Below are 50,036 nucleotides of genomic sequence, written 5' to 3'. Positions count from 1 at the left end.
AGAATCCATGCGTAAAAAACTAAAAAATAATCACTAAATTTAACCACAGATGAATCGATTTTGAGCACTTACTTTGCTATGCTCACTTTCATCCGCTGCGAGTGGCTCACTTTATCCGTCCTATCCAACCATATAAGGAGTGGCAGTTTTTTGCAAAAATCAGCACTTTCAATAGCCCGTGGATAGTAAGCTTTGTTGCCGTCTTCGTAGGCAAAAAGCCAAAGTTCATTTGTGTTTATTTTTTGTTCATGCCACAGGTTGATGACTGCTCTGCCAACTTCCTCATGTCGTAAATGTCTCGTGTATTCTCCGAAAGGACTATGGGTGATGATAAGGTCATAATTTTTTTGTGGTAGCAAATCTAAAATCGTCTCTTCTACTAAATGTGATGCTAAAGGAATCTGTTCGGGGCCATCATCCAAATCGCCCATCACACCATCTGCACCATAATTATCAAGTATTTTTTTGAATTTGGGAGCTCTGTCTGGATCATTTTTTCTGCATAAACTTGCCACAAACCAATGGTCGTTTGGATGCATTAAGATCTCACCACCACACCACAGCGTTTCATCATCGGGATGCGCTACAATTACCGCCTTATTTTTATTGGGTTCCATACGTTTCAATTTTCTGGATCAGGTTATTCATAACCACTTTTGATAATGGTAGATATCATCTTGAAACGTTCATTGGCTTTAATGGTGTTTTTGGAATGTGCCGGAATAATAATAGACTCACCCGAAATAAGACTAAATAAGTTGTCATCAATCTGAACTTCGGCTTGACCTTCTATGATTTGAATAAAGTGATCAAACCGCGATAGCTTTTCGGTGATTTGTTCTCCACGGTCAATAAATACGGCACTCACATTGCCGGTTGGTCTTTTTAGAATGGTTTTCATAACTATTCCGTTTGGAACATAGTGATCCAAGTCTACAACAGTGAAAATTTTCGATTTCTCAAAATCAGCAGTATCCATCTTAGGTGAATTGAGTGATAAATGTTTGAATTAGTGATGGTTCTCTATCCTGTAAATAGCCAATTAAAATTCGTTAATTTTTATTGATGAGGTGTTATATCGGACAACGGAAGAATTGTAAGATTCCCACATTTATAAGAAGGAATATAAAATAAGTATTTAAGTGAAAGACAGACTTTAGGATGTTTTTGTGCGATGGAATTAAGAAAACAATGTTAATTAATGTCCCAACAATTAAAGATCCTCTAAGTTTTTAAGCTTTTTATTTTTAAGCGATTTAAAATAGGAGGGTGCCAGGCCTGTAACTTTTTTAAACTGATTGGAAAGATGTGCTACGCTGCTATAATGCAATTGATAGGATATTTCGGTCAAATTCATGTCTTCATAGAGCAATAACTCTTTGACACGTTCAATTTTGTGATTGATGATATACTGTTGGATGGTGATTCCCTTAACTTCAGAAAACGTATTGGCCAAATAGGTGTAATCATAGCCTAGTTTTTCACTGATATAATCAGAGTAATTTACCTTAGGCATATCCTTCGAATAATGGATCATTTCGATAATTACTGCCTTGATTTTTTCAATCAGAATATTTCGTTTATCGTCAAGAAGTTCAAGGCCATATCTTTTCAAATTTTTAGCGAGTTCTTTTCGCTTGGAATTGGTAATGTTCTCCTTGATTTCAATGGTTCCAAGGTCTACTCTTAAACAGTGCATTCCAATTTTTTCGAGTTCTTGTTGGACGACCATTTTACAACGTAAACTCACCATGTATTTGACGTATAAGAACATGAATGTCTTTCTTTTATATAATTGTTTCCTTGTTAATCAATGAGCCAATCAATGGGATTGAAAATTTTAGTTTTAGTCAATAAAGTTCAAAACTGTTCAATTAAGACTCTAATAACAAGTGACTTAAGGGTTGGGCCTAAAGGAAAATCAGTATTTGTTACAATAAAATTACAAAATTAATATACAACTTAATGGCTTTATCGGATTAAGTGTTAACACTGTCCCCACACAATTGATATGACCAGCAACACTTCAAATAGTCTTGACTATTGAACCTATTGAATCTGTGAAATATGTAATGATTCATAACATTTATGTAGCATAAAAGTGATGATTCATTCGCATCTTTATACTAGCGATAGTGACATCCAAAACCTAACTGCGAAGTCCGTTGGATTTTAATGTTCAAATAGTTCCCTGATCCTACCAATCCGCTGGTCTCTCGAATAAATGATGAAGAAACATACTTGAAACCTTTCGGTACACTAATTTTTAAAATATCATATTATGAACGATAAACTCTATCCATTAAAATTTGAACCAATCTACCAATACCGATTATGGGGTGGGAGACGATTGGCCCATTTACTGTCAAAGCCACTTCCTAAGGATGAACCTGTGGGTGAAGCGTGGCTATTGAGTGATCGAAAAGATCATGCGAGCAAAGTTGTAGATGGACCGTTAAAAGGAAAAACCATTACGGAATTGATGCAAAAATGCCCTGTAGAACTAATGGGCGAAAATAATGCGCACTTCAAACGTTTTCCACTCTTGTTGAAATTTCTGGATTGTCATGAGGTCTTGTCGGTGCAGGTGCATCCTTCCGATGACCAAACGGCCTATATTCCTGAAGGCGATACCGGAAAAACGGAAGCTTGGGTCGTTTTGGAAACAGCAGACGATAGCATTATTTACTCAGGTTTGAAAAAAGGAACCACTAAAAAGAATCTGATGGAAGCTATTAAAACGAACTCAGTTTCTGAGAAACTGCACAGGTTCATCCCTAAAATTGATGATGCCGTTTTTATTCATTCTGGAACTGTGCACACCTTGGGTGGTGCCGTAGTTTTTGAAGTACAGGAAAACAGCGATGTGACATTTCGACTTTACGATTGGGATAGAAAAGATCCCAAAACAGGAAAATCACGGGAACTTCAGGTAGAGAAAGCGATGGCTTGTATTGATTATAACCAGGTGGAAATTGGACCAATTATTCCTGTGAAAAGCACAGAGGTTAAAAACGCAGAGCTGCTTTTTGACAATGAACACTTTAAATTATGGCGCATTGAGAGTGATACACAAGTTGATGTAGGTTTTAAAGATGAGCCAGTTATTTTGGTCTGTATCAACGGCAAAGGAACAATGCGCTATGAAAATAAAGACTACTCAATTTCAAAAGGAGAAGTGATGTTGTTGCCAGCTATTGTGGGGCAACTTGAGCTTCATCCCAATTCGGAGATCACGGTACTACAAATAGCAATTCCCCAAAAGAACGATAAGTCATGAAAAACTTAATTATTTTTGATTTGGACGGTACATTGGCCAAAAGCAAATCGCCAATAGACCAAGAAATGTCCGAACTTTTTAAAAGTTTACTCAATGTCGCTCATGTGGCTATTATCTCTGGTGGCGACTGGCCGCAATTTGAGAAGCAGGTATTGGACCATCTTCCCAAAAGCACCTTGCTGAAGAAGTTGGCCATTTTACCTACTTGCGGCACCAAGTTTTACCAATACAAAGAGGATTGGAAAAAACTCTATGCTGAAAACTTCACTGATCAGGAAAGAAAGCACATATTGGACAGCTTACATACAGCACTCGAAGCCTCCGATTTGGACATAAATAAAACCTGGGGAGCACAAATCGAAGATCGCGGCAGTCAGATCACTTTTTCAGCACTTGGTCAACAAGCCCCGCTCGAAGAAAAGAAGGGCTGGGATCCTGATTTTGTAAAACGTAAAAAGGTAGTTGATCTTCTTAAAAAACCTTTAAAGGGATTTTCCATTGGCATGGGGGGAACGACTTCAATAGATATTGTAAAACCCGGAATTGATAAGGCCTATGGGATACATAAACTCGAGGAAATCTTGGGTTTTGGAATTCCTGAAATGCTATTTATTGGAGATGCTCTATTTGAGGGAGGCAATGATTATCCAGCACGAAAAACAGGTGTGGATTGCATCCAAGTGAGAGATGCTGAAGAAACCAAAAGCATCATCCAGACCATTATCATGTGCACAAAAGATCCAAAAAAAAGTAAATAGTTATGATGCCCTTTAAATTACACCGAATTTGTACGCTGATGGAACCCGAAAAAGGAAATGCGTTTGAAGTAGAAGGTGTGCTTAATCCCGCCGTAACCCGTGGTCCGGATGGCGAACTTTATATCTTTCCGCGTTTGGTGGCCAAGAATAACTATTCGAGAATTGGGATTGCCAAAGTGAACTTTAATGATGATGGAGATCCGGTAGGTGTAGAGCGTCTGGGTATTGCATTAGAGCCCGAAATGGATTATGAAAAACGTCCAAATGGCGGTGGCGGCTGTGAAGACCCAAGAATTGCCTATGTAGAATGCGTTGAACATTATATCATGACTTATACGGCGTATGGACCAAAAGGACCGCGTATTGCCATGGCCAGATCAAAAGATCTTTTTACATGGGAACGTTTGGGACTCGTATGTTTTACGCCTTATGAGGATGTTGATTTTAACGGCATTGATAATAAGGATGCGAGCTTTTTTTCAACTGATCTCCCGAGTCCGCATCAGCACATGTCTTTGGCCATGTTGAATCGCCCCCTTTTTCCTAATACGCGACCAGAGGAAATTGTACAAAACGATGATATCCACAAAAGTGATCAACCCCGAGAAAGTATTTGGATTTCCTATTTCAACCTGAAAAAAGGAAAGGATACTTCATTGGAAAATGCAAGATTCACCTCGCATCATTGTTTGGCGCATCCCGAATACCCTTGGGAAAATCTAAAAATAGGCGCTGGTGCTCCGCCCATTTTGACAAAACATGGGTGGTTACTTGTATATCATGGAGTCCAAAAACATGAAGATTGCACTAAAGATCAGCCCGCATTTTATTACTCTACGGGTGCCATGATTCTCTCTGAAAAGAAACCTCAAAAAATCCTATACCGATCACCAGAACCGATTTTGATTCCCGATCTGCCTGACGAAAGAATTGGAACTGTTGGCAATGTGGTATTTCCGACCGGAACCGATCGTCGAGATGATATTGGCCAACCCAATCGCATTGATGTGTACTACGGCATGGCTGATAATAGAATAGGCGTCGCCAAAATGTTTATTCCAGATGATTTACCGACAACAAGGAAATAATAAAACTGAAATTGACTTCATCTATTTTCGCCAATGCTTATAGGCATTGATCAATCCATTGGTGGACGCATCATGTGATTCGATTTTTTTGTCATTTTCCAGTTCTGGCAATACTTTTTTAGCCAATTGTTTCCCAAGTTCCACACCCCATTGATCAAAGCTGAAAATATTCCAGATGACGCCCTGTACAAATATTTTATGTTCATAAAGTGCGATGAGCGCACCTAAAGAAAACGGCGTGATCTCTTTGAGCAAGAAGGAATTGGTAGGTTTATTTCCCTTAAAAACTTTAAAGGGAATCAGTTTTTTCTTTTGAGCCTCATCCATGTTGTCGTCTTTCAGTTCAGCGGCTACTGTTTCGGCATTTTTTCCATTCATTAGCGCTTCCGTCTGAGCGAAAAAATTTGAAACCAAGATAGGGTGGTGTTTTCCAATTGGATTGTGGCTAATGGCAGGCGCAATAAAATCACAAGGAATGATATGCGTGCCCTGATGGATCAATTGGTAAAAGGCGTGCTGGCCATTGGTTCCTGGTTCGCCCCAAACTACGGGTCCAGTACTATAGGTGACATCGCTACCGTTTCTGTCGGTATGTTTGCCATTGCTTTCCATATTCCCCTGTTGGAAATAGGCTGGAAAACGGTGCATGTATTGATCGTAAGGTAAAATGGCTTCCGTTTCAGAGCCAAAGAAATTGGTGTACCATATTCCGACAAGTGCCATAATCACGGGAATATTTTCTTTAAAATCGGCGGTTTTAAAATGAAGATCGGTGGATTCGGCTCCTTTGAGCAATTGTTCAAAATTGTCATAACCGATGGTGAGCGCAATCGAAAGTCCGATACTGCTCCAAAGACTGTAACGTCCGCCTACCCAATCCCAAAACACGAACATGTTTTCGGGAGCAATTCCAAAGGCTTTGACGCCTTTTTTATTTGTAGACAATGCTACAAAATGCTTGGCTACTAATTTTTCATCCTTGGCAGATTTCAAAAACCAATCCCGCGCCGTGTGCGCATTGGTCATGGTTTCTTGGGTGGTAAAGGTTTTAGAAGCTATGGTGAAAAGCGTTTCTTCAGGATTCAGGTGTTTCAGTGTTTCCACAATTTGAGTGCCATCAACATTTGAAACGAAATGCGCTTTGATGCCTTCTATCCAATAGGGTTTCAGTGCCTCGGTGACCATAACCGGACCCAGATCACTTCCTCCAATGCCAATGTTGACAATGTTCTTGATTTTTTTACCACTATAACCTTTCCATTCGCCATTGTGGATTTTCTTGCAAAACGCTTTCATTTTCTCCCGGGTCTCTCTAATTTCTGGTATAATGTCTTCGCCATCAATCGTCATCGGTTGGTCCGAGAAGCTTCTTAACGCGGTGTGCATGACCGCCCGATCTTCAGTTTGGTTGATTTTTTCGCCGGCAAACATGGCTTCCCGTGCTTCTTTTACCTTGCATTCATCTGCCAGTTGTAAGAGCTTTACAAACGTTTTTTCGCTGATGATGTTTTTGGAATAGTCAAAAAGAATGTCGCCAAAATAGAGGGACATCTTTTCAAATCGTTTTGGGTTTTGTTTGAAAAGGTCTTTCATTTGGACCTCATTCATTTCTTTTTGGTGTGCAACCAATGCTTTCCATGCGGTAGTTTTGGTGGGATTTATTTTTGGAAACATAATCTGATATTTTAAATAAGTACTGATTCGTTTTATAGCTCAGACCTAACAGGTTTCCAAAACCTGTTAGGTCTGTTTACAACCGTGAAGCCGCGGCCGTATCCAAATACCAAACGACTTTATTGTCATCTGAATTGATCAAACGCGCTGGATATTCCGCTGCCGATCCTGTTTTATCTTCCAAAACCCGAAACACGGCCTCTGATTTATCTTTTCCAAAAACCAAAAAGGCAATATGTTTTGCTTGATTGATAAGCGGTGCGGTCATCGTAATCCGATACATATTGACTTCTTTTACAAAAACCGATGTAATAGTGGCCTCGGTTGCGTCCAATACATCCGTATGTGGAAATAGTGATGCGGTGTGCGCATTATCGCCAATTCCTAAAAGCAGAAAATCGAATACGACCGGTGTTTTTTGAAAATGTGCCGCTATAGATTCCGCATACTTTTTAGCGGCCTGTTCAGGGGATCCAGTAGTATCCACTTTGAAAATATGGGATTTCGGAATTTTTAGGGGGTCAAACAGAGCCTTTTTTGCCATGAGCGAATTTCTTTGGGAATCGCCTTTTGGAACGAAGCGTTCATCACCAAAGAAGAAATAGGTTTTCTCCCAATCGATTTGCTTTTTAAATGGGTCTGAGGCTAATAACTTATACAGTTTTCGAGGCGAACTTCCTCCCGACAACACAAAGTTAAATTGTCCACGGGCAGAAATGGCTTCGATAGCAGCATCGCAAACGGCCTGTGCTAAGGCCTTTATTAAATCATTATCGTTGTCGTAAATTTTGATATTCATAATTAGTCTTTTTTATTTTTTTCTGGAAGGTTAAACCAATGGTAGCCATCTTTGGCAATCAGGGCTTCGGCATTTTCGGGCCCCCATGAATCTGCGGAATAGTTAGGGAAGCTCGAATCGGTATTCTTTTCCCAATAATTGAGGATTGGCATAATGAGTTCCCAGGCAGCTTCTACTTGGTCGGCACGCATAAACAAAGTTTGATCCCCAGTAATGGCGTCGAGTAGGAGGGTCTCATAAGCTTCTGGCGAATCGGATGTTTTGTTTCCAGAATAGTCAAAAGCAATATCCACCGTATTTAAAGTCATTTCAAGGCCTGGTTTTTTGTTTTGAAGCTGGAAACGAATGGACATATCGGGTTGGATACTGATGACCAAACGGTTTTGTTTGGGTACCCCAGAGGTTTCAGAAACAAAGATATTATGTGGGATTTCCTTAAATTGGATGGTAATGATGGATGATTTTTTAAAGAGACGTTTGCCTGTTCGCAAATAAAAAGGAACGCCTTGCCAGCGCCAGTTATCGACATAAAGTTTTAGAGCGGCATAGGTATCGGTATTGGATTCTGGATCTACATTTTTCTCCTGACGATAACCCAGTACCTCTTTTCCTTCTATCCATCCCGAACTGTATTGACCGCGGGCTGAGATGGATTCAATTTTTCTAGGTTCAATTCTGCGCATGGCTTTAAGCACATCCACTTTTCGATCACGCACTTCATCGGCATCAAAATTTATAGGTGGTTCCATGGCAATAATACAAAGCAATTGCATCAGGTGGTTTTGGATCATATCCCGCAACACACCTGCACGGTCAAAATAATTACCGCGACTGCCAACGCCAAGCTGTTCTGTGACCGAAATTTGAACGTGTTCCACGTGGTTTCGATTCCAAAGCGGTTCCATAATCGAATTTGCAAAACGGAAGGCCATGATATTTTGGACGACTTCCTTGCCCAAATAATGATCTATACGGTAAATCTGAGTCTCATCAAAAATACCGAGCAATCTCTTGTTCAGATCTTTCGCCGATTCAAGATTGTTTCCAAAAGGTTTTTCTATGATAATACGTGTTGTTTCAGGATCATTTTCGAGTTTGCTTTTGGCAATATTCTCAGCAATAGTACAGAAAAAATGAGGTGCCACTGCACAGTAGTAAATTATGGAAGGTGTCTGTTCCCATTCTTTTTTATATTTTTCAATAATGGTCCCGAATGGTTTGAAGGTTGAATGATCGTTGAGATCGGCAGTCAAAAAACTAATATGCGTTGAAAATTTATCCCAATCTTCTTTTTTGGCTTTGCCGTTTCGGGAAAATTGATTCACGGCCGATAAGAGTTCGCTTTTATAGGAGTCGTCACTCAATTTGGTTGACGAACTACCTACGATCGCAAAATTTTCGGGCAACCAACCATCAAGAAAAAGATTGTAAAGCGCAGGCATTATTTTCCGTTTGGTCAAATCCCCAGTACCACCAAAAATGATGAAAATTGTAGAATCTGCCTTCTTATTTGCTGTCTTTGCCATGTTTTTATATTTAAGATTTATTAATTACCCGCTTCCCATTCGGTATGAAAAGTGCCTTCTTTTCCTTTGAGTTCATAGGTGTGCGATCCGAAATAATCACGTTGTGCCTGAATGAGATTGGCGGGCATGTCTTCACTTCTGAAATTATCAAAATAGCCTAAAGCAGCAGCGAATGCTGGTACGGCAATCCCGTTGCGGGCAGCCTCTGAAACGACAGTTCGAATTCCTGGAATGCTTTCAACGAGATTTTGATGAATGGCATTGTCTAAAAACAAATGCTTCAATTTTAAATTCTTTTGATAGGCTGTATAAATATCTTCTAAAAATTCTGATCGGATAATGCAGCCGCCACGCCATATTTTTGCAATCAAATCGAGATTGAGCTTGTAATCATATTCCTCATTGGCACGGTAGAGGAGATGCATTCCCTGGGCGTAGGCAGAAACCATTGCGAAATAAAAAGCTTGTTCAAGTTTGGTGACATGATTATCATTTTTGTTGTCATATTGGAAATCTTCAGAATCCGGATATATTTTAGAGGCTTTGGTTCGCAAATCCTTGTACTTAGAAAGATCGCGCATCGACACGGCAATATCAATTATGGGGATGGGAAGATTGAGGTCCATCGCGGCCTGTGAGGTCCATTTACCCGTACCTTTTGATTTTGCTTCATCTTTGATATCATCGAGTAACAGATGGTCTGAACCTTTCTTTTTGTAAGCAAGAATATCTCGGGTAATTTCTATAAGGTAAGATTGTAATTGGCCTTCGTTCCATTTTTTAAAAATGCTGTGTATGGCCTCAGGCTTCATATGCAAGCCGTTTTTTAAAACTTCATAGGTTTCGGATATCAACTGCATGATGGCATATTCGATGCCGTTGTGCACCATTTTTACAAAATGTCCTGCTGATCGTTCTCCCATATAGGCAACGGTGGGATCGCCTTTTACCTGCGCAGCAATCTTTGTGAGAATGGGTTTTACAATTTCATAAGCTTTTTGATCCCCTCCAGGCATCATACTCGGGCCTCGACGTGCACCTTCTTCACCGCCCGATACGCCCATTCCGATAAAATGATAGCCTTGTTTCTCCAAATCCTTAAACCGGCGATCGGTATCGATGAAATGTGAATTGCCACCATCGATGATGATGTCCCCTTTTTCAAGAACCTCAAGCAGTTCTTCAATAACACCATCAACAATTTTACCTGCAGGAACGAGCAGCATGACAACTTTTGGCGAAGACAGACTATCGATAAAATCGTTCATATCCGTAAAACCTTGAATGGCCTCAGGGTTTAATTTATTGAGTGCTGCTACTTTATCAGCGCTGATATCGTAACCTGCGCATTTATAACCGTGATCGGCAATGTTTTGTAAAAGATTGGAACCCATGGTACCGAGTCCAATCATTCCGAATGCGTTTTTATGTTCTGTGTTCATTATCATGTTTTTAAATTTTCAAGAATCTGTTTTGTGTTTTTAAAATCCTCATGAAGAATAGCATGGATGCTTTGTTTTTTTGCCGCGTCGACCAACATGGGCCGATCATCAAAGTAAAGGCATTCCTTTGGATTTAACCGAGTGATTTCCAAAGCTGTTTGATAAATACGAGGATCTGGTTTTCGAAATCCAAGATAGCAGGATGAAAAAAAGCCATTAAAGACGTCGTGAAGCTTGAATTTTTCTATACGATAATCATTGAGTTCCATACTCTCATTATTTAGCGCGAAAATGGGCAATGACGTTTGCTTTTTCCATGATTTCACCCAAGATAACATTTCTGGAAGTTCTACGGATTGTTCGTACATGAATTGTTTGAAATCATCCTTCGTGAAATCGCGCGATTGGTTAAAGAGTACCGTATCGAGATATTCATCTAAAGAGATGCTCCCAATCTCAAACACATTGTAAATGAAATGGTGCAGGATGTCCATCTCCTCATAATCAAATCCAAAGACTTTTGCTGCTTTTTGACGCGATTCATGTCCCCAACCATTGGTTAGCAATACGCCACCGATATCCATAAAAACCACTCTTATTTTCGAGCCCTCAAAATCGACCATTGCTTTAGCTTTTTTTACGTTTTTGATCGGCAATACTTTTGAGTAATTGTTCGTAGGCCTTGTTGAATTTTTCTATGCCTTCGTTTTCTAACCTTTGGGTAATCGTATCGATATCAATGCCTAAATTCTTTAAGTCATCCAACGCCTTATTTGAAGTATCGATGTCTTTGGATATAGTATCGGCTACCTTGCCATGATCGCGAAAAGCATCTATGGTTTCCATGGGTAGGGTGTTAATGGTATCTTTTCCAATTAATGGCTCTACATATTTGACGTCACTGAACGAAGGGTCTTTGGCACTGGTACTTGCCCAAAGCACGCGTTGGGTTTGTGCGCCTTTTGCGGCAAGTTTTTTATAACGATCGCTCGCAATCATGTCGAGATAGATTTGATAGGCTTTTTTTGCAGATGCGATAGCGATTTCTCCAACCAGATGATTGGCGTTTTTTTCCTTCAACATCGGATCGACCATGACATCAATTCGGCTCAGAAAGAAACTTGCTACGGAAGCGACGTCCTTTATGGAGTGGCCTTCTTTGAGTCGATCTTCAAGTCCGCCCATAAAAGCTTCGGTGATTTCCCGATAGCGTGGAAGCCCAAAAAGAAGGGTCACATTAATGTTGATTCCTTCCCGCAAACATTCTCGGATGGCAGGCAGACCTTGTTTTGTCCCCGGAATCTTTATCATGACGTTTTTCCGATTCACCTTTTTCCATAGCTCACGAGCCTGTTCAATGGTGCCGTCGGTATCCAGAGCGAGATAAGGAGATACTTCTAAACTTACGAAGCCATCTTTTCCTTCCGTTTTATCGAACACGGGTTTAAAAATATCTGCTGCTCTTTGAATATCGGCAATGGCCATATCGAAGAAAATGGCAGAATTGTTATCTTCATTTTTTGAGAGCTTGGCAATGTCATCATCATAGTCAGCGCTTCCGCTAATCGCTTTTTCAAAAATGGAAGGGTTTGAGGTCAATCCGCGCAAATCGTCGTCATCAATTAGACTTTGTAATTTACCGGAGTCCATGATGTTGCGATCAAGTAAGTCAAGCCAGATGCTCTGACCGTGTTGTTGTATTTTATTTAAAGGGTTCATATTGTGGAAATATTTATTATTGTTATTATATATTGTTTATCCGTTTTTAGTCATAAGAATGAAAAACTGAAAATACAGGCCGATTTTTTGTTTGCCCCTCCCTAAAGGGAGCAAAAAATCTCAAATGATTAATTAATTTGAGAATAAGCCACCTTTTAGTCCTGATAGCTATCGGGAGGGTCAAGGCTTATTCAGATTTTAAATCAGAAATCTCAATTTTTTAGGATTGATTTCGGATATACTATTTATTGTTTTTAAAGCCTGAATAGAGTTGACCGTTATTCGTTAATCAACAATCATCAATCAACAATCATTAATCAACAATCAACAATCAACAATCTCAAATCCTAATCCCTCTCCTCCAATTTCTGAATTTTCCGCAATCGCCTAACATGTCTTTCTGCGCCGATGAATTTTGCCTTTAAAAATGCCATAACGAATTCTTCTGCACTGGCATATCCAGTAATCCGACCCCCAAGACAAATTAGGTTCATATCATCGTCTTCAACACCTTGATGCGCCGAAAAATGTTCTGTGATCAATGCAGCTCTCACGTCCGAAACTTTGTTGGCTGCAATACAAGCACCAACGCCACTTCCGCAAATAGCAATGCCCCGAAAAACTTCTCCAGCAGCTACTGCTTTGGACAATGGAATGACGAAGTCGGGATAATCATCGGTGTTGTCCAATACGTTGGCGCCAAAATCTATGGGCAGGAATTGGTTTTCAATGAGAAAGGGTTTTATCTTTTCTTTGAGTTCAAAACCGCCATGGTCTGCACAGATTCCAATTTTTTTATGTGATTCTTTTGGCATTATATTTCATTTTTTTCACCGCAAAAACGCAAAGTATTTACAATACCATAGCAAAAAAAAGACTGCGATATTTGGTATCTTATCCTTTATGAACTAAACTGTTGTCCTTTTGAAGTTATATATCAATTTCAGTATTTATTTTATTTCTTATCAGAAAACAAAGCCTTCGCTCTTTTTACGACGTTTTCTACAGAAAAACCATAGTCTTTCATGACTTCATCTCCAGGTGCCGATTCGCCGAATCTGTCGATACCGATCACATCGCCATCGTCGGTGGTATATTTCAGCCATCCCACGGGAGATCCGGCTTCTACTGCCAGTCGTTTTCGAATAGTTTTAGGCAACACCTTTTCGCGGTAAGCGGCATTTTGTTTATCAAATAAACTCCAGCAAGGCATGCTCACTACGCGCGCTTGAATGTTGCTTTTTTTCAACTGCTCCTGTGCTTCCAAGATCAAATGGACTTCGGAACCTGTGGCGATCAAGATCATATCGGGGTCACCATCGGAATCCGAAAGAATATAGGCGCCTTTTTCGAGTTCTTCAGCGTTAGCGTATTTTTTCTGGTCAAGGATGGGAATGCCTTGTCGCGTTAAAACAATGGCTACGGGTCCATCGGTGTGATGTATCGCAACACGCCATGCTTGTGCGGTTTCGTTGGCATCTGCGGGACGGATGACGGTCATGTTTGGCACCGTACGGAGTCCGATCAATTGCTCAACCGGTTGATGAGTGGTACCATCTTCGCCTAAACCAATACTGTCGTGTGTAAAGACCATAATCGGACGGATGTTCATAATGGCGGCCAGTCGTAATGGAGGTCGCATATAGTCGGAGAAAATCAAAAATGTCGCCCCGTAGGGGATGAGGTAATTGCTGAGTGCCATGCCGTTGAGTACGGCTCCCATGGCATGTTCACGAATTCCAAAATGGAAGTTCCGTCCGTCAGGGTGTTTTGCCGAAAAGGATGGGTAAGCATCGAGATTCGTATCGGTAGAAGGTGCTAAATCGGCTGAACCACCAATCAATTGCGGTAAAGATTCTGCGATCGCATTCAGGGTTTTTCCTGAAGCTTTCCGGGTTGCCATTTTCTCACCCGGGGCAAATGTAGGAAGTTTGGATTCCCATCCGTCGGGTAATTTTCCAGCACTGATGGTTTCATATTCCTTGGCAAGATCAGGGTGTCGTTTTTTGTAGTCTTTATAAAGTGCGTTCCAATCTTTCTCGTTTTCTGCGGATTTCTGAGCCGCTTTGTGGTAAAAGTCCAATACTTCCTCCGGAACAATGAAGTTTTTGTCTGGATCAAATCCGAAGACTTTTTTGACCAAGCGAACTTCCTCTTCGCCCAATGGCGAGCCGTGTGCTGTCGCAGTACCATGTTTGTTCGGACTTCCATAACCGATAATACTGTTCACAATGATCAGTGAGGGACGATTGATTTCATTTTGGGCGTTTTTTGTCGCTTTAGTAATGGCATCCAAATCGTTGATATCCGTAACTTTTTGAACATGCCAACCATAAGCTTCAAAACGTTTGGCCACATCTTCGTCAAACGCGAGGTCGGTGTCGCCTTCAATGGTAATGTGGTTGCTGTCGTAGAAATAGATGATATTGCCCAATCCGAGGTGTCCGGCAAGCGAAGCAGCTTCTGCCGAAACGCCTTCCATCACATCGCCGTCGCTGCAGATGGCATAGATTTTATAATCGAATATGTTGAAATCGGGCTGATTGTAACGTGCTGCCATATATCTTTCTGCAATAGCCATGCCCACGCCATTGGCGAATCCCTGACCCAAAGGTCCGGTGGTGACTTCAATGCCAGGCATCAGGCCATATTCGGGATGGCCAGCAGTGATGCTATGCAACTGTCTGAAATTTTTAAGGTCCTTAAGGGTGACGTTATAACCGGTTAAGTACAAATAACTGTATTGCAACATACAGGCATGACCACAGGAAAGAATAAAGCGATCTCGATTTGCCCACTCCGGGTTTTTGGGATTATAGTGCATGATTTTAGACCATAGCAGGTGACCTAATGGCGACAGTGCCATTGGTGTGCCGGGATGCCCCGAATTTGCTTTCTGAACGGCATCGGCCGATAGTACTCTAACAGTGTCAATACATTTTTGAATGATATTTTTAGTTTTCATGGACTTTTAATGCATTTATTCTAATCGCTGGGTTTTAATAACCCGCGACGCTTCTTGATTTTTTGTGATATGTTCATTAAAGGGTCAGGTGTTGAGATGATAATGATTTAGAATTATTGGCTTATGCTCTGTTTTCACTATTTCGTTCATCCAAAGCCTTAATCATGTCGTCGGAAATGGTCTCACTCGAAACTCCATAGCCATTGATCAATACGCCTTTTAGATGATGTTTTGATGACGAAATTGCAAATACAATAGCTTCATCACCAGGATCAGAAGGTCCTTCAAAGCGGTAATGCTTATCTACGATAAATTCGCCCGGAAATAGTTTTGTCTCCGTACCCTGACAAACAAGATGGGTTGGTTTTAAATTCAGATGTTTGGTATATCCTCTTTCATTCAGCAAATTCGTCACTTCTGAAAGTGTCGTCATGCTACCTAAAAGGGAGTTAAATTCTTTAGTGTTCATAGTCTGTTGTTTTAAATGATTATCTAAAGTCCCACAATTGGCTTTCAAAAGCCGCAGATTCATAATTTTTTCACTGTTGATTTTTAGATCATCTTTGAATCTAAAATCGTCATCACTCTTCCATGGATGATTTATATTCGCCACGTCTCGCTGCGGCACTAAGTTTTGCCCGATGATAAAGTAACTTTTGTGCTGTTTCCACATTGACATCTTTTCCTTTCCAAGCCTCTAAACAGGGCTGCTGAATGGCTCTTGCAAAAGAAAATGCGACGATCCATGGCAGACGGTCTTTATAGTCTTTATTGATGGCATTCAAATGTTGAGATGCTTGTTGTGGCGATTGTCCGCCCGATAAAAATGCAATGGCGGGAACGGCCGCAGGAACAGCAGATAGAAAGCATTTTACGGTGGCTGCAGCGACTTCATCGATACTGTTTTTATCACTACATTCTTTTCCAGGAAGCACCATGTTCGGTTTTAGGATAATACCTTGGAGGTCAACATGAAAGTAGTACAACGTCTCAAAAAGAGATTTCAATGCGTGTTCCGTGACTTCATAACAACGTTGTAAAGAGTGGTTGCCGTCCATCAATACTTCTGGCTCTACAATAGGAACCAAGCCTGCTTCTTGGCATAAAGCGGCATACCTTGCCAAGGCATGTGCATTGGCATCAATACATGTTTTTGTAGGGATGCCATCCCCAATTGTGATGACGGCACGCCATTTGGCAAAACGGGCGCCCATGTTTCTATAGTCGACCAATCGTTCTCGCAACCCATCTAAACCCTCGGTTATCTTTTCGTTGGGAAAGCCTGCCAAAGCTTTGGCGCCCATATCTACTTTTATTCCTGGTATAATTCCAGCATTCATCAGTACGGAAGCTATCGGCTCCCCTTTTTTTGTTTGCTGTCTGATAGTTTCGTCATACAAAATGGCACCACCGATACTTTCGTTCAGTCCTGCGGTCGTAGCGATGAGTTCTCTGTATTTACGTCGCATCTCAACGGTTTGTGGAATTCCATTTGCTGAAAAACGTTTGTCAATAGTGGGCGTGCTTTCATCCATGGCAAGGATGCCTTTCCCGTTGGCAAATAATTGCTCGATCGTGTTTTTTAGAAGTTTCGTATGCATAATATTGAGTTAGATTTCACCGTATTAAAGATAGAAATCAATTCACAGGATAATTTATACAATCTGATGTATAACTTACATTATTCTCACTTGAAGCATCTATTAAGGTGGAAAGAATTGAGAGTATTTTACTTACTATAAGCAGATCTATTTATAAGGCTTTTAACTGGGCAATAGTATGACTTGGATTTTCAGATTTAAAAATTGAACTACCTGATACCAGCAAGTCAGCTCCCACGGCGATAAGTTTTGGAGCATTGGCTAAGTCCACGCCACCGTCAATTCCGATGATAGTTTTTGAGTCATTTTTATCAATCAAATTACGTGCGAGTTCAATTTTTCGATAGGTATGTTCTATGAGTTGCTGCCCACCAAAACCAGGGTTGACAGACATAATAAGCAGTTGGTCAATCTCCTGAATAATAGCGTCGAGATTGTTGATTGCGGTATGCGGATTGATAGCGACGCCAGCTTGCATGCCTTCTTTTTTAATAGCGAGAATCGTGTTGTGTAAATGCGTGCAAGCTTCTAGGTGAACGATCAGTGTATCAGCACCTACCTCTTTAAACCGGTTGATGTATCGTTCTGGTTGTATGATCATTAAATGGACATCCAACGGTTTTGATGCGTACTTTTTTATAGCCTTAAGTACAGGAAAACCGAAAGATATATTGGGAACAAAAACACCATCCATAATATCAACATGAATCCGGTCTGCATCGCTTTTGTTGAGCATTTCAATGTCTTTTGCCAGATGGGCAAAATCGCCTGAAAGGATGGAAGGAGCAATAAGGGTTGACATTTGGAATCGTTTTTTACAAGGTAAAAAAAAAGAGGATACAAGTGGCTGATATTTAGCATAAATCATCACCAATCCGAAGGTGGGAATGCTGTAACTCTTCTTCTTTCATTTGTAATACAATTTTGATAAAAACGCCCCAACTTTATACTGTATTTTGTTAAAATCAACCCCATTTGGCGGCCTAAACACTATCTAAGTTTAAATTTAATTTCCCATGGCAAAAAAGCTCAATCAACTGGAAGCTACTGCTATTTGCGGTAATGACATCAGTTCCTCTTGCCTTTACGTGTCGGCCTTGGCAATTGTTTATGCCGGCCAATACGCTTGGATCTCACTTTTAATGGTGGCCACGGTATTATTCTTCTTCAGAAAAATATATGGTGAGGTTGTGGGGGCTTTGCCCTTAAATGGTGGAGCCTACAATGCTTTGTTGAATACGACCAAGAAATCCACGGCCTCACTTGCCGCATCGTTGACGGTTTTGTCTTATATGGCAACGGCAGTGATTTCAGGAAGCGAGGCTGTAAAATACGCACATAGTATTTGGACGGTAATCCCCGTACTTCCAGTCACTATTGCTTTGCTATTGGTATTTATGGGCTTGGTCATATTGGGAATCGGTGAATCTTCAAAAGTAGCGATGATCATTTTTCTTTTTCATTTATTATCATTGATCGTCCTTTGCAGCTTTTGTCTTATTTATTTTGTGGAAAATGGCACAGAAACACTGGTCTCAAATTTCAGATTACCAATAGAAGGCAGTATTTTCAGTGCTTTGTTTTTGGGGTTTTCGGCAGCGATGCTGGGGATAAGTGGTTTTGAGAGCTCTGCCAATTACGTTGAAGAACAGCAGAAAGGTGTTTTTCCGAAAACCCTACGGAATATGTGGATTGTGGTTACGGTATTCAATCCGTTGATTGCCTTTTTGGCCTTGGCGATTATTCCTGTCAGTACCGTGGTGGCTTATCGGGATGCTCTACTTTCTGTCATGGGATCAACGGCTGGTGGCAATTGGCTTTCATTGCTTATCGGAATTGATGCTGCCCTGGTCTTGAGTGGCGCCGTACTGACCTCCTTTGTTGGTGTGGGTGGGTTAATGAAACGAATGGCATTGGATAGAATCTTACCGAAATTCCTTCTAAAAACAAATAGAAAAGGAAGTAATTATTTGATTTTCATTGTATTTTTTGCCTTATGTGTATCCATTTTATTGGTCACCAAAGGCGATTTGGCAAAACTCGCAGGCGTATATACCATCGCTTTTCTTTCCGTAATGATTTTATTCGGGATTGGAAATCTACTCTTAAAACTTAATCGCTCCCGTTTGCTAAGACCAGAAAAATCCAGCTGGCTTGGTTTGTTTATTGGAATTTTTGCTGTGTTTGCCGCAATAATAGGCAACGTGATTTTAAATCCCCATTATTTGGCCATTTTTATGGAGTATTTAATTCCGACCCTTATCATCGTGTTTTTTATGCTGTATAGAGTCCGTATTTACAAATTGATCTTGATCATGTTGGAATTTGCTTTTCCGGAAAAGGGCCTTGTATTTAAAAAATTGAATCGAAAAACCAAACAGTTGCTCGATAGTGTCAATAAACAGCAATTTGTGTTTTTTACCAATCATGATAATATAGTGACCTTGAATATTGTGATCTTGTACATCATTAATAACGAAGCCGCCAGAAGACTGAAAATCGTATCGGTTTTGGAGGCGGGGGAGATTGCCAACGTCAAACTTAAAGCGGATATAGAAACCTTAAATAGAGCATATCCCAACATCAATGTGGAGTTTATTGAAGAACCTGGAACCTTCGGTCCTGAGAAAATAAAAGAGTTATCAAAGCGTTGGAAAATCCCAACCAACTTTATGTTTATCGGTTCGCCAGGGGAAGGATTTCCATATAAAATTGAGGAATTGGGAGAAGTACGACTTATTATTTAGCCCCAATCACATAGTTTTGATCTACAAATATGCTAAAAAAGAGATGAGAAATGTCTTAGAAAATAGCTAAAAGAGAATAATTATACAATTAATTGATTATAAATCTGCTATCATAAAAGTTGGATCTGTGTTTTGCCATTGATACTAATATTGACTTAATAGGTGTTACAACCCATGGAAGAAAAGGATTGTCTCATTTTATCAATCAGGGTATCAATGAAGATATCGCGAATCATTTTGAAATTCCAGTTATTACTTTTAAAATGTCAGGTCACAATAGTCCGAAAGGTCAAATTAATTCTCGGAGTTGATATTCTCTTGGTAGGAGGTAAGCGGTGCAGCCAATTGGATTGCGTACTTCCTTTCATGATCAATAAGCTTCCGTTTTCCAACACCACGGATACCGTTTGTTTTGAGACTTTATGTTTGAATGCAAATTTTCGAGTTGCACCCAAACTTAACGAAGCTATGGCACCATTCTTTTTTAAATCCTTTTCATCATCGCTATGCCATGACATGCCTTCTTCTCCTGAATGGTATAGATTAAGCAAACAGGAGTTAAAGGTTTCTCCCGATTCGCTTTCAATCATTTCTTTTAATTCCAAAAGCTCTTTGGTCCATGGTAGGGCCGATTTGGTGGTTTTAGAATAGGTGTAATTAAAGGGCTCATCGCCATACCACGCTACTTTACGTTTAGTGACTATCAGTTTTCCGAAAATAACAGTCTGGTCGTGTTCCCATAAAATAGTTTTCAATAATTGGTCGAAATAATGATTGGCGCTTTTAGAGTCAAGGATACTTCCGTAATAACGGACATCCCCATCCAAGGGTAATAGGTTCGATTCAGGTAGGCTGTTGAATAAATCCATGTTTACTTATTCTTCTTTTATTTTTGCGCCGTCACGATTTATTTTGAATTTAATTGAGGACCATGCAGCCTCTAACGTACTGTATTTGTCAAATTGGATCATGATTCAAAACTGTTTTGGATTGGAGATGAATTTGAACTCTGTCAAAAAACCAAACCAATTCCAACTCCAAAATTAAGTCCAAATCCAGTGAGGTTTTCATCTTCTCTTTCAAAAGACTCATCCGTATCTCCAAATACAAAGCTTGGTCCGGCATAAGGGTTTATGGAAATGTTTTGGGCTACCAAGAACTGGTACCCCAATAATGCTCGGACATTGTACAGTTCCAAGTCTCTCTGTTTTATTTGCTCCGTATATAATTCTTCATTGTCGCTATGTCCATTGGACTCAAGTTCAAGTGCCGATAGACGCTCTTTGTATTTCATGTATTGAATTCCTGGTCCTATATAAAAACCCTTTGGTGCCTTATGATTTCTCAAATAATGTCTATAATCAAAATTCACTGAAATGATTTCTTTACGATGATGGGTATCCCGTGGATTATTCAAGGTTTTGCCAAAAAAATCTAAGTACAATTCTTGGAAATCGTTTAGATCGTAGTTATTTGTTCTGCCTATTCCGAAGCCCAGTTGAATTGTTGATCTGTCATTAAGCACACGCTCATATTGCACATCGTAAATGTTCGAAATGAGCAATAGCGAATTTATTTTTACAACATTTTTCTTGGTCTCTTGGGCGTTTTTTGTACTCGAGAACAAAATAGCTATGACAATAAAAACGAACTTTTTCATGGCTCAGATGATGGTTAACAGTTATTTAAACGTGATTTTAATAATTTTTAATTCGTTATTTACTCTAAGGTAGCCAAAAATAATTTACTTTTTGATGTGATTATAGATATAGATGGGGAAAATCCTTCAATGTAAAAATAAAAGTTTTTAGGACACAGTGAAGACGAGTCAAGAACATAAATTCATTCTTTATAAATTGACAATCACTTTTTTGTCGAAACACAACCCATTAGAATGGATTCAAAAATGATGAGCCATAAATAACCATGTTCTCCACACGATGGAGTAGCTGATTTTTACATAAAACGATCCATAAAATCATTCTTAAAAGCTCTTCCTATGGGAATTTTTATATTGTTTTCAAGAACGATTTGATTTCCTGAAACCTTATTGATTTTGGTGGTATTGAGGATAAATGACTTATGTATCCTCATGAATTTATGCCGTGGAAGAACGTCTTCCCAATACCGCAAGGATTCCGACGAAAGATGTTTCTTGCTCTCAAGGTGTAACTCGGTGTAATCAGAGTCCACCATGATAAAAAAAATGTCATCCGTCTTTATCCTTATATAATCATAACCACTTTTAATATAAATTTCCTCTGATTGGTTTTTATTTTCAGTTTCAGATTGATGCTGTTGTAAACCTGATGCATTTGCAGGCTTTGGATCAGACGGTCTACTTAATTTTGAAATTGCTTGGATAAACCGTTGAAATGAGAAAGGTTTTAATAAATAATCAACCACATTCAATTCGTAACCTTCTAAGGCGTATTCTGAAAAAGCAGTTGTAAGGATGACTTGGGGCGGATTGGGAAGCGTTTTTAAGAAATCAATCCCGGATAATTTTGGTAAATGGATGTCCAAAAACATGACATCAATCTTTTCTGAATTCAAGACTTGCATGGCTTCCAATGCATCGGTATAAGTGCCTACTAAATTTAGTGTACCTATATCTTCAATATATTTTTTTAAAATACGTTGCGCTGGCATTTGGTCCTCTATGATGATGCAGTTCATGTGTCTTGGGTTTTACTTAAATCGATGGTCAGGTCAACAGTGTAAAGGTTATTTTTAGTGTCAATTTTTAGAGTATGACATTTTGGATAAATCATTTCCAAGCGCTTTCTGACGTTTTCCAAGCCTATTCCGTTGTCCAGACTTTGGGTATTGCTCTGTTTCAAATACGTATTGTTGCAGTTAAAATGTAGAATTCCATTTTCGGACACCTTAATGGCAATGACAATAGAGATATTTTTGGACTGACTTGAAACGCTATGTTTAAACGCATTTTCAATAAATACGGAAAGTATCAAGGGTGCTATTCTATAATTGGATGGTATATTGCCAATGTCAAAAGTAACCTCGCCACGTCCTTCCACCTGAAGTTTGCTCAACATAACATAGTTTTCAATATGTTCCATTTCTTTTTTAAGCGGGACAAATGGAGCTTGACATTCATACAGCATATAGCGTAAAACGGAAGAAAGCTCTAAAATAATTTCGGGAGTTTTAGGCGATTGTTCAACAGCATGGGCATACAGATTGTTCATATTGTTAAACAGAAAATGAGGATTGATCTGCGATTTAAGAAATTGCAATTCGCTTTCCTTGACTGAATTCCTCAATTCAATGACCTCCTGTTGTTTGTTTAAGGCATCCCAAGCGAATTTAAAGCCCACCAAAATGGTAATGGTGGGCATCGTACTCAATAAATTATAAAATACACCCAAGAATTTTCTTCCTCTCGTGTCTGGATAAAAGATCTGTTCCAAAAAGGCTTCTTCCACAAAAATTACCAGACCAATAGTTACAAGCGTATAAATGGCAAATTCCAAATACCTGTTATGATAAAGGAAACGCGGTAATAAAGCATAATTGATAATGAGTGCCGCTAGTGCATAGTTAAGGAAGAAATAAATTTGGTAGAATTCGATTCCTGGTAAGCGCCTGTCAAATCCAAAAAAAACAAAGACCAAGACATTGAGAATGATCTGAAAAACAAGCTCTTTTAAATTTGGATGTGATGTAGACATTTTAAAAATTATTTCATAAAAGTAAGTAATTCATAAGATTAAAACTTAACGAAACGCATCATCAACCATCCGAACACTGTAAACGGCATTTATATGCCTCTAAACGGAGATATGCTTTTCACGGTAGAAGTTCTGTCGTTCGTATGAAAATATTTTCCTGTACGTGATGCTATTGGTTTCTTTGTTCTATCAAATTAATTAAAACAATTGTAAACATCACTAATTAATACACGCAAAAATGAAATCCATAGAAAATTACACTTTCAATGATTTAGGCCTTTTAATTTTAAGATTGTTCCTTGGATTAACCATGTTGTTTGCTCATGGCATCGGAAAATGGGGACGGTTATTTGGTGGTGGTGAAATCCAGTTTAGAGACCCGTTTGGTGTTGGAGATACCACCTCGTTAGCTTTGGCAGTTTTTGCTGAAGTTATCTGTAGCATGTTATTGGCTCTCGGATTAATGACCCGCTGGGCATTAACACCACTTATCATAACCATGTTGGTGGCAGCATTTATCGTTCATAGCCCAGACCCATTTGGGGTGATGGAGAAAGCGATGCTTTATGGGGTTGGCTATATAACACTATTCCTGACGGGTCCAGGCAAATATTCGGTTGATTATTACTTGAAAACTAAAAGAGCAGTTGTCAAGTCATAAAACGATCAGAAAATAAAAACTAAATTTATGAAAAAGTATATCAGTATTCTTATAATATGTATATCATTGGTCTCTTTTGGACAAAATCCAAATGACGATTCAAAAGAAGTCATGATTACCGGAAATATCATTGAGGCCTCCACAGGTGCACCTTTAGAATATGCAACCGTAGCTTTTACTGATATGCAGGGTAAGATTGTGACGGGTGGTATCACTGATTTGGAGGGCAAATACGCCATTAAAGTACCTGCCGGAATGTATAAGGTTACTTTTGAATTCATTGGTTTTTCAACTAAAACCCTGGAGAATCAAAACTTGACCAGGGACACCACCTTACCTACAATAAAGTTGGCGGAAGATTTGGAGAGCCTGGACGAGATTGTGATTCGTGCAGAGACTACAGAGGTTGTTGTAAGACTGGACAAGAAAATCTATAACATTGGTAAGGACCTTACGACAAGTGGCGCAAATGTTGGTGATGCCTTGTCAAATGTACCATCAGTGACCGTAGATATAGATGGTACTATTGCGTTAAGAGGAAATGAAAATGTAAGAATATTAATCAACGGCAAGCCCTCTGCAATAGCGGGCTTCGGGTCTACTGATGCCTTGCGTGCCTTGCCAGCCGATGCCATTGACCGTGTAGAAGTCATTACCTCGCCTTCCGCGCGTTATGATGCCGAAGGTACTGCCGGTATCTTGAATATTATTTTAAGGAAAGAAAAAACCTTGGGCTTAAACGGATCTATACAAACCAACGTGGGTGTGCCGGCAAGTAGTAGTATTAATGGAAATATTAACTTACGGACAGACAAATTCAATATTTTTAACAACACAGGTTGGCGTTATCGAGAATCTCCCGGAAAAGCTTATTTTAAAAACCAATACTTGTCCAGTAGCATCATCAACCCATTGGTTATAGAAAATAGAGACATGGACCGTATTAACAGAAATTTTAATACCAATTTGGGGATTGAATACTTTATTTCTGATAAAACTAGTGTTACAGCCTCTGCATTTTTCTCACATGGTAATGATGATGACGAAACAATTAATAAGACGGATGAATTTGACGCGGATAGTGATTTGGCCATTAGTCGAGATCGGATAGAATACGAGTCGGAAACCGATACAAACTATCAATTTGCCTTAAATTACATTACCAAGTTCGACGATAACGGCCACGAATTAAAAGCCGATCTGCAATATGAAAGTGAGAATGAAGAAGAAACCTCATTGATCAACGAGTACACTACCTTTCCAAATCAAGTCGAGTTGCCGTCTGAATTTATTACCACGGATGAAGACCAAAAGGAATATCTGGCTCAGATTGATTATGTACGTCCCATTGGCGAGAATGCACAGTTTGAGGCCGGCTATCGCGGTAATTTTAAGGAAACTGTTACCGACTATGAGCTAACGGAGCAAATGACGGCTGGTGGTAGTTTTATTCGAAATGACAGCTTGTCCAATATGTTTACCTACAACGAAAATGTAAATGCCGTATATACACAATATGGTGACAAATATGGCAAATTTTCGGTATTGTTGGGTTTACGTCTTGAACATACTCAATTGAAGGGCGAAGTAGATGCGGAGAATGTCGAGGCCAATGGCGATGATGCACTCAATATTAATTTTGACAAGTCGTACACTGGTTTATTTCCTACCTTGAATTTAACTTACGAACTCAATGATCGTGAAAGTATTACTTTGGGCTATAACCGACGTATCAACAGACCAAGGGGACGTTGGATCAATCCGTTTCCGTCCCGGTCAAGTGAAGCCAATATCTTTCAGGGCAATCCCAATTTAGACCCGGCTTTTGCGAGTGCTTTTGATCTTGGTTATCTTAAACGATGGGGTAAGCTCACTTTGACCTCTTCTATTTATTATCAACATGAAACCGATGCTTTTGAACGCATCCAGGAAGATACGGGTCAAGAAACGTCTAATGGAATCCCCATTATTAGAACACTTCCCATCAATTTAAGTACCAATGAGCGAATCGGTTTTGAAGTCGGTATCTTATATAATCCGGCCAAATGGTTACGCCTTAACGGAAGTTTTAACTTCTTTCAGTTCAATACTGAGGGTGAATTTAACGGCATAGACTATGGTGCTAAAAACACCAGCTATTTTGCCAGAGGAAGTGCCAAGGTGAGCTTGCCTTATAAAATAGAATGGCAAACCAACGCTTTTTATAGAGGGCCTTCCAATAATTCGCAGACCGAGAATGATGGCATTTTATCAGTGGATCTCGCCTTAAGCAAGGACATCCTAAACGACAATGCCACTGTAGGTTTTAATGTCAATGATTTGTTTAATTCCCGTAAACGATCATCTATTACCAATACGGATACCTTTATTAGCGAGAGCGAATATCAATGGCGCCAGCGTTCGGTTAATTTATCTTTTACCTATCGTTTTAATCAGAAGAAAGAAAGAAGAGCTCAAGAAAATAGGGAAGATGATGGCGAAGGGGAATTCTAATTTTTCTTGATTGATACATTTAACTTGGTTAGATTTAATTTAATCGGATTATAATATTACCTATTAGTAACTGAAGGTTTATGTTTCTTAAAAGATTCACGATCAATTATTAAAAGTTGATAGATGGACTATTAAAATTATATATCCCTAAAACCCCATAGTTTTATGACTTGATCCCCGAAGGGGCTTGAGTCGTTGCAACAAACAAAAAACCCACAACTTACGTCGTGGGTTTCCGTTGGCGGAGAAAGAGGATTATTTTTGTTTATGAATCGTTCTGATAATTAAATAGTTATAATTTTTTCAATAAATTTACACACCGAATTCCATCCGTATACAATCAAAAACCCCTTCAAATCTGGTGGGGTCTTGAAATAAATTTTATAATTTAAAGAGAAAATGCTGATGCTTTAGAATAAATAACTGGCATTTGACCCTTCCATTTATTCCATAGATTATCATCGTTAATTAATTCCGACATAAAATGACCGACATTTATTCTACTTACTTTGCCGGCGTTAAAAATTGCACTTCTAATCGGTGAAGGATAAATTACATATTCGGTTACTTCGTTTTCATTTATTAAACCATCGGGTCTAACGGCCACCCACTCAACATGCTTATCATTTTGACCAATTTTAGTTCTTAAATAATCGGCCGCCTTTTCATTATCTACGTGCGGGGGCAATAACAATCTTAAAAGACTCATAACACACTTTTGAGCAAACGAAATGGGCTCATTTAAATCCCGATTTTGATTCCCAGAAGTGTTCATCAACACATATTTAACAGGATGTTTTGAACTACTGTTTTTTATTGCTGAACAAAGACGTTTGGTGGCATCAGTAACCAGTTTTCTTGGTTTGCCGTAGATGCCTTTCCAATTCAAATTGTGTCCAAGACAGGATGCCACAGCGCTGCAATCAGAAACATATGTGCTCATTTCTTCGTCACTTAATTCCAGTAGGCTTGCTGTGATAATTTGTACTTTATCATTATTTTTCCATAATTCGGGTAGGTTTTGGGTAGAACGAACGATGACTTTAACTTCATTTCCTTGGATAAGAAGCTGATTAACCAATTGTCTACCTGTTGCTCCGCTTGCACCTACTACTAAAACCTTCATATTTTGTTTACCTATTTCTTTTTATGATCTTGACAATACGGTTAATCATAATCTCGGACAAATTCCATTCATAACCATTAAAATCTGTTGTGTTTATAAACTGCACCACAACTGTGTCAATATCTTCATGATATTCTGCAAGGCTTTGATATCCAACAACCAGACCTCCGTGGTCATAGACGTAAGGATAGATTTCCTGTTCTCCTTCTTCAAATACAGAACCATCGTTTAGGGCTCGCAAAAACATTCCGACATCTTCTGCTGTGGCTAACATTCCGTTCTCATTAGCTTTGAAATCTTCGTTATCGCCCACATAGTATCCACTCATCACATCATTTAAATCGACTTCAGTAATCGAAAAAAAAGTATGGTTCAGCTTTAATGGTCTCAATATTTTCTCTTTGATGTATTCGTGGTGATTATATCCCAATACGGTATCCATAATTCTGCGAAGCAATAAATAATTTGTGTTTGAATATTCGTATCCTTTATCAGGTTCAAAGTTTGCTGGCAAATCGAGGGCAAAATCGAGGGCATTTTTGTTGTTTTCCTGTTCGTTTTCCCAAAAGGCAGGATTATCTGTGAAATTGGGAATTCCAGACCGATGTTGAACCATCATCTTCAATGTGATGTTCTCTGCATTTTCAATTCTATCTGTAAGGTTTGGAAAATAATCGGCAAGCGTTTCATCCAAGGACAAGCGTTTTTCCTTGACCATTTTGGTGATAGCTACTGCCGTATACAACTTGCTGATACTCGCAATTTTGAATAGTGAATTAGCGTCGGCCGGTATTTTGTTTTCTCTATCTTTCCAACCACCTGTATAAAACGCTGGTGGTTTTCCTGCTTCGTCCACATAAACAATCATGCCATCAAATCCATATCCAATGGCCTCATCTACTTGTTCTTGAACAGTGTCGGGGAGCGGTAGAATCCAGGCTTTTACCAAAATCCATGGCACAAAAAACAGGGATATGGCTGTTCCGACGAACAACAAAATGCGTACAATCCATTTGGCTTTTTTGTTTTTTATCATTTTCCCTTTTAACCTGTAGTTATTGAATCTATTTCTTTAATAATAAGATGGCCTAGTTCTGTTAGTTCGTGATATTGGTCAATCATGGTATCAAATTGCCAGGCGGCCAAGCTAATCACATTTCTATAAGCTGGTGTGGCGGTATATTCAATGAATGCTTGGTCGTATTCAGACTGGGGCGTAGCTTTAGTGGCTAAGGAATCTAATGGCATAAATGCGGCAGCCAAAATGAGTGACCTATCAAATTGAGTATCAAGATAATTCTCTTGGTGAACTGTATATTGATTATAACTCCTCTCATTTTCTGCAATATCATCTACTAAACGGTGATATTTGGCCAAAAGCGAATCAAGTTGGGTATTGTTTATTTTGCCATAATATTTCGAATTCTTTAATGATTCATAACCACCTGAATTGGGTTTAAAGTAAAAATCGGCAAAAGCAGTGCCACTGATCTTGAACAAAAAAAGATGGTCATTTTCAGTCTTGTTTAAAATGCTATTTCGTGCTTTTTTACAGAGATCAGCAATTTGCTTTCTCCCTTTTGCTAATTCTTCCAACTGTTCTAAATCTTCTTTTGTATGTGACTTTATTTTTATCAAATATTCATTCAAAGAAATTTTATCTTTTTTCGTCTGATTCCAATTATTGATCTGCAATGCAATCAAAATCCCTATGACAACCAGTATGATTTCACCCAACGCATACTTCAGGTATTGAATTTTTTTATGGTCTAAAATTAGCTTATGTCTTACTCTTCGAAAGAACTTCATGATGTGGTCCTAAATGGCTAACAACGCGCTTGTAAGGTTTGTTGCGTGTTTAAGTAACTAAATTAATAAACTAAAAAACATCAAGAAAATTTTGAAGCAACTTTCTAAACAAGCAACAGCCAAGACAATCAATAGGACATGTGGTTGGGTGCTGATATTTTTACGTTGTAATTAGTGTGGCTATTGTTGGACACCACCTTAAACCACCTGTTGAAAATATAGCTATTTTAGTATTTGTATAACTATAACAGGATTTAATTAATAATCTGTATAGCTATTTTAGGACGGGTCATAGGACGGGTCAATGTCTTGTCTAGTGGCAGGATAAAGGCAGGATAAAGGCAGGATAAAGGCACATAAAAGCCATGTGGTTTAACTATTAAATGATGACATTTAAAAAAGGTCGATGCATTGGTCTAAATTAGACTTATTTTCATCCAGTTGGTGCCCGTAGGGGGGCTTTTGCGGAGAAAGAGGATTAATGTCGTTGATGCCCAAAAGGAAATCCTGTGCAAGCATAGAAACCCGCGCATCGCCAGAAAAAGGCGATGCTGTGTTTTTTATTTGGTTCCACTCCTTTCAAGCTAAAGGGGCTTGAGTCGTTGCACCAAATAAAAAACCCACAACTTTCGTCGTGGGTTTCCTTTTGCGGAGAAAGAGGGATTAACGTCGTTGATGCCCAAAAGGAAATCCTGTGCAAGCATAGAAACCCGCGCATCGCCAGAAAAAGGCGATGCTGTGTTTTTTATTTGGTTCCACTCCTTTCAAGCTAAAGGGGCTTGAGTCGTTGCACCAAATAAAAAACCCACAACTTTCGTCGTGGGTTTCCTTTTGCGGAGAAAGAGGGATTAACGTCGTTGATGCCCAAAAGGAAATCCTGTGCAAGCATAGAAACCCGCGCATCGCCAGAAAAAGGCGATGCTGTGTTTTTTATTTGGTTCCACTCCTTTCAAGCTAAAGGGGCTTGAGTCGTTGCACCAAATAAAAAACCCACAACTTTCGTCGTGGGTTTCCTTTTGCGGAGAAAGAGGAACTATCTTTAAATAATTAAGTTATTGAAAATCAAACAATTAAAATAATATATTTCTAATTACGCACCGAATTACGCACCTGATTTATAATTCATTATATTTAAGTAAAGCTGTATGGAGTTTTTTTATTTGGAATTTCAATTTTAAAAGTTTTAAGTGACAAATCGGACTAATCCAATTGAAATTATAACTATTAATCCGGCTATAATAAACGGATAGTAAAAACTATCTGCAATCAGCCAAGTACCTACAACAGGACCTAAAATCTGACCTACGCTACCTGTTGAGCTTTGTATGGATATATTTCTACCTGTATTTTCTTTAGATGTCAATGATACTGCTGATAACAAGTTTGGCGTTACCAAAGCACCACCAGCAGCAAACATAATGATTAATCCATATACCAAGAATTCACTTGTAAAAAAAGGAAAAGCAATCAAGGATACTCCGGCTATTAGGAACCCAATGGCAATTTGCTTTTTAGGCGATAAAAACTTCTCACCATAACTAGCAAATACAGGCTGTAAAACGGTCATCACAGAACCACACAGCATAAAACCTAAACCCAACTGTTTGCTGTTAAACCCTAATTCATCTTTCCCATATATTGAAAAGACGGTTTCAAACAGCGTTACTACAAATTGGATGACAAACGACAGAACCAGTAATACGGCAAAATATTTGGTAAATGTGAATCGCAACCTCACTTTTTGGGTTGTGAACTTATGTACACGTGTAGTGTTTTTTAACCATTTCATAACAATAAATAGGACAATCAATCCTAGTAGTGCTGCGAAAAGAAATGGCGTTGAAAATCGGTCTAAATGTAGCAGACCAAAAGAATATTGTAAATGAAGGTCAGTTTGTGAAAGTAACCCACCAATAACAGGACCAAAAATAACCCCAGAACTTATTGCAACACCAGACCAGGCCATTATCTTTGTTCTTCGTTTTTCAGAAGTAATGTCGCTCAAATATGCGTTGCTAACTGGAATAACTGATGACGTAAAAATACCACCAAAGATGCGAGCAACATATAGCATCGTTAATGATGTAGCAAGACCGGTAAGTAATTGCATAATTACAAAACCAATAAGGCCACAAATGATAATAGGTTTACGACCGTAATTGTCTGATAGCCTTCCCCAAACCACCACAAATAGTAATTGGAAAAATGGATAAATGCTTGTGAGCAATCCAATATGAAAATTGATAAGGTTTGTATCAAGATTGTCTTTTAATGCTAATCTTTCGGTATAGTAAGGAAGGGTTGGCAATAAGATACCATAGCCCAACATCACTACGAATAAACTCAACAGGATTAAAGATATCCTGTTGAGTTTTTCTTTCCTACCCATTTATTTTTTACCGATTTTTCGCTTTAATAATTGTGCATTAATTGCCACAATAATTGTACTCAAACTCATAAATACAGCTGCGATAGCTGGTCCCAATACAAAACCTGAAGTATAGAGAATACCAGCAGCTAGGGGAATAGCTACAACGTTATATCCTGTTGCCCAAATTAGATTCTGAATCATTTTATTGTAGGTCGCTTTACCAAATAATATTAAGTTGGATATATCCTGTGGGTTACTGTTTACAAGAATAATATCGGCAGTTTCAGCAGCTACATCAGTACCAGAGCCAACAGCGATGCCTACATCAGCTTTGGCAAGTGCGGGTGCATCGTTTACGCCATCGCCCGTCATAGCTACAAACTCTCCTTTATTTTGTAACTCTTCTACAATTTCTACTTTTTGGTGTGGTAACACTTCGGCATAATAGCCATCCAGACCAAGGCTATCGCTTACAGCTTTGGCAGTTATTTCATTGTCGCCAGTTGCCATCAAAACTTTTATATTGTTCTTTTTAAATACTTTTATAGCTTCCGCAGATTCTGGTCTAATCTCATCGGCAAGAGCGATATACCCCGCCAGTTGTCCATCGATTAATACGAATACAACAGTTTCAGCGGCATCACTATAAGCATCTTTGGGGATGGTAATTTTTTCATCCCTTAAATAACCAGGACTAACCACTTTAATATCCTTACCCTCTACACTTGCCTCTACGCCTTTACCAGTAATAGCATTAAAGTTTTCAGGATTGGGAATGGTGATATTATCTTCTTTTACTTTTTTAATAATACCAACGGCAATAGGATGTTCTGAACTTAGTTCCAGAGCACTTGCAAGGCGCAATATTTCCTCTTTTGAAAATTTTTCATTTACAGATTCAATACGTGTCACCCCAAAATCACCTTTGGTAAGCGTTCCTGTTTTATCAAAAATCAAAACAGATATTTTACGTGATTCTTCAAAAGCGGTCCTGTTGCGAATTAATAATCCGTTTTGAGCTGAAACAGCAGTCGAAATGGCAACTACCAAAGGTATGGCAAGACCCAATGCGTGCGGACAGGCAATCACCATCACGGTAACCATTCTTTCCAATGCAAATACAAATGGAAACCCAAGCATCAACCAAACGGCCAATGTTCCAAAACCAATGGCCAAAGCAATATAGGTCAACCATTTTGCAGCCCTGTCTGAAAGGTTTTGCATTTTAGATTTGGTCTTTTGCGCTTCCTCTACCATTGTGATGACCTTGTTAAGGTAGCTGTCTTTGCCCGTATGCTCTACCTTTATCTTTAGGCTACCATTGCCGTTTACCGAGCCTCCGATGACTTTATCCTTTTCATCTTTTTTCACAGGTTTTGACTCTCCTGTAAGCATAGATTCATTTAAATAACTTGAGCCTTCAATAATAATTCCATCGGCAGGAACCTTCTCGCCAGGCCTAACTAAAATGATGTCGTCTATTAATAAATCTTCGAGTGGTATGTCTTCTACGGTATCGCCTGTGATGCGATGTGCTTCGGCTGGCATCATGCTTACTAAAAGTTGCAATGCTTTTGAAGCGCCTAAAACACTTCTCATTTCTATCCAGTGTCCGACAAGCATAATAGCTATTAGCGTCGCCAGCTCCCAAAAGAAATCGACGCCTTCAAGTCCAAACACCGTTGCTGAACTATATACATAGGCTACGGTAATGGCCATAGCAATAAGCGTCATCATTCCAGGAGCACCTTCTTTGACTTCTGACCAGATTCCTTTTAAAAACGGCCAGCCACCATAGAAATATACTACGGAAGAAAGAGCAAATAATATGTATTGGTTTCCTGGGAGAAGTATCTCAAAACCAAAAAGGCCATGAATCATTGGTGAGATGATAATTATGGGAATAGTGAGTACAAGTGTTATCCAAAACCGCTTTCTAAAGTCGGCAATCATCATTTCGTGATGGTCATGGCCCATTTCTCCGTGTCCTGGATTGTGACCTGAATGATCTCCTTTTTTTTGTTTCTTTTTTGAATGATCCATTTTGTCGTGATTGTGATTTTCGTGATTTTCCATTATAGTATAGTTTGTTTGTTAGCGTAATTTTGTTCTCATTGTTTCTGAAATGTTTTCAGCATAGACGCCGTAGGCATCTACCAGAAGTCCTTTAATCCCATCTTTGGAGGATATAGCATATAAAACACTATTATCATCAGTACTACTCATGCCTTCAAAGCGATAGATTTTATCTACTTTAAAATCTTCTGGTCGGATCTCAATTTTCAGAGAAGGACACTCCAAGCATTCAGGATTTAAGTTGAAGTCATAGGGGTAATCATTGGCCTGTAAGTCATTTATGGCTTCAGACAGGGTGTCGTAATTTTTCATTTCTTTATTTATAGTTCAATATAAAATAACTACCATCGGCTTCGGTAAATTTCTGAAAGGTCAATAAACCTTTTTTATTTAATTTCTCGTTAACAATATAGTTGAGTTGTTTAATACGAAAGCCGAGCGCATAGGCCTTTATATTAATTTTCGATGTGATATTGTTTTTATTATTCTCTAATTTTCGGTCGTAAATCTTTATGATGCTTTTTGAACCAAAAAAGTTTAACAGGCCCGAGTCAAAGCTCATTTCAAGTTCTATATTTTCCAGGTTTTCCAAATCGTAGAGTTCTTTAAAATTTTTAGATGTCGTGCTAATTGTGGTTTCCTTTGATTTTGGTTTGGAAAATGGAAAAGCCATTACCATTATACTCCCTTCATCGGGTTTACAGCGATAGGTCGTGGTGTATTTGTCGGTTGATTTTTTGTCATTGTCAAACAGTTCCGTAATTACCTCGATTTCATAATATCCATTTTCAGCAATTACGTTCCCTGCTTCAAAGGTTTGTTTGTTAAGAAACACCCCTCCTTTATCAAAATTTTCGCGAACGACAAATCTGTCTGCAATTTGCCCGATGAGCATTTCGTTTTGGGCCACTATACTTGTAAAGCCTAAAACGAAATAGAATAATAGTGCAGGTAACATTATAGATTTAGTAAATGATCCATGATGTTTTGAATTAAAGTTGATAAATATTTTCATCGTTATTCGAAACAATTTAATTTATAGATTAAATCTAAATACAGGTTCAATTATCTTTATAATCATTGCTATTATATATTATTTAAAATAAATTCTACACGTTCATTTGGCGGCAAAACCGGAACATGAATAATTGGAAAACCCAGAGACGTGTAAACCTCTATTATTAATTGATGAATTTTCTTTTGATCTTCCTCATCTTCGGTTCTTGCATAGTCTTTGATGAATGGCAATCGGTCTAAAATGAATATTTTTTTATAACTGGTATTTTTAACTGCATCAAGTAATTTCTCATCGTAGTCCAACATTAGAAATTGATAGTATGCCATAGCATCTGGTATGGCCCTGTCCAAAAAAACTAAATCCTCTGGCTGGATGGCATTTTCTTGTTCAATTTGCATATCCAAAACACCTAATTGAAATTTTCTTTTATTTTTTTTTAGGTCTTCTACCGTCTGACCTTCGATACGCATGGTGTCTATATAGTGCCTGGCATGCTCAATGGTGGTATTATAGCCTCTTTCATCTAACATATTTATGACAGTAGTTTTTCCAGTGCTCGGACCACCTGTTATTACATGCCAGTTGGTGTATGCTCTCTTTATTTGCATTTTTGAATGATTAAAAAGTTATACATTTTCGATACTATATAGTTGTGGGATTTCAGCATCCCAACCATAGGTTTCCTTTATCCCTTTTTGAAGGGCTTCCGCACTTTCTTTCTCGCCGTGTACGATAAAGATTCGCTCTGGTTTATTTTTAATTTTGCGCATCCAATCCATAAGTTCTGTGTGATCTGCGTGTGCGGAAAGCCCTTGAATTTCTGCGACCTCCATGTTAAATGGCACCCATTTTCCATACACTTTCAATTCCTTATCACCTTCCAATAACTTTCTTCCACGGGTTCCTTCTGCTTGATACCCGACGAAGAGCAAAGTGTTGTTAGGGTTTTGTGCCTGTGTTTCCAAATAGTTGAGCATTCTGCCACCTGTAAGCATTCCGCTTCCTGCGATCACGATTTTTGGCTTATTGTCAGTCCGCAATTCCATTGTTTCTCGATAACTGCTCACGACCGTAAAGTGCGAACACATTTCATCACATTCATTCTCGTTCAGCCTATGCCAATCTCCGGTACGGTAGAAGAGTTCCAAAACATTGGCTCCCATTGGGCTGTCCATTATCATTTGTACTTTGGGAATTTTGTTCTCTTTGAGTAATTTCCAGAAAATCAGCATCATCAGTTGCGCGCGTTCTACCGAAAAGCTTGGGATAAACAGGCTGCCACCTTTATTAACAGTGTCGTTGACCAGTTTTTCAATTTGTGGAAGTGCTTCCACTTCATCAGGATGAAACCTGCCTCCGTATGTCGATTCTATAAATAGGACATCAGCTTTTTTAGGTTTCAGGGGAGGATAGAGCAATAAATCATTGGTTCTTCCGATATCTCCCGAAAATACGAAGCGTTTTCCATGAACATCCAACTCGATGAACGTAGCACCCAGAATATGTCCGTTGTATTGAAAACGAGCTCTGATTCCATCAAATAAAGGAAGCCATTGGGATTGTGGAACGTTCTTGAAATGTGGAATGGTTTTTTCTACATCATTTAAATCGTAGAGTGGTTGTGCAGGTTGGTGTTTGGAATAGCCATCCTTGTTGGCACGTTCAGCTTCCTGTTCCTGTATTTTTGCACTATCATTGAGTATGATTTTTGCAATGGCCAACGTGGGATTGGTACCATATATTGGCCCATTGAAACCATGTTTCACCAACCTTGGCAGATAACCTGTGTGATCCAAATGGCCGTGCGTAAGCAATACCATATCAATTTCGGAAACTTTTACAGGTGGATACTCCCAGTTTTTAATTCGTAATTCCTTTAGCCCTTGAAAAAGTCCACAGTCTATCAGTATTTTTCTATCTCCTGTGTCTACTAAATATTTTGAGCCAGTTACCGTACCTGCTGCTCCCAGAAAGTGGATGTTTATGTTATTGGTTTTCATTTGTAGTTGTTATTAGAATGATTAAATAAGTTGTACTAATTGCCACTCCAACATTTAGTGGCCACCACAACAAGAGGCCGTGTTTCCTTTATCTTGGATCGATTTGCTCAATTCCGCTATTTCATTATATAGATTGCGGGAGTCCTCTTTGATAATAAGCGCCAACTTCTTTACGGACTTAGATTCGAAGTTTACCATCCCCAATAATATTTCAAGGGCTTCTTCAAGTAGTTTTGGGTCATCTTCCAGTGCTTGGTAAAATGGCTCCAAATCTATATGGTTCTGTTTTTGGGTTTCATCTGTTTTCATCTGTTTTATTTTAAGATTGTTGAACTTTTATATCATTAACTCTTAAGTGCTTTTACATAGCTCTTTTGAATCTTCTAAAATATTTTTGTGCCTTTTTTTATCGACTCCTATATGCTCTAACAACGCAGGATTTTCGTGAAGCTCTTTACAGAGTACGATTCCTTTGTCCAGCAACTTTGTTTTTTCAGCTTTAGTCAGCGTGGTTAAAGCGGTCAATGGGTGCAGACCGGATTTGTCTATTCTCTCTTTTAAACCATCGCCCCGTGGATAATCCCAACTTGTCAATAATAATCCCACACATTTACCATATTGTAAGGCATCACTTGTAAAGCGTGTATTGGTGTACAGGCCTCCTTTATGAAGTTTAGATTCGTGCTCCTTTTGCCGCTCCCATTGTTTCTCTACATCCAAAAATCTCGAATGGATATATAATGGTATTTTCACATTGCAGAACCGTCCTTGATCGCTATGGTATTTACATTCAATCATATAATGCTTACTGTCTTTTTGGGCTATCACATCTACTTCGTGCTGCACACAATTGCCCTGAACTATCACACCAACCTCTGTTGCAAATCCTTCGTGTGCCAATAGCTGGCCTACCATCCTTTCAAATGGAAAACCAGTAGGTCCCAGTTCCATCAAAGCCTTTTTAAGCTTGTACTTTGACGCACTTACCCGCGATTTAGCCTTTAGCATCCTGAATGCCAATTGATAGATTTTTTTGGTTGACATCCCTTCTTCAATCTGCTCATGTACCTTACGGGCTATATCCTGAACAATATCCTCATCTGCCCGCGAACGTCGCAGGGAGTTGATGAGTTTGTTTACATCAAAAACTTGGTATTCACCAGAATATTTTTTTATTATAATTGATTTATTCATTGTTATACTTTAATGGTCATCACCGGTAATTCGGAACGATTAGTTACACCTTCAGCGATACTCTTGGAAAACAGGCTTAAAAAACCAGTACGTCCATTGGTACATATAGCGATCAAATCGGCATCTTTATACTTTAAAAAATTGTTTATGCCTGTTTCTACATCAGGTTCGTTATATACATTCATTGAGAACTTGTCCAAATCGGGAAGTTTTTTCAGGAATTCTTTGATCGGGTTTAGCCCCTGGTCAATACTATTAAAGTCTGTTTCAGTATTGACTCTCAATAAATGAATATGCGCTCCACATTTTTCCGCAATCGAAATAACATGTTTAAATGCTTCGCTGACATCTTCTGAGAAATCTGAAACAAAAACGATATCCTTGAATGGGAAGGATACTTCTTGATGCTTGACCACAATTACTGGCACATCGGCTCTTCTCACTATTTTTTCGACATTGCTACCCAGTAATTCACGTACGCCGCCTTGGGTGCCGCTACTTCCCGTAACTATAAAGTCGTGATGGAAATGCCCTGAATGTTTAAGGATATTGGCCTGTCCGCCATCAAACTCCAAGAAGGTTCTACTTTTTAGTCCTTCTCGTTCTGCTTTTTTATCCAGTTCTCTCAGGGCAGCTTTAGCACTTCCTATTTGTTTTACTGTTTCGGGATACTGCATTTCCTTTTGTAGATCCAACTTTACCCAGTCAACTGGCGTTTTCATTAAATGAAAAAAATGGATCTCTGAATTATAAAGCTTAGCTAATTTGATTCCGAGTTCTGCTGCTTTATTGCAGTTTTCTGAAAAGTCTGTAGGTACGAGAATGTTTTTCATGGTTTAATAGTTTTTAATTTTATTAGTACTCAATAAATATTGTTTTTGTGATTTTTTATATGAAACAGTAAACTCTTGGATTGTCTTCCATACAAAATCTGCTTCTTTCAGAAAAAACTGATGGTCTCCTTCAGGAGAAATAATAATTTCTGTATTTGAAAAGACCCTTGATAAACTTAAAGCCTTTTCCAAAGGCGCTGTGGTGTCCTTTTCTCCGTGGATGAAAAGCACCCGTTTATCCTTAATTTTCCTTGCAATCGCATATAAATCTGATTTTAAAATTACCTCAGTGAGTGAATAATAATAACTCTGCCAATGATGCTTTTTGGAATCTTCAAAAACATTATCCGTAAGATTATCCGGTTTAAATGCGCGTGTCATAAAAAGAGGATGAATCATACAGAGATATTTAGAAATCTTGCTTGTAGTAATCCTGTGAGAAAAGGACTTGGTAGACATCGTTTTTCTGAAATCATTAGCATCTTTATAGACTGGGATGCTTATAAAGATGATTGCTTTAAACCAAGTTGGCTGTTGTTCCATGAGCGCCAAGGAAATAATGGCGCCCATAGAATGTCCAGCAATAACTGTTTTTCCATCATTGAAACCCTCTTTTTTGAGAATCAACTCAACAGCAGCCAATTGAATGGAAAGTGCATAGCTGCTATTTGGTTTTGGCGAATCGCCAAAGCCAAGAAGGTCTATTAGAAGCAAAGAATGTGTTTTGGTAATATTTTCCAAATCACGCTTCCAATAATTTAATGAACCTGTTAATCCATGTAACAGAACAAGTTTGTTTTCTCCAGATCCTACAATTTCATAGTTCAATGGCATCTTGTTGGCATTATAGGCTGGTTGCTTAATAATATTATAATGCTGATAGCCTGCTATGGCTATAACAGGAAAGAAGATTAATATGGATATGACTAGTATTGTCATTATAAAAATATGAATCAATTTTTTTATTCGTTTATTAATTATGCTATATTGATATGATGATCTAAATAAACACTTTGCACAGTTCTAATTAATTTAACCCCTTCGCCAAAAGGTTTTTGAAATGCTTTTCGTCCCATTATCAATCCGGAACCTCCAGCTCTTTTATTGATTACCGCTGTAGTTATTGCCTCAACTAAATCAGATTCTCCTTTAGAACCACCACCTGAATTTATTAGTCCTATTTTGCCCATATAACAATTTGCTACCTGTAACCTGCAAAGGTCAATGGGATGGTCTGTAGTCAACGCGTCATACATGGCATCGTCATATTTTCCGAATCCTATTTCTCTAAATCCGAAATTATTGGTCGGTAATTTTTGTTTAATGATATCTGCCTGAATGGTTACTCCGATATGGTTGGCCTGTCCGGTTACATCGGCAGCGGCGTGGTAATCTTCTTTTTCGGTTTTAAAAGCTTCGTTACGGGTATAACACCATAAAATGGTAGCCATTCCTAAACTATGGGCTTCTCCAAAAGCTTCGGCTATTTCGTTGAGTTGCCTGTTGCTTTCTTTGGAACCAAAATAAATGGTGGCCCCCACGGCAACGGCTCCCATATCCCAAGCATTTTTTACTTTTCCAAATAATGTTTGGTCATATTTATTGGGGTAGGTGAGCAATTCGTTGTGATTAATCTTTACAATAAACGGGATTTTATGGGCGTATTTTCGAGCGTTCAATCCCAATACGCCAAAGGTTGATGCCACACCATTGCACCCTGATTCTATTGCCAGTTTTATAATATTCTCGGGGTCAAAATAGTCAGGGTTTTTATAGAATGAAAAGGCTGCACTATGTTCAATGCCTTGGTCCACAGGTAGAATACTCAAGTAGCCTGTCCCACCAAGATTTCCGTGGTTATACAATTGGGCAAGACTTCGTAGTACCTGTGGATTTCTGTTGCTATTGCCAAATACCTTGTCAAGACTATTCTTACTTGGGGTTTGCAATTCATCCTTTGTTATTTTTTCACAAACGTGATCTAAATACAAGGCTGCTTTTTCCCCTAAAAGTTCTGTAATATTTATATTTGTTTTCATTTTAGATGAATTTATTTGATTCCTAGACTTTCATTGGTCTTTTCGATAGATTTGTTTGGATCAGTTTCAATTCCAGTAAGTGCGCGAATGGCATCAATGGTTTCAGGGATTACAATAGCTTGGTTATCGACTACGTAGGCATAGAAAAGTTCATCGCCCACCACTTTCAGCATATCTTCCCAGAGGACCACTTCATACATATCGCCCCAAGGTCTTCCCATATCCAAAAACATTTCTTTAATAGTGTTGTTGGAAACCAAACCTTGATCATATTGTATTAGTTTGATGCGACTGGAGGTTTTAAAGGCATTCAGCACCTCTTCCTTCGAGGCCTGTTTTTTTAATTTCACATTCCAGTAATGTAAATGGCTTAAGGTTTGGGGTACCTTTATTGCAGTAGTGATGACATTGAGATCAGGGTCAACACTTTGCGCGTCGGGACCTTGATGGCTTGGGATGTCTCTTTCGGGAACCATTGTGTTCATAATACCCCCTAAATGGCTTTCCCAAGGGTCTGTAGCTCTTCTTAAAAGTGTCCCTCTGGCATAATCCAATAAGTCAGCTCTTTTTAAAGCGGTCAATGTTCTTAAGATAGAGGTGGTGTTGCAGGAAACAACTCTTGTGGCATCTATGTTTAATGCCGATTTGTAATTGTTTTCAGCGCTAAAGGAATGACCAGTGGTTTCGTGTTTTTCGCCACCCTGGACAATAAACTTGAGTCCTTTCTCTTTATAGATTTTCACATTTTGTGCTGCTATTTTTTTGGGGGTACAATCGACTACCAGATCTACTTTATCCAATAGATCCTGTAAACTGCCCTTTATCGAAATACCGGAAGCCTTCATTTCCTTTGCGGCTTCGGCGGTTGCCGCATAGATATCATACTCTTTTCTCAGAGCGTTCTGCAAGCGCCAATCACTGATGACATCGCACACGCCTGTGAGATTCATATCGTCTTGTAAACTAATGGCATCTGCCACTCTTTTTCCTATGACTCCGTATCCTATAACTCCTATTTCTTTCATATAAATTTTGTTTTAATTAGTTATTCTTCTGTATTATCGATTAATGATTTTGGCTTAAAATTTCTAATAATCAAGCGGTTGCTCTTTTCATAAGTGAAATAACTTACCGCCCAATTAAAACCAACCATCAATCTATTTCTAAATCCGCTTATGGACATCAGGTGTACAATTGACCATAGCAACCAAGCGAAATAGCCAGCAAACTTCATTTTTCCCAAGTCGGCTACTGCTTTACGTTTTCCTACAGTTGCCAAAGAACCCTTGTCTTTATATTCGAAAGGTTTTGGGGACTTGTTCTTAATGATTTTTAATAGTGAATTACCCAACCATTTACCTTGCTGAATAGCTGTCTGGGCTACTTGTGGATGCCCTTTCGGTGTTTCTTTTGAAATTACAGCTGCAATATCGCCAATGGCAAATATATTTTTGTATCCTTCAACCATTAGAAATGAATCAGTTTTTATACGGTTGCCCTTGACCACGTGTTTTTCATCAATACCTTTTGGGAATTGTCCTTTTACGCCAGCCGTCCAGATAAGATTTTTAGCCAAAATGGTCTTACCACTTTTGATAGTGACTTCTTTTCCATCATAATTGCTTACAGCTTCATTTAATAATACCTTTACATTCAAATCTTCTAAATATTTGAGGGTTTTCGATGATGCCTTGTCTGACATCGTGCTTAACAACTCATCAATGGCTTCTATTAAATAAATATTCATAATGGAAGAAGGGTACTCTGGGTAATCTTTGGGAAGGATATATTTGCAAAACTCTGCCAAAGCTCCTGCCATTTCTACGCCTGCTGGACCACCACCTACTATTACAAAATTTGTCAACGCGTCGCGTTCTTCATCATCACAAGTAATAGCTGCCTGTTCCAAATTTTGCAACATCATATGACGGATGTTGAGGGAATCGCGAATATCCTTCATCCCCAAACTATTTTCGGCCACAGAATCCATCCCAAAGAAATTGGTGGTCGTGCCAGTAGCCAACACTAAATAGTCATAAGAAATACTTCCCTTATTGGTCAATATAGTATTTGAATCAGGTTGAATTTCCTCAACTTCAGCCAAACGAAAGAAAACATTTTTATAGCCATTGATTTGTTTTCTGAATGGAAATACAATACTGTCAGGCTCCAGGGCACTCGTTGCCACTTGATACAATAAAGGCTGAAACTGATGGAAGTTATTTTTATCGAGTAAAACCACTTGAACTTCTTTGTGTTTCAGTTTCTCAACCAATGCCAAACCTGCAAACCCACCACCAACGATAACCACACGAGGTAATTTAGTATCGGGGAGACATATCTCATCTGTTATCTTACAAGTGGATTCTAATTTAATGCTATGTGTTTGCTTTTCTTTCATTTTTTATTTCTATCTCTTGCAATCAGTACTGAACATTTGGCATTTGTGGTCAAATATTGGGATACAGAGCCCAATACTAAGCGAGAAAAAGCACCGAGACCCTGAGAGCCTACTACAATTAAATCTGCACCCCAATCTTCTGCTTTTTCATTAATAATACTTTTGGGCAGTCCGCTAACAACGCTTGTGGTTATGGTAAGTGCTTTGTTTTCGGCCTTGATTTTATCGGAAGCCTCTGAAACGATTTTGTTTCCCAATTTTTGAGCGTTACTTTTAATTTCTTCTATGTAATTTCCTATCTTGCCGCCCATAGTATGCAATCCCAGACTGGTTGTTTTAGGAACTTCATAAACATTTATAATATGAATTTCACTATTTGAGGATAAAGTCATTTTCTTAAGCTCGTTAATGGCTACTTTACTAAAATCTGAACCATCTATGGCCAATACAATTTTCATAATTTGAAGGTGTTATTAATTGAGATGTCCTATGCCTTATTCTTGTTTATAAATGTTTGGGCATCTTCTTTCGATATGAAGTAAAAAACACTTCCGCTGTTTTTATCCTGAACAATAATTGCCGAAGCTTTATCTACTTTTGAATCATTAAGAGGGTTTACGCCAAAACGGACATCACCCAGATTTTTCTGTAATTTTTCAACACAATTTTCACAACAACCGTAATAAGTAGTTCCGTTGGCTTCAATAGGTATTTGCGTTACGCCCATAAACCTGTCGTTTACCATACACACTTTGTCGTTTGGGACAATTTCATAGTTTTGGGCAGCAGAATTCTTTTCTTTTATCTTTTTAGAGACTTCGGTATTTGACTGTAGTGCACTTTCAGTAACTTCTTTGTTCTTGTCGGCACAAGATAGAAGCAACATTGAGAGCAATAAAAGCATTACAAGACCTATGGACAATCGATAAATCTTTTCCACTGGGTTTTTACGGACTATGACTTGCATCTTACTGTTTTTTTTATTTAAAGGGATTTGTTTCATTTTATATAGTTTTAAATTAATTACGTGCTTTATTTAAGTGTATAAGTTTTCGCCAATAGATGTGTTCGTACAATCCAGACCAGTACATTCCAAAGGTGAAGGCGAACAATAATTCTTCAAAGGGGATTCCCAGAACCAGAATATGGGTTAGGCTGTCAAGGTTCCAGTACAGCTCAACATATTGCGGATAAAATGGAAGGATACTTCCGAAATAAATGAAGTACAATACCGTAAAAAGAATTCCCCCAACCCATATCTTTCCTTTTAAATCCGGACGACAATAAAGGGTTGCTAACCCACCTATGAACAAAGCTATAATGCCGCAATAAATGTGATTGAGCGACGTAAATAGCGCTAGAATGATGAACACGTATGCTGGCGTAAAAAGTAAATAAATATGCAATCGGTGCCTGCTATGACTTCGTTCGCTATGCGGTATGCGGGCAAGACCTCTTTTAAAAATAAGATTGTAGAGTACCGTACCAATACCACCTATGGCGAAAGAGAAGATTAAACTTTCAATATCAAAACCTGTTTTTTCCGCCAAATCAAACAGTGAAGGTGGCATCCAATATTCTGGAACAAATAATGGTTCTGTTAAACCAAAGGGCATTGTAATAAGGCTCATTTTAAGCATTTCTTTTCTATTCCCTTTTTTAGACAAGAAAATAACTGCCCAAAGTGCAAGAATAATGAGAGACCATATAAACCAGACGTATTGCATAGACCTATTGTTTTCTATTTTCTAAATAATTAACAGCTTCCTTAACCGTCAATGGGTAGGTTGCATTACCAGTACGCACATAGAATGTGGTGTTTTCGGTATCGTTGACATAAATGGGTTTTTCCGAAGGTTCGATATCCACTACGCAAACATCTTTTTCATTAATATCGTAGAATGAAATATGGTTGCTGAAACAAGCCTCGTGACCCAATTGTGTAGAAATAATCCTGAACACCTCACGTTCATACCCATCCCTGTTTTTGTGCTTTAGGGTTTTATAATCTTTTTCCAGTCCCAGAACATTTCCTTCGTCATCAACACCAATTATTAATTTCCCGCCTTTTGCGTTCATAAACCCTGTGATGGTTTTGGCTATAATCACTTCTAGGTCGCGATTGGTAGATTTACGGTAATAGTCATAACGTATGGAAGACTTAAATTCTACTCGTTCATTTTCGCCAGATTCGATTAATTCTTCAATATCACGAACAAGTAATCGCTGTTGTGCGCCTATAAGTTCATTTTTCTTTTTCAGTGTTATCCAAAACAAACCTGAAACTATCCCCAAGAATCCCCCCAATAAAGTTAAGAGGCCGCCCATTCCCTGCATATCGAAAGTGAAGGATTCCAAAAAGCGTTCAATTAAGATTTCTTGGAACAAAGAGAATGATAAGGTTGTATCACTGTATTCAAACCAATAGAGTACCATTGTAAAAGGGTGTACCAGGAAATAAAAAATGCCTGCCCCAATTAACAAATGAGTCAAAATGGTCTTGATATTTCTATAAGTGGTACTACTTTTCATATAGTTGTTTTCTTAATTCAAGCGGTGTTGGAATACCTTTTAAATATTCTTGATAGAGGCATACACTAAACCGGAATGAATAAAATTCTTATTTCAGGAATGACAAATCATCTCTTTTTAATTTGGGTATTATAAAAACCTCCAATACAGGCACCTATTAGCCACCAAAGAATAAAAGTTTGCACTATTCCCATTAACACTTCTAATACAGGAACATCCATTCTAATGATATTGGTAGTATCCAAGCCGTGCAATAAGCTATTGAAAAAGGCGATTGTGCCTTCCCGTCCTGCTGTAGCCATTACTATCATACAACCCAAGTAAATTAGTGCTCCAGTAAGACCGAAAGCAAATCCGAGTTTTTTTACGTTTAATCGATACATAATTTTAAAGTTTTAAGTTAGCTGTCTGATTTTAAAATCTTTTTTGATTCTTCAAATTCTTCCTTGGATATTTCGCCTTTTGCAAAGCGGTTTTTAAGAATATTCAGTGGGCTGTCCTTCTTTGTTTTTTGATAAGGGATATCTGCCGGGATAAAAAATATCCACGCGAGTAAGATGACCCATATAATCCACCATATTAGGTGCATTCCGCCAAAATGTCCGTCGTAATAATGCATAATTTTAAATTTTAGATTGTTATTAATTTATTTCTGTAATTGTATAACCATTGAGCTCATCGAGTTGTTCTTGTAAGTCGGCAACCGAAAGTGCTGCATTCATCGTGATAAGTGAAGCACCTTTTGGTGCCAAGAAAATCTCTGCTTTTTCTATATTGGGGTGTGCTTCCAGGGTGTCTTTTACCCTAGCTACACAGCCTCCGCAACTGATTCCGTTTATTTGAAATTTTTGTTTCATTGCTTTTGTTGTTAATGTTTGTGTCCTTTGTGCTGCTCTTCAGCTTTTGCAGATGGTGCTTTTTTACCATTTTTGGTTTCATCATTTTGTTTATGCTGTGAATGGTTATGCCCACCGTGTCGATGCGAGCCGTGGGGCATAAATAAATGACAGGCAAACATAAAAATGATGAAAATAAAAAGTGATGAACCACCTCCTATACCAAATGAAGGTGCCAAAAAAATGAGCAATAATGGCAACCCACAGCCTATGAGCATCCATATCCAGTGATTGTTTTTCATTGTTTTAGTTTTTTTTAGTTATTAATATATTAATAGTTGTCTTTAGAAGTAAACACGTAGCCTAAATCTTAATCATTCAATGGTGTGTGTTTATTTCTTTTTCGCCTATCATATTCATAAATATGGCCATCCTCTATACAATTTGACCGGCCATTTTTATGCCAGTAAACTGTCTATTAAGAATGTTTAGGTTCGTCGCAGTCTTTAAATTGTTCAGGAGTTTTGCCACAAAATCCACATTGCTCTCCATTTTTATTAAGCATAGGGTTTTGGCTTGCGCAAGTTCCGGCAAACTTGCCGTCTTTTTTTGCCCAAAGTTTTATTGCTATTCCTGCAAATGCCAATCCCACAAGGATAAAAGTGATTACTATAAGTTTCATTTTTTAAGTTTATTTATTTGAATTAAACATTTATTTTAATTTCTTATTTATTGAATACGTTTTCATTATCATTCAATTTTTTTAACACGCCATTTCTTGTTACTACCTTTAATTGCTACTAAATTTTCCGAAATCAATTTAGATGTTATGGCAGGTGGGTTTTTATTGTCCTTATTTTTGGGTGATACGTGAATGGCCAATTTCGTTAAATGGTCGGTGGTCTTTCCTTCTTCATCTATAACCAATTCGAAATAATGGTAGCTAACCACGTCTTTTTTGAAAATGTCATTATACCCAATGGTTTCTTTTTCAACTTTTAACGCCAAGGCTTTGCCATATTGAAAGTTGTTGGCATTGAGAAATTGTGGTGTAATGACGGTTTTCCCACTTTTATCGATATAACCATAATAAAGAACACCGTTTTTTTGATGGGCAATTAAGCATTTCCCATTACTGAATATGGGATAGGCAGCATTTTCCGTTTTAGTTAGCACTAAATCATTTCGAAAATCAACGGTTAATTGCCCATCGCGGTCAATGAATCCCCATTCGTTTCCTTTTTTAATCGCAGCCACGTCATTATTAAAGGGCGAGATATAATCTATATTTTCTATAGTTTGTGCAATCCCCAGAAAAGGAATCAAAACTAATGTGATGAGTAGTTTTTTCATTTTTTTAGATTTAATACGGTAAAATTAACAACTGGCACAGGCATTTATCTGCACAACTTTCGTTGTTATCTATATAATTTCATCATAAAAACTTCGTTTCCAGTTTTCAGTATTTTTATAATCGGTCATACTCATACCAACAACGTCTTTAAACTGTCTAGACAGGTGGTTTACACTACTGTAGTCCAATAAATATCCTATATCTGAAAAGGAATGTTGTTTAAGCTGAATGAGCTCTTTGACTTTCTCTATTTTTAATTTGATAAAGTACTTTTCAATGGTTGTCTGTTGGTTGGCTGAAAATAATCTGCTCAATGTCTTGTAATCTTTATGAAGTCTTGAAGCCAATAGTTCAGATGTTTTTACCTTAATGTGTAACGGCAGTTCTTGCAATTGTTCAATTAGAATAATCTTGATTCTTTCTGTGAGCATTTCTTCTTCATTCTGAACAATTTCAAAATCATTGGCGTGAAGTACACTTGTAACGGCATCGATAATTTCATTGTTCGCTTTTTTTGGTGCTTCTACCAGCAACCTTCCTAATTCCAAGGAAAGCACCGATACTTCAAGTTCTTGTAATTCTTGCTTAATTACTTTTAAGCAGCGGTTACAGACCATATTTTTAATCCAAAATTCTTTTTCCTTACGCATAGCACATAATGTTTTGTCATTGAGTTTAACTCTATGAGTTGAAAGGCATAAGCCTGTCTAGGTTAGTGATGGATGATGTCGCCGAGAATAACGTACGACAAATGATAGCCAGGAAGGAAACCGTGGCTATAGAGGTAATGCAGATTAAATTCAATCTGCAATGTAAATTCTAAATTAAAAAGGTCTCGTTGAGAATAATTATATCTGTGGATATGAGCGGAGGCCTGTAGGTCTGAAAAGAAATGACTTTACTATCTAAACCTTCAAAAAGGTGGATATAAGTGTAGAAGTAAGTATTTAAGAAAACCAGAGTTTTGATTTCTGATATGGTATTTGATTTTTGAAAAGTATCATCCCCTTCCTTTACCACTGTGTGACTATCACAGCAGTCTTTTTCTTGTATCGAAGTGCAGTGCTTAGAATTATCGTTCTTTTCCTGACCCATGACCGTACAGGTTCGTGCTTTACCAAAAAAAGTCATATCCACTAATTGATTACAGCAAAAGTGCATATCTACTGTAAAAGAAGTAGTGGTAAACAGAATAGTCACTGCTAAAAAAAAGGACAATATTTTAGTGGAAATAGGTTTCACATCCTAAAGGTAAGCATTATTGTTTAATAAGCATTTGAAAGGTTTTGTAACATTAAAGTGCTAATTACTAAATTAATAATTATATCGGTTATACCAAAAATAATTTATATAGTTGGAAATAAAAATGATATATATCATGTTATCACATTGATCGACTTTTATTGTTCCTTAAAGAAAAATCGTCATGGGGTCTTGACGTATTAAATCAATTTTTAAAATCCAAAATATTAGTTAAAAGCATAAATTATAATTAATTTATTATATATTTGTACTCAATGAAAAAGATTTTTCATAAAATATCGACATTCAGTTTAGCACTTCTTGTGTTACTTTCAACGGTTTCTTTTACTGTTGAGAGTCATTATTGTGGTGATATTTTAGTGGATTCATCTTTTTTCGGTGATGTTGAAACTTGCGGCATGGAAGTCCATAACCATTTGCCGTCAACAGAATGTGATATTTCAAAAAAAGATTGCTGTAATGATGTGGAAGTTATCGTTGAAGGGCAAGATGATTTAAAAATGTCGTTTCATACTTTAGATAAAGTCCAACAAGTTTTTGTTGCCGCCTTTTTCTATTCGTATATCAATCTTTTTGAAGGACTCGATGAAAACATCATTCCTTTTAAAGACTATAATCCTCCCTTTCTCATACGGGATATACAAAAGCTACACGAGACTTATTTAATTTGATTTTAAACAGTTCCGATCCGATAATTATCGGAACGGAAAATTAGCCCTTTGGTTCTTACCATTTT

At 38.3% G+C, this 50,036-nt stretch carries 53 protein-coding genes; 7 read left to right on the top strand and 46 right to left on the bottom strand.

Annotated elements, in window-relative coordinates; genetic code table 11:
* Positions 1–68: 68 nt before the first annotated feature.
* The 3 genes from G6N06_RS17910 to G6N06_RS17900 all read right to left on the bottom strand — a co-directional run bounded on the left by G6N06_RS17910 (position 69) and on the right by G6N06_RS17900 (position 1,774).
* A complete protein-coding gene (locus G6N06_RS17910) occupies positions 69–617 on the bottom strand; it encodes a PIG-L deacetylase family protein (protein ID WP_163518075.1) in 549 nt (182 codons plus the stop codon).
* A gap of 23 nt (positions 618–640) precedes the next feature.
* Positions 641–901: a cupin domain-containing protein gene (locus G6N06_RS17905; protein ID WP_236027407.1), complete on the bottom strand. Its 261-nt coding sequence runs from the start codon at positions 899–901 to the stop codon at positions 641–643.
* Between the two features lie 312 nt (positions 902–1,213).
* Positions 1,214–1,774 (bottom strand): helix-turn-helix domain-containing protein, encoded by a 561-nt coding sequence (locus G6N06_RS17900; RefSeq protein WP_205334794.1) that lies wholly within the window; start codon positions 1,772–1,774, stop codon positions 1,214–1,216.
* 507 nt (positions 1,775–2,281) lie between these two features.
* On the opposite strand from G6N06_RS17900, the gene manA reads away from it, so the two are divergent.
* Genes manA through G6N06_RS17885 form a run of 3 tightly spaced genes read left to right on the top strand, consistent with a single transcriptional unit; the run spans position 2,282 to position 5,126 of the window.
* Complete coding sequence (manA, locus tag G6N06_RS17895; RefSeq protein WP_163518073.1) at positions 2,282–3,280, top strand: mannose-6-phosphate isomerase, class I; 999 nt, start codon at positions 2,282–2,284, stop codon at positions 3,278–3,280.
* Entirely contained in the window at positions 3,277–4,038 is a 762-nt protein-coding gene (locus tag G6N06_RS17890) for an HAD-IIB family hydrolase (RefSeq protein WP_163518072.1), read from the top strand. The genes manA and G6N06_RS17890 overlap by 4 nt, the downstream gene beginning before the upstream one ends.
* 2 nt (positions 4,039–4,040) lie before the next feature.
* On the top strand, positions 4,041–5,126 hold the full coding sequence (locus tag G6N06_RS17885; RefSeq protein ID WP_163518071.1) for a glycoside hydrolase family 130 protein: 1,086 nt from the start codon (positions 4,041–4,043) through the stop codon (positions 5,124–5,126).
* Between the two features lie 21 nt (positions 5,127–5,147).
* On the opposite strand, the gene pgi is transcribed toward G6N06_RS17885, so the two are convergent.
* From pgi to rpe, 11 genes are all read right to left on the bottom strand, one after another.
* The gene (gene pgi, locus G6N06_RS17880; protein ID WP_163518070.1) at positions 5,148–6,800 is read right to left on the bottom strand and encodes a glucose-6-phosphate isomerase; all 1,653 of its coding nucleotides are present in this window, start codon (positions 6,798–6,800) and stop codon (positions 5,148–5,150) included.
* Positions 6,801–6,876: 76 nt separating this feature from the next.
* Complete coding sequence (gene pgl, locus G6N06_RS17875) at positions 6,877–7,599, bottom strand: 6-phosphogluconolactonase (RefSeq protein ID WP_163518069.1); 723 nt, start codon at positions 7,597–7,599, stop codon at positions 6,877–6,879.
* A gap of 2 nt (positions 7,600–7,601) precedes the next feature.
* Positions 7,602–9,125, bottom strand: coding sequence for a glucose-6-phosphate dehydrogenase (zwf, locus tag G6N06_RS17870; protein WP_163518068.1), 1,524 nt, complete (start codon positions 9,123–9,125; stop codon positions 7,602–7,604).
* Between the two features lie 20 nt (positions 9,126–9,145).
* Positions 9,146–10,567: an NADP-dependent phosphogluconate dehydrogenase gene (gnd, locus tag G6N06_RS17865; RefSeq protein ID WP_205334793.1), complete on the bottom strand. Its 1,422-nt coding sequence runs from the start codon at positions 10,565–10,567 to the stop codon at positions 9,146–9,148.
* Positions 10,568–10,569: 2 nt separating this feature from the next.
* Entirely contained in the window at positions 10,570–11,190 is a 621-nt protein-coding gene (locus G6N06_RS17860) for an HAD family hydrolase (protein ID WP_163518067.1), read from the bottom strand.
* Positions 11,191–11,194: 4 nt separating this feature from the next.
* Positions 11,195–12,286, bottom strand: a complete 1,092-nt coding sequence (tal, locus tag G6N06_RS17855; protein WP_163518066.1) for a transaldolase — start codon at positions 12,284–12,286, stop codon at positions 11,195–11,197.
* Positions 12,287–12,633: 347 nt separating this feature from the next.
* Positions 12,634–13,101: an RpiB/LacA/LacB family sugar-phosphate isomerase gene (locus tag G6N06_RS17850; RefSeq protein ID WP_163518065.1), complete on the bottom strand. Its 468-nt coding sequence runs from the start codon at positions 13,099–13,101 to the stop codon at positions 12,634–12,636.
* A gap of 140 nt (positions 13,102–13,241) precedes the next feature.
* The gene (gene tkt, locus G6N06_RS17845; protein ID WP_163518064.1) at positions 13,242–15,251 is read right to left on the bottom strand and encodes a transketolase; all 2,010 of its coding nucleotides are present in this window, start codon (positions 15,249–15,251) and stop codon (positions 13,242–13,244) included.
* Positions 15,252–15,372: 121 nt separating this feature from the next.
* Positions 15,373–15,720 (bottom strand): phosphoribosylpyrophosphate synthetase, encoded by a 348-nt coding sequence (locus G6N06_RS17840; RefSeq protein WP_205334792.1) that lies wholly within the window; start codon positions 15,718–15,720, stop codon positions 15,373–15,375.
* A gap of 112 nt (positions 15,721–15,832) precedes the next feature.
* Positions 15,833–16,852 (bottom strand): class I fructose-bisphosphate aldolase, encoded by a 1,020-nt coding sequence (locus tag G6N06_RS17835; protein ID WP_163518063.1) that lies wholly within the window; start codon positions 16,850–16,852, stop codon positions 15,833–15,835.
* A 151-nt stretch (positions 16,853–17,003) separates the two neighbouring features.
* Positions 17,004–17,654, bottom strand: a complete 651-nt coding sequence (gene rpe, locus G6N06_RS17830) for a ribulose-phosphate 3-epimerase (RefSeq protein WP_163518062.1) — start codon at positions 17,652–17,654, stop codon at positions 17,004–17,006.
* Positions 17,655–17,868: 214 nt separating this feature from the next.
* Between rpe and G6N06_RS17825 the strand changes: the two genes are divergently transcribed.
* Entirely contained in the window at positions 17,869–19,599 is a 1,731-nt protein-coding gene (locus G6N06_RS17825) for an APC family permease (RefSeq protein WP_163518061.1), read from the top strand.
* 266 nt (positions 19,600–19,865) lie between these two features.
* On the opposite strand, the gene G6N06_RS17820 is transcribed toward G6N06_RS17825, so the two are convergent.
* The 4 genes from G6N06_RS17820 to G6N06_RS17805 all read right to left on the bottom strand — a co-directional run bounded on the left by G6N06_RS17820 (position 19,866) and on the right by G6N06_RS17805 (position 23,294).
* The gene (locus G6N06_RS17820; protein ID WP_163518060.1) at positions 19,866–20,468 is read right to left on the bottom strand and encodes an alpha-ketoglutarate-dependent dioxygenase AlkB family protein; all 603 of its coding nucleotides are present in this window, start codon (positions 20,466–20,468) and stop codon (positions 19,866–19,868) included.
* A 143-nt stretch (positions 20,469–20,611) separates the two neighbouring features.
* Positions 20,612–21,259 (bottom strand): porin family protein, encoded by a 648-nt coding sequence (locus tag G6N06_RS17815; protein ID WP_163518059.1) that lies wholly within the window; start codon positions 21,257–21,259, stop codon positions 20,612–20,614.
* Between the two features lie 296 nt (positions 21,260–21,555).
* Positions 21,556–22,278 (bottom strand): LytR/AlgR family response regulator transcription factor, encoded by a 723-nt coding sequence (locus G6N06_RS17810; RefSeq protein ID WP_163518058.1) that lies wholly within the window; start codon positions 22,276–22,278, stop codon positions 21,556–21,558.
* A complete protein-coding gene (locus G6N06_RS17805) occupies positions 22,275–23,294 on the bottom strand; it encodes a sensor histidine kinase (protein ID WP_163518057.1) in 1,020 nt (339 codons plus the stop codon). The genes G6N06_RS17810 and G6N06_RS17805 overlap by 4 nt, the downstream gene beginning before the upstream one ends.
* A gap of 238 nt (positions 23,295–23,532) precedes the next feature.
* Here G6N06_RS17805 and G6N06_RS17800 point away from each other — a divergent pair, with 238 nt between their 5' ends.
* Complete coding sequence (locus tag G6N06_RS17800; RefSeq protein WP_163518056.1) at positions 23,533–23,955, top strand: DoxX family protein; 423 nt, start codon at positions 23,533–23,535, stop codon at positions 23,953–23,955.
* 27 nt (positions 23,956–23,982) lie between these two features.
* On the top strand, positions 23,983–26,448 hold the full coding sequence (locus tag G6N06_RS17795; RefSeq protein WP_163518055.1) for a TonB-dependent receptor: 2,466 nt from the start codon (positions 23,983–23,985) through the stop codon (positions 26,446–26,448).
* Between the two features lie 388 nt (positions 26,449–26,836).
* Here G6N06_RS17795 and G6N06_RS17790 read toward each other — a convergent pair whose 3' ends face one another.
* The 28 genes from G6N06_RS17790 to G6N06_RS20180 all read right to left on the bottom strand — a co-directional run bounded on the left by G6N06_RS17790 (position 26,837) and on the right by G6N06_RS20180 (position 49,279).
* Positions 26,837–27,574, bottom strand: coding sequence for an NAD(P)-dependent oxidoreductase (locus tag G6N06_RS17790; protein WP_163518054.1), 738 nt, complete (start codon positions 27,572–27,574; stop codon positions 26,837–26,839).
* A 7-nt stretch (positions 27,575–27,581) separates the two neighbouring features.
* Complete coding sequence (locus G6N06_RS17785) at positions 27,582–28,610, bottom strand: serine hydrolase domain-containing protein (RefSeq protein ID WP_163518053.1); 1,029 nt, start codon at positions 28,608–28,610, stop codon at positions 27,582–27,584.
* Between the two features lie 8 nt (positions 28,611–28,618).
* Positions 28,619–29,383: a DUF6090 family protein gene (locus tag G6N06_RS17780; RefSeq protein WP_163518052.1), complete on the bottom strand. Its 765-nt coding sequence runs from the start codon at positions 29,381–29,383 to the stop codon at positions 28,619–28,621.
* A 1,183-nt stretch (positions 29,384–30,566) separates the two neighbouring features.
* Positions 30,567–31,772, bottom strand: coding sequence for an MFS transporter (locus G6N06_RS17775; RefSeq protein ID WP_163518051.1), 1,206 nt, complete (start codon positions 31,770–31,772; stop codon positions 30,567–30,569).
* A complete protein-coding gene (locus G6N06_RS17770) occupies positions 31,773–33,830 on the bottom strand; it encodes a copper-translocating P-type ATPase (RefSeq protein ID WP_163518050.1) in 2,058 nt (685 codons plus the stop codon).
* Positions 33,831–33,848: 18 nt separating this feature from the next.
* Positions 33,849–34,142, bottom strand: coding sequence for a phosphoribosylpyrophosphate synthetase (locus G6N06_RS17765; RefSeq protein WP_163518049.1), 294 nt, complete (start codon positions 34,140–34,142; stop codon positions 33,849–33,851).
* 4 nt (positions 34,143–34,146) lie between these two features.
* Positions 34,147–34,725, bottom strand: coding sequence for a hypothetical protein (locus tag G6N06_RS17760; RefSeq protein WP_240338102.1), 579 nt, complete (start codon positions 34,723–34,725; stop codon positions 34,147–34,149).
* Between the two features lie 191 nt (positions 34,726–34,916).
* A complete protein-coding gene (locus G6N06_RS17755) occupies positions 34,917–35,456 on the bottom strand; it encodes an AAA family ATPase (RefSeq protein WP_163518048.1) in 540 nt (179 codons plus the stop codon).
* Between the two features lie 18 nt (positions 35,457–35,474).
* Positions 35,475–36,848 carry an MBL fold metallo-hydrolase RNA specificity domain-containing protein gene (locus G6N06_RS17750; protein ID WP_163518047.1) on the bottom strand — a complete coding sequence of 458 codons (1,374 nt, stop codon included), beginning with the start codon at positions 36,846–36,848 and terminating at the stop codon, positions 35,475–35,477.
* A gap of 54 nt (positions 36,849–36,902) precedes the next feature.
* Positions 36,903–37,157: a hypothetical protein gene (locus tag G6N06_RS17745; RefSeq protein ID WP_163518046.1), complete on the bottom strand. Its 255-nt coding sequence runs from the start codon at positions 37,155–37,157 to the stop codon at positions 36,903–36,905.
* Positions 37,158–37,199: 42 nt separating this feature from the next.
* On the bottom strand, positions 37,200–38,042 hold the full coding sequence (locus G6N06_RS17740) for a restriction endonuclease (protein WP_163518045.1): 843 nt from the start codon (positions 38,040–38,042) through the stop codon (positions 37,200–37,202).
* A gap of 2 nt (positions 38,043–38,044) precedes the next feature.
* Complete coding sequence (locus tag G6N06_RS17735; RefSeq protein WP_163518044.1) at positions 38,045–38,875, bottom strand: universal stress protein; 831 nt, start codon at positions 38,873–38,875, stop codon at positions 38,045–38,047.
* Positions 38,876–38,878: 3 nt separating this feature from the next.
* On the bottom strand, positions 38,879–39,814 hold the full coding sequence (locus G6N06_RS17730) for an alpha/beta fold hydrolase (protein WP_163518043.1): 936 nt from the start codon (positions 39,812–39,814) through the stop codon (positions 38,879–38,881).
* Between the two features lie 38 nt (positions 39,815–39,852).
* Complete coding sequence (locus G6N06_RS17725; RefSeq protein ID WP_163518042.1) at positions 39,853–40,914, bottom strand: class I fructose-bisphosphate aldolase; 1,062 nt, start codon at positions 40,912–40,914, stop codon at positions 39,853–39,855.
* Between the two features lie 11 nt (positions 40,915–40,925).
* A complete protein-coding gene (locus tag G6N06_RS17720; protein WP_163518041.1) occupies positions 40,926–41,939 on the bottom strand; it encodes a type II glyceraldehyde-3-phosphate dehydrogenase in 1,014 nt (337 codons plus the stop codon).
* Positions 41,940–41,959: 20 nt separating this feature from the next.
* Positions 41,960–43,315 carry an NAD(P)/FAD-dependent oxidoreductase gene (locus tag G6N06_RS17715; protein ID WP_163518040.1) on the bottom strand — a complete coding sequence of 452 codons (1,356 nt, stop codon included), beginning with the start codon at positions 43,313–43,315 and terminating at the stop codon, positions 41,960–41,962.
* The gene (locus G6N06_RS17710) at positions 43,312–43,773 is read right to left on the bottom strand and encodes a universal stress protein (RefSeq protein WP_083645375.1); all 462 of its coding nucleotides are present in this window, start codon (positions 43,771–43,773) and stop codon (positions 43,312–43,314) included. The genes G6N06_RS17715 and G6N06_RS17710 overlap by 4 nt, the downstream gene beginning before the upstream one ends.
* Before the next feature lie 29 nt (positions 43,774–43,802).
* A complete protein-coding gene (locus G6N06_RS17705) occupies positions 43,803–44,318 on the bottom strand; it encodes a hypothetical protein (RefSeq protein ID WP_163518039.1) in 516 nt (171 codons plus the stop codon).
* A gap of 16 nt (positions 44,319–44,334) precedes the next feature.
* A complete protein-coding gene (locus G6N06_RS17700) occupies positions 44,335–45,042 on the bottom strand; it encodes a lycopene cyclase domain-containing protein (protein WP_092205784.1) in 708 nt (235 codons plus the stop codon).
* A gap of 4 nt (positions 45,043–45,046) precedes the next feature.
* A complete protein-coding gene (locus tag G6N06_RS17695; protein WP_092205783.1) occupies positions 45,047–45,847 on the bottom strand; it encodes an AlbA family DNA-binding domain-containing protein in 801 nt (266 codons plus the stop codon).
* Positions 45,848–45,954: 107 nt separating this feature from the next.
* Positions 45,955–46,230, bottom strand: a complete 276-nt coding sequence (locus tag G6N06_RS17690) for a DUF5676 family membrane protein (RefSeq protein WP_092205782.1) — start codon at positions 46,228–46,230, stop codon at positions 45,955–45,957.
* A 17-nt stretch (positions 46,231–46,247) separates the two neighbouring features.
* Entirely contained in the window at positions 46,248–46,466 is a 219-nt protein-coding gene (locus tag G6N06_RS17685; protein WP_092205781.1) for an SHOCT domain-containing protein, read from the bottom strand.
* 22 nt (positions 46,467–46,488) lie between these two features.
* A complete protein-coding gene (locus tag G6N06_RS17680; protein WP_092205780.1) occupies positions 46,489–46,704 on the bottom strand; it encodes a heavy-metal-associated domain-containing protein in 216 nt (71 codons plus the stop codon).
* An 11-nt stretch (positions 46,705–46,715) separates the two neighbouring features.
* Positions 46,716–46,985, bottom strand: a complete 270-nt coding sequence (locus tag G6N06_RS17675) for a hypothetical protein (protein WP_092205779.1) — start codon at positions 46,983–46,985, stop codon at positions 46,716–46,718.
* 176 nt (positions 46,986–47,161) lie between these two features.
* Positions 47,162–47,365 (bottom strand): membrane or secreted protein, encoded by a 204-nt coding sequence (locus G6N06_RS17670; RefSeq protein WP_092205778.1) that lies wholly within the window; start codon positions 47,363–47,365, stop codon positions 47,162–47,164.
* A gap of 68 nt (positions 47,366–47,433) precedes the next feature.
* Positions 47,434–48,036 carry a WG repeat-containing protein gene (locus G6N06_RS17665; protein ID WP_163518038.1) on the bottom strand — a complete coding sequence of 201 codons (603 nt, stop codon included), beginning with the start codon at positions 48,034–48,036 and terminating at the stop codon, positions 47,434–47,436.
* A 69-nt stretch (positions 48,037–48,105) separates the two neighbouring features.
* A complete protein-coding gene (locus tag G6N06_RS17660) occupies positions 48,106–48,687 on the bottom strand; it encodes a helix-turn-helix domain-containing protein (protein WP_163518037.1) in 582 nt (193 codons plus the stop codon).
* A gap of 169 nt (positions 48,688–48,856) precedes the next feature.
* Complete coding sequence (locus G6N06_RS20180) at positions 48,857–49,279, bottom strand: HYC_CC_PP family protein (RefSeq protein WP_163518036.1); 423 nt, start codon at positions 49,277–49,279, stop codon at positions 48,857–48,859.
* 275 nt (positions 49,280–49,554) lie between these two features.
* On the opposite strand from G6N06_RS20180, the gene G6N06_RS17650 reads away from it, so the two are divergent.
* On the top strand, positions 49,555–49,971 hold the full coding sequence (locus G6N06_RS17650; protein WP_163518035.1) for an HYC_CC_PP family protein: 417 nt from the start codon (positions 49,555–49,557) through the stop codon (positions 49,969–49,971).
* The last annotated feature ends 65 nt before the right edge of the window (positions 49,972–50,036 follow it).

This window comes from Gelidibacter japonicus (assembly GCF_010725055.1).
Lineage (GTDB): Bacteria > Bacteroidota > Bacteroidia > Flavobacteriales > Flavobacteriaceae > Gelidibacter > Gelidibacter japonicus.
This window is presented reverse-complemented; position numbering and strand designations above follow the sequence as displayed.

Bases quoted from the DNA above. Each gene is read 5' to 3' on its own strand.
- G6N06_RS17695 (WP_092205783.1), bottom strand. From the start codon at position 45,847: ATGAAAAGTAGTACCACTTATAGAAATATCAAGACCATTTTGACTCAT.
- G6N06_RS17690 (WP_092205782.1), bottom strand. From the start codon at position 46,230: ATGTATCGATTAAACGTAAAAAAACTCGGATTTGCTTTCGGTCTTACT.
- zwf (WP_163518068.1), bottom strand. From the start codon at position 9,125: ATGGCAAAGACAGCAAATAAGAAGGCAGATTCTACAATTTTCATCATT.
- G6N06_RS17710 (WP_083645375.1), bottom strand. From the start codon at position 43,773: ATGAAAATTGTATTGGCCATAGATGGTTCAGATTTTAGTAAAGTAGCC.
- G6N06_RS17840 (WP_205334792.1), bottom strand. From the start codon at position 15,720: ATGAACACTAAAGAATTTAACTCCCTTTTAGGTAGCATGACGACACTT.
- G6N06_RS17835 (WP_163518063.1), bottom strand. From the start codon at position 16,852: ATGCATACGAAACTTCTAAAAAACACGATCGAGCAATTATTTGCCAAC.
- G6N06_RS17685 (WP_092205781.1), bottom strand. From the start codon at position 46,466: ATGCATTATTACGACGGACATTTTGGCGGAATGCACCTAATATGGTGG.
- tal (WP_163518066.1), bottom strand. From the start codon at position 12,286: ATGAACCCTTTAAATAAAATACAACAACACGGTCAGAGCATCTGGCTT.
- G6N06_RS17740 (WP_163518045.1), bottom strand. From the start codon at position 38,042: ATGAATAAATCAATTATAATAAAAAAATATTCTGGTGAATACCAAGTT.
- G6N06_RS17850 (WP_163518065.1), bottom strand. From the start codon at position 13,101: ATGCCAAAAGAATCACATAAAAAAATTGGAATCTGTGCAGACCATGGC.
- G6N06_RS17715 (WP_163518040.1), bottom strand. From the start codon at position 43,315: ATGAAAGAAAAGCAAACACATAGCATTAAATTAGAATCCACTTGTAAG.
- gnd (WP_205334793.1), bottom strand. From the start codon at position 10,567: ATGAACACAGAACATAAAAACGCATTCGGAATGATTGGACTCGGTACC.
- G6N06_RS17700 (WP_092205784.1), bottom strand. From the start codon at position 45,042: ATGCAATACGTCTGGTTTATATGGTCTCTCATTATTCTTGCACTTTGG.
- G6N06_RS17810 (WP_163518058.1), bottom strand. From the start codon at position 22,278: ATGAACTGCATCATCATAGAGGACCAAATGCCAGCGCAACGTATTTTA.
- G6N06_RS17735 (WP_163518044.1), bottom strand. From the start codon at position 38,875: ATGAAAAACATTCTCGTACCTACAGACTTTTCAGAAAACTGCAATAAA.
- G6N06_RS17890 (WP_163518072.1), top strand. From the start codon at position 3,277: ATGAAAAACTTAATTATTTTTGATTTGGACGGTACATTGGCCAAAAGC.
- pgi (WP_163518070.1), bottom strand. From the start codon at position 6,800: ATGTTTCCAAAAATAAATCCCACCAAAACTACCGCATGGAAAGCATTG.
- G6N06_RS17795 (WP_163518055.1), top strand. From the start codon at position 23,983: ATGAAAAAGTATATCAGTATTCTTATAATATGTATATCATTGGTCTCT.
- tkt (WP_163518064.1), bottom strand. From the start codon at position 15,251: ATGAAAACTAAAAATATCATTCAAAAATGTATTGACACTGTTAGAGTA.
- G6N06_RS17765 (WP_163518049.1), bottom strand. From the start codon at position 34,142: ATGAAAAATTACGACACCCTGTCTGAAGCCATAAATGACTTACAGGCC.
- G6N06_RS17730 (WP_163518043.1), bottom strand. From the start codon at position 39,814: ATGACAATACTAGTCATATCCATATTAATCTTCTTTCCTGTTATAGCC.
- G6N06_RS17760 (WP_240338102.1), bottom strand. From the start codon at position 34,725: ATGCTCATCGGGCAAATTGCAGACAGATTTGTCGTTCGCGAAAATTTT.
- G6N06_RS17675 (WP_092205779.1), bottom strand. From the start codon at position 46,985: ATGAAAAACAATCACTGGATATGGATGCTCATAGGCTGTGGGTTGCCA.
- rpe (WP_163518062.1), bottom strand. From the start codon at position 17,654: ATGTCAACCCTTATTGCTCCTTCCATCCTTTCAGGCGATTTTGCCCAT.
- G6N06_RS17660 (WP_163518037.1), bottom strand. From the start codon at position 48,687: ATGCGTAAGGAAAAAGAATTTTGGATTAAAAATATGGTCTGTAACCGC.
- G6N06_RS17725 (WP_163518042.1), bottom strand. From the start codon at position 40,914: ATGAAAACAAATATAAATATTACAGAACTTTTAGGGGAAAAAGCAGCC.
- G6N06_RS17775 (WP_163518051.1), bottom strand. From the start codon at position 31,772: ATGGGTAGGAAAGAAAAACTCAACAGGATATCTTTAATCCTGTTGAGT.
- G6N06_RS17720 (WP_163518041.1), bottom strand. From the start codon at position 41,939: ATGAAAGAAATAGGAGTTATAGGATACGGAGTCATAGGAAAAAGAGTG.
- G6N06_RS17910 (WP_163518075.1), bottom strand. From the start codon at position 617: ATGGAACCCAATAAAAATAAGGCGGTAATTGTAGCGCATCCCGATGAT.
- pgl (WP_163518069.1), bottom strand. From the start codon at position 7,599: ATGAATATCAAAATTTACGACAACGATAATGATTTAATAAAGGCCTTA.
- G6N06_RS17680 (WP_092205780.1), bottom strand. From the start codon at position 46,704: ATGAAACAAAAATTTCAAATAAACGGAATCAGTTGCGGAGGCTGTGTA.
- G6N06_RS17800 (WP_163518056.1), top strand. From the start codon at position 23,533: ATGAAATCCATAGAAAATTACACTTTCAATGATTTAGGCCTTTTAATT.
- G6N06_RS17650 (WP_163518035.1), top strand. From the start codon at position 49,555: ATGAAAAAGATTTTTCATAAAATATCGACATTCAGTTTAGCACTTCTT.
- G6N06_RS17820 (WP_163518060.1), bottom strand. From the start codon at position 20,468: ATGGATTTATTCAACAGCCTACCTGAATCGAACCTATTACCCTTGGAT.
- G6N06_RS17860 (WP_163518067.1), bottom strand. From the start codon at position 11,190: ATGGTCGATTTTGAGGGCTCGAAAATAAGAGTGGTTTTTATGGATATC.
- G6N06_RS17790 (WP_163518054.1), bottom strand. From the start codon at position 27,574: ATGAAGGTTTTAGTAGTAGGTGCAAGCGGAGCAACAGGTAGACAATTG.
- G6N06_RS17805 (WP_163518057.1), bottom strand. From the start codon at position 23,294: ATGTCTACATCACATCCAAATTTAAAAGAGCTTGTTTTTCAGATCATT.
- G6N06_RS17755 (WP_163518048.1), bottom strand. From the start codon at position 35,456: ATGCAAATAAAGAGAGCATACACCAACTGGCATGTAATAACAGGTGGT.
- G6N06_RS17770 (WP_163518050.1), bottom strand. From the start codon at position 33,830: ATGGAAAATCACGAAAATCACAATCACGACAAAATGGATCATTCAAAA.
- G6N06_RS17815 (WP_163518059.1), bottom strand. From the start codon at position 21,259: ATGAAAAAGTTCGTTTTTATTGTCATAGCTATTTTGTTCTCGAGTACA.
- G6N06_RS17900 (WP_205334794.1), bottom strand. From the start codon at position 1,774: ATGTTCTTATACGTCAAATACATGGTGAGTTTACGTTGTAAAATGGTC.
- G6N06_RS17905 (WP_236027407.1), bottom strand. From the start codon at position 901: ATGAAAACCATTCTAAAAAGACCAACCGGCAATGTGAGTGCCGTATTT.
- G6N06_RS17665 (WP_163518038.1), bottom strand. From the start codon at position 48,036: ATGAAAAAACTACTCATCACATTAGTTTTGATTCCTTTTCTGGGGATT.
- G6N06_RS17745 (WP_163518046.1), bottom strand. From the start codon at position 37,157: ATGAAAACAGATGAAACCCAAAAACAGAACCATATAGATTTGGAGCCA.
- G6N06_RS17780 (WP_163518052.1), bottom strand. From the start codon at position 29,383: ATGAAGTTCTTTCGAAGAGTAAGACATAAGCTAATTTTAGACCATAAA.
- G6N06_RS17750 (WP_163518047.1), bottom strand. From the start codon at position 36,848: ATGAAAACCAATAACATAAACATCCACTTTCTGGGAGCAGCAGGTACG.
- G6N06_RS17825 (WP_163518061.1), top strand. From the start codon at position 17,869: ATGGCAAAAAAGCTCAATCAACTGGAAGCTACTGCTATTTGCGGTAAT.
- G6N06_RS17705 (WP_163518039.1), bottom strand. From the start codon at position 44,318: ATGAAACAAATCCCTTTAAATAAAAAAAACAGTAAGATGCAAGTCATA.
- G6N06_RS17670 (WP_092205778.1), bottom strand. From the start codon at position 47,365: ATGAAACTTATAGTAATCACTTTTATCCTTGTGGGATTGGCATTTGCA.
- G6N06_RS17785 (WP_163518053.1), bottom strand. From the start codon at position 28,610: ATGATAAAAAACAAAAAAGCCAAATGGATTGTACGCATTTTGTTGTTC.
- G6N06_RS17885 (WP_163518071.1), top strand. From the start codon at position 4,041: ATGATGCCCTTTAAATTACACCGAATTTGTACGCTGATGGAACCCGAA.
- manA (WP_163518073.1), top strand. From the start codon at position 2,282: ATGAACGATAAACTCTATCCATTAAAATTTGAACCAATCTACCAATAC.